This is a genomic window from Haloferula sargassicola, assembly GCF_040362925.1.
GTDB lineage: Bacteria > Verrucomicrobiota > Verrucomicrobiia > Verrucomicrobiales > Akkermansiaceae > Haloferula > Haloferula sargassicola.
This window is the reverse complement of record NZ_BAABRI010000031.1, coordinates 1-46024: the sequence shown is the minus strand read 5'-3', so window position 1 is coordinate 46024 and position 46024 is coordinate 1. Positions and strand designations below refer to the sequence as shown.

36 protein-coding genes and 1 pseudogene are annotated in these 46024 nt (G+C 65.6%); 19 read left to right on the top strand and 18 right to left on the bottom strand.

Annotated features, from left to right (window positions below; all coding sequences use genetic code 11):
• Positions 1-311 precede the first annotated feature (311 nt).
• The 9 genes and pseudogenes from ABXH26_RS19625 to ABXH26_RS19585 all read left to right on the top strand — a co-directional run bounded on the left by ABXH26_RS19625 (position 312) and on the right by ABXH26_RS19585 (position 11518).
• The gene (locus ABXH26_RS19625; protein ID WP_353568806.1) at positions 312-1058 is read left to right on the top strand and encodes a DUF6261 family protein; all 747 of its coding nucleotides are present in this window, start codon (positions 312-314) and stop codon (positions 1056-1058) included.
• A 548-nt stretch (positions 1059-1606) separates the two neighbouring features.
• Positions 1607-2038, top strand: coding sequence for a hypothetical protein (locus tag ABXH26_RS19620; protein WP_353568808.1), 432 nt, complete (start codon positions 1607-1609; stop codon positions 2036-2038).
• Positions 1974-2894, top strand: a complete 921-nt coding sequence (locus tag ABXH26_RS19615; RefSeq protein WP_353568805.1) for an AAA family ATPase — start codon at positions 1974-1976, stop codon at positions 2892-2894. The genes ABXH26_RS19620 and ABXH26_RS19615 overlap by 65 nt, the downstream gene beginning before the upstream one ends.
• 24 nt (positions 2895-2918) lie before the next feature.
• Positions 2919-5495, top strand: a complete 2577-nt coding sequence (locus ABXH26_RS19610; protein WP_353568804.1) for a S8 family peptidase — start codon at positions 2919-2921, stop codon at positions 5493-5495.
• Between the two features lie 69 nt (positions 5496-5564).
• Positions 5565-6251 (top strand): annotated as a pseudogene (locus ABXH26_RS19605) (DUF3387 domain-containing protein); the annotation flags it as partial.
• Between the two features lie 137 nt (positions 6252-6388).
• Positions 6389-7006: a putative periplasmic lipoprotein gene (locus tag ABXH26_RS19600; protein ID WP_353568803.1), complete on the top strand. Its 618-nt coding sequence runs from the start codon at positions 6389-6391 to the stop codon at positions 7004-7006.
• Positions 7007-7015: 9 nt separating this feature from the next.
• On the top strand, positions 7016-8203 hold the full coding sequence (locus ABXH26_RS19595; protein WP_353568802.1) for a cytochrome c biogenesis ResB family protein: 1188 nt from the start codon (positions 7016-7018) through the stop codon (positions 8201-8203).
• The gene (locus ABXH26_RS19590; RefSeq protein ID WP_353568801.1) at positions 8200-10227 is read left to right on the top strand and encodes a cytochrome c biogenesis protein; all 2028 of its coding nucleotides are present in this window, start codon (positions 8200-8202) and stop codon (positions 10225-10227) included. Before ABXH26_RS19595 ends, ABXH26_RS19590 begins: the two co-directional genes overlap by 4 nt.
• Positions 10228-10279: 52 nt before the next feature.
• Positions 10280-11518, top strand: a complete 1239-nt coding sequence (locus ABXH26_RS19585) for an MFS transporter (protein ID WP_353568800.1) — start codon at positions 10280-10282, stop codon at positions 11516-11518.
• Positions 11519-11528: 10 nt separating this feature from the next.
• On the opposite strand, the gene ABXH26_RS19580 is transcribed toward ABXH26_RS19585, so the two are convergent.
• Complete coding sequence (locus ABXH26_RS19580; protein WP_353568799.1) at positions 11529-12245, bottom strand: L,D-transpeptidase family protein; 717 nt, start codon at positions 12243-12245, stop codon at positions 11529-11531.
• 35 nt (positions 12246-12280) lie between these two features.
• Entirely contained in the window at positions 12281-13258 is a 978-nt protein-coding gene (locus ABXH26_RS19575) for an SAM-dependent methyltransferase (protein WP_353568798.1), read from the bottom strand.
• Between the two features lie 84 nt (positions 13259-13342).
• On the opposite strand from ABXH26_RS19575, the gene ABXH26_RS19570 reads away from it, so the two are divergent.
• Complete coding sequence (locus ABXH26_RS19570) at positions 13343-13855, top strand: hypothetical protein (RefSeq protein ID WP_353568797.1); 513 nt, start codon at positions 13343-13345, stop codon at positions 13853-13855.
• 2 nt (positions 13856-13857) lie between these two features.
• On the opposite strand, the gene ABXH26_RS19565 is transcribed toward ABXH26_RS19570, so the two are convergent.
• A complete protein-coding gene (locus tag ABXH26_RS19565; protein ID WP_353568796.1) occupies positions 13858-15018 on the bottom strand; it encodes a class I SAM-dependent rRNA methyltransferase in 1161 nt (386 codons plus the stop codon).
• A 113-nt stretch (positions 15019-15131) separates the two neighbouring features.
• Here ABXH26_RS19565 and ABXH26_RS19560 point away from each other — a divergent pair, with 113 nt between their 5' ends.
• On the top strand, positions 15132-16733 hold the full coding sequence (locus tag ABXH26_RS19560; protein WP_353568795.1) for an ankyrin repeat domain-containing protein: 1602 nt from the start codon (positions 15132-15134) through the stop codon (positions 16731-16733).
• A gap of 21 nt (positions 16734-16754) precedes the next feature.
• Entirely contained in the window at positions 16755-17210 is a 456-nt protein-coding gene (locus ABXH26_RS19555) for an acetolactate synthase (protein WP_353568794.1), read from the top strand.
• 9 nt (positions 17211-17219) lie between these two features.
• On the opposite strand, the gene ABXH26_RS19550 is transcribed toward ABXH26_RS19555, so the two are convergent.
• The 7 genes from ABXH26_RS19550 to ABXH26_RS19520 all read right to left on the bottom strand — a co-directional run bounded on the left by ABXH26_RS19550 (position 17220) and on the right by ABXH26_RS19520 (position 25173).
• Positions 17220-18731, bottom strand: coding sequence for a S1C family serine protease (locus tag ABXH26_RS19550; RefSeq protein ID WP_353568793.1), 1512 nt, complete (start codon positions 18729-18731; stop codon positions 17220-17222).
• The gene (locus ABXH26_RS19545) at positions 18728-20203 is read right to left on the bottom strand and encodes a S1C family serine protease (protein ID WP_353568792.1); all 1476 of its coding nucleotides are present in this window, start codon (positions 20201-20203) and stop codon (positions 18728-18730) included. Before ABXH26_RS19545 ends, ABXH26_RS19550 begins: the two co-directional genes overlap by 4 nt.
• 73 nt (positions 20204-20276) lie before the next feature.
• A complete protein-coding gene (locus ABXH26_RS19540; RefSeq protein WP_353568791.1) occupies positions 20277-21509 on the bottom strand; it encodes a hypothetical protein in 1233 nt (410 codons plus the stop codon).
• 77 nt (positions 21510-21586) lie between these two features.
• Positions 21587-22654: a hypothetical protein gene (locus tag ABXH26_RS19535; RefSeq protein ID WP_353568790.1), complete on the bottom strand. Its 1068-nt coding sequence runs from the start codon at positions 22652-22654 to the stop codon at positions 21587-21589.
• Positions 22655-22801: 147 nt separating this feature from the next.
• Positions 22802-23800: a DUF3500 domain-containing protein gene (locus ABXH26_RS19530; RefSeq protein ID WP_353568789.1), complete on the bottom strand. Its 999-nt coding sequence runs from the start codon at positions 23798-23800 to the stop codon at positions 22802-22804.
• Between the two features lie 150 nt (positions 23801-23950).
• The gene (locus ABXH26_RS19525; RefSeq protein WP_353568788.1) at positions 23951-24553 is read right to left on the bottom strand and encodes a CHRD domain-containing protein; all 603 of its coding nucleotides are present in this window, start codon (positions 24551-24553) and stop codon (positions 23951-23953) included.
• Positions 24554-24693: 140 nt separating this feature from the next.
• Positions 24694-25173 (bottom strand): rhodanese-like domain-containing protein, encoded by a 480-nt coding sequence (locus ABXH26_RS19520; RefSeq protein ID WP_353568787.1) that lies wholly within the window; start codon positions 25171-25173, stop codon positions 24694-24696.
• Between the two features lie 135 nt (positions 25174-25308).
• Between ABXH26_RS19520 and ABXH26_RS19515 the strand changes: the two genes are divergently transcribed.
• The 5 genes from ABXH26_RS19515 (at position 25309) to ABXH26_RS19495 (ending at position 33966) form a co-directional block, all read left to right on the top strand.
• Positions 25309-28341 carry a sensor histidine kinase gene (locus ABXH26_RS19515; protein WP_353568786.1) on the top strand — a complete coding sequence of 1011 codons (3033 nt, stop codon included), beginning with the start codon at positions 25309-25311 and terminating at the stop codon, positions 28339-28341.
• Positions 28338-28973 carry a response regulator gene (locus tag ABXH26_RS19510; RefSeq protein ID WP_353568785.1) on the top strand — a complete coding sequence of 212 codons (636 nt, stop codon included), beginning with the start codon at positions 28338-28340 and terminating at the stop codon, positions 28971-28973. Before ABXH26_RS19515 ends, ABXH26_RS19510 begins: the two co-directional genes overlap by 4 nt.
• Before the next feature lie 97 nt (positions 28974-29070).
• Complete coding sequence (locus ABXH26_RS19505) at positions 29071-30825, top strand: hypothetical protein (RefSeq protein ID WP_353568784.1); 1755 nt, start codon at positions 29071-29073, stop codon at positions 30823-30825.
• On the top strand, positions 30734-33232 hold the full coding sequence (locus ABXH26_RS19500; protein WP_353568783.1) for a LamG-like jellyroll fold domain-containing protein: 2499 nt from the start codon (positions 30734-30736) through the stop codon (positions 33230-33232). The genes ABXH26_RS19505 and ABXH26_RS19500 overlap by 92 nt, the downstream gene beginning before the upstream one ends.
• A 38-nt stretch (positions 33233-33270) precedes the next feature.
• Positions 33271-33966: a PEP-CTERM sorting domain-containing protein gene (locus ABXH26_RS19495; protein WP_353568782.1), complete on the top strand. Its 696-nt coding sequence runs from the start codon at positions 33271-33273 to the stop codon at positions 33964-33966.
• A gap of 65 nt (positions 33967-34031) precedes the next feature.
• Here ABXH26_RS19495 and hemW read toward each other — a convergent pair whose 3' ends face one another.
• Genes hemW through ABXH26_RS19470 form a run of 5 tightly spaced genes read right to left on the bottom strand, consistent with a single transcriptional unit; the run spans position 34032 to position 41779 of the window.
• Positions 34032-35114 carry a radical SAM family heme chaperone HemW gene (hemW, locus tag ABXH26_RS19490; protein ID WP_353568781.1) on the bottom strand — a complete coding sequence of 361 codons (1083 nt, stop codon included), beginning with the start codon at positions 35112-35114 and terminating at the stop codon, positions 34032-34034.
• 1 nt (position 35115) lies between these two features.
• Entirely contained in the window at positions 35116-35907 is a 792-nt protein-coding gene (locus ABXH26_RS19485; RefSeq protein ID WP_353568780.1) for a hypothetical protein, read from the bottom strand.
• Positions 35873-37459, bottom strand: coding sequence for a S8 family peptidase (locus tag ABXH26_RS19480; RefSeq protein WP_353568779.1), 1587 nt, complete (start codon positions 37457-37459; stop codon positions 35873-35875). Before ABXH26_RS19480 ends, ABXH26_RS19485 begins: the two co-directional genes overlap by 35 nt.
• Before the next feature lie 55 nt (positions 37460-37514).
• Complete coding sequence (locus ABXH26_RS19475) at positions 37515-38228, bottom strand: hypothetical protein (RefSeq protein ID WP_353568778.1); 714 nt, start codon at positions 38226-38228, stop codon at positions 37515-37517.
• A gap of 20 nt (positions 38229-38248) precedes the next feature.
• The gene (locus ABXH26_RS19470) at positions 38249-41779 is read right to left on the bottom strand and encodes a hypothetical protein (RefSeq protein WP_353568777.1); all 3531 of its coding nucleotides are present in this window, start codon (positions 41777-41779) and stop codon (positions 38249-38251) included.
• 313 nt (positions 41780-42092) lie between these two features.
• On the opposite strand from ABXH26_RS19470, the gene ABXH26_RS19465 reads away from it, so the two are divergent.
• Both ABXH26_RS19465 and ABXH26_RS19460 read left to right on the top strand, forming a co-directional pair.
• Positions 42093-43562, top strand: a complete 1470-nt coding sequence (locus tag ABXH26_RS19465; protein WP_353568776.1) for a PLP-dependent transferase — start codon at positions 42093-42095, stop codon at positions 43560-43562.
• A 170-nt stretch (positions 43563-43732) separates the two neighbouring features.
• Positions 43733-43957, top strand: coding sequence for a hypothetical protein (locus tag ABXH26_RS19460; RefSeq protein ID WP_353568775.1), 225 nt, complete (start codon positions 43733-43735; stop codon positions 43955-43957).
• A 170-nt stretch (positions 43958-44127) separates the two neighbouring features.
• On the opposite strand, the gene ABXH26_RS19455 is transcribed toward ABXH26_RS19460, so the two are convergent.
• The 3 genes from ABXH26_RS19455 to ABXH26_RS19445 form a co-directional block, all read right to left on the bottom strand.
• Complete coding sequence (locus ABXH26_RS19455) at positions 44128-44415, bottom strand: hypothetical protein (RefSeq protein WP_353568774.1); 288 nt, start codon at positions 44413-44415, stop codon at positions 44128-44130.
• A 100-nt stretch (positions 44416-44515) separates the two neighbouring features.
• Complete coding sequence (locus ABXH26_RS19450; protein ID WP_353568773.1) at positions 44516-45010, bottom strand: hypothetical protein; 495 nt, start codon at positions 45008-45010, stop codon at positions 44516-44518.
• A 258-nt stretch (positions 45011-45268) separates the two neighbouring features.
• Positions 45269-46024, bottom strand: a 756-nt coding sequence (locus ABXH26_RS19445; protein WP_353568772.1) for an integron integrase, incomplete at its 5' end; no start/stop codon positions are given.

The window sequence follows — 46024 nt, the reverse complement described above, 5'->3', positions numbered from 1 at the left end:
CCACGGACCACGGACCACGGACCACGGACCACGGACCACGGACCACGGACCACGGACCACGGACCACGGACCACGGACCACGGACCACGGACCACGGACCACGGACCACGGACCACGGACCACGGACTATAGGAAACCTTTCGAGTCCTATCTATCACATGTCTCGCGGAGGAAATGAGTGGATAGACGTGGCCTCTTCCCTCCGGCCTCGTTCCCTTGGCGATAACTGGGAAGATGAGCCACGAAACGCATGCCCTCATGCTCCCTTCAATCGGTGACTCATCTTCCCTTCCCAATCGCATCCAAACATCATGATACCCCTCCATACCACCTTGTTGACCACCGAGGAGCTCACCACCGCCGCCTTGCGTCTCGCCGCCATCTACGGTCCGCTTCTCAGCGGCCAGACCTTGCTGGAGAAGATCGGCGAGGCCATCGAACAGGATCGCGCCGCCATCGTACTCGCCGCGTCCCGCAAGTCGGGAAGCGATTTCACCGGCCTCCTCAAAGAGGGGGACACCTTGCGGGATGCCGCCTTTGTCGCCCTGCGCGACTTCGTCGGCTCCTGGGCCAAAAACCCCATCGCCACGGCCGAACAATCCGCCGCCGCCGCCCGGCTTCAGGAGATTTTCGACCACCACGGCAACACCCTCCATCGTCTCGGCTACAATCGCCAGAGCGGCAAAATGGAGGAACTCATCGAGGACCTTCAATCTTCGGTTTCCACGGCGGATCTCGTCACCTTGAGCCTGACCCCGCTGTTCGCCCAGATGGAGCAGGCCCAGACGGCTTTCGAAGGACTCAAAGCGGACAAGGCCGCCACCGAGGGCGGGCTGGAACTGCCCACCATCGCCGAGCATCGCCCGCGCCTGGAGCGGCACCTCAATCTCCTGCTCTCCAACCTCGCCACCTGGAACGACCTCGATCCGACCCCCGCGCTCACCCAGGCGATCGGGCCCATGGACGAAGTCATCACCCAACTGATGGCCCCGGCCCTGGCGCGCCGCACCAAGATCAAAAGCACCACCGAGGGCGAGAACCCGGCGCCGCAGGCATGAACGCCCGGGAGGCAGGCCTCTCCTGCCTGCCGCCCTTCCGCTTGAATCGTCAAACCCCGGGGGGTTAGGCAGCCTCATCCTCCGTCAGGCACTCAAACCCCGCGGGTTTTCGCTCCCGCAGAGTGTCAGGCCGCCGAACCCGCCGGTTTTGCCGTCCTCGCACTCCGTCAGGTGCTTAAACCCCGCGGGTTTTGGCTCCCGCAGAGTGTCAGGCAGCCGACTCCGCCGGTTTTGCCCTCCTGGCACTCCGTCAGGCGCGCAAACCCCGCGGTTTTTCGCTCCTGCAAAGTGTCAGACCGCCCAACCCGCTGGTTTTGCCCCCCTCGCACCCTGTCAGCCGGGTAGAGGTTCGCGGTCTCCCATGTCCCAAGCGATGTCGATCTGATCATCCCGAAACCGGGGTTCCTTCCTCAGAAAATGGATCACCTCAGGATCGCACGGTGAATGGATGTGCCGCGCGAAAAGGACTCGGATGTTTCAGAGCGGAAAGGCCACGCGAACACCCACGGACCTTGCCATCGGAGATGGCATTTCTCTAACCTCCACTCGTGCCAGCCCGCAAACGCGCCGCGAAATCCGCCAAGAAAAACTCCGCCCCCCACCTCGGCTTCGAGGCCAAGCTCTGGCTCACCGCCGACAAGCTCCGCAACAACATGAACGCGGCGGAACGGAGCGGAGCGACATGGACGACCATCGGGAGCCCGAAGGGTTGGCGCGGGGGCGCCAATCAATTCTACGCGCCCTCCTGCGTCGTTCGCCTGCTGGTGGAAATGCTCGCCAACTTTACCCCCCTGCGGCAAGGCTGCCCATTTGAGGTTCTCAAACGCTTAAATAATTTGTTCTCTCCTTCAGGCAATGAACTCCCAACTTCTCAAGCGTTTGTTCCGCGCAATCCAATCCGGTTCCGGGTCGGATATGGAGGTGCTGTGCCGCAAGGTGGTGGAAGAGGAAAAAAAGGCCGGCCACAACCGGGTGGCTGAGGAATTAGAGCGAATCCTGGGACGCCCGGCGGCTCACCCGACCGCTCCCCGGGAGCTTTCGGCGCTACCCACCAGCAAGAGGGATTCGGCTCCGCTCCTTCAGGAGGTGCCCCGCGATCAACTGCGGCACGCCATGGTGTTGCCGCCGTCCGTCGAGCACCGCCTCCACCGCATTGAGAAAGAGTTCGCCGCCCGGACTCGACTAGCTCTCCACGGCCTACAGCCTCGGCGCAGAGTCTTGCTTCACGGTCCTCCGGGATGTGGAAAGAGCCTTGCGGCGGAACGCCTTTCCTTCAACACCGGGTTGCCGCTTCTCAAGGTTCGCTTCGATACCCTTCTTTCTTCTTACTTCGGGGAGACCCATTCTAATCTCCGCAAGGTATTCGATGCAGCACAGGCCACGCCGTGCGCCCTTTTCCTCGACGAGTGTGACACCCTTGCGCGTTCGCGCACCGAGCGCAATGACGTAGGGGAAGCCACCCGCATCACCAATGCCCTGCTTGAGATGCTGGAGGATTACCATGGAGATGGACTCGTGATCGCAGCTACCAATCTGGACTCCGCTCTCGATCCGGCACTGATCCGCCGCTTTGACGAGGTTTTGAGGATACCACTGCCCTCCGCCTCGGAAATCGACGGAATTCTTCGCACGTCGCTCTCGGGCGTGACCACGGAGAAATCCATGCCGTGGAAGACCATCGCATTGGAAATGGACGGGATGTCGTGCTCGGAGGTCACCCAGATCGCCCGCAACGCCGCCAAACACGCGGTGCTCGAAGGGCGCAAAAAGGTCACGGAATCGGACATGCGCTTCGCCTTGGCCGAAATTCACGAACGTCATCATCAAGCTCCGTGATACATTCCATCGCCTCCTGCACCCATGCCCGAATCCATCGACTTTCCACATCTTCACTGGAGCTATGAGGGGCCATACGAGGCCTCCTTCAACGGTGGTCGCGGGCAGGATCAGGAGTCTGCCGCCGCGAAGGCTGACCGGCCGGGGCATGTGGGAAGATTGCGAGGGCAACTCTCCACACTGCGTACTGCGGCACGAGCGACCGATGAAGCGAGGAGAGCGGTCGGATTGCCTGAACTGAGGGGGAAGGGTTTCATCCTGCGGGTTCCCGAAGGCACCGATGTCGATGCGCTGGCTCACGCGCTCGGCATCGAATTGGTCGCCGAGACGGAAAGCGGACTGATGTTCGCCGCAAGCGATACGTTGGATTTGGATCGCTTCGAGGAGGTTTTGGCGAGATTCGCGATCGATGCCCGTGGCGGGGGCGGTGCTGCCAGTGTCCTGGAGGTTTTCGAAGATGGGGCCGACGACCGTAAACTCGCGGAATTGCTTGTCGGGTCTGTTCTTCAGGCCTGGCCCTTTGACGACGCGACAATCTACACCTTTGATGTCGGAGTCCAAACGTCAGCAAGCACGCGGGAGTGGGAATGGACCAGACGTCCTAGGCGACACAGGGATCAGAGTGTTGAGGAACATGCCCGCCAAGTAGCCGAAGTGAGGCTCGCTGATCACATCCGCGCCGAGGAGCAGTGGATGGAGGCGGCAGACGAGCGGTACCGGGAGTTGGAAGCGATTGTCCGCCACTACAACGGCGAGGTTATGGACGGAATGACGCATGCCGAGGCACGGGAGACACGACACGGCATCGTATTCCCGGACAGCATCGAGGTTCGGATCCGCATGTCTGGTTCCGGCTTCCGAGACCTCGTCGAAAACTCCCCTCATCTCTTCGAGGTGTCCTTGCCTCCCGACGTATCATTTCTACCGGGTTCTCCCGAGCTGGCGGCGGTGGATCTTGAGTTCGAACTCCTCGCTCCTTCCGAGACCGCGCCTAAGGTCTGCGTGATCGACAGTGGCATCGAAGAGGGACACAGATGGCTCGCCCCGGCAATCGATACCGCAACGAGCCGATGCTTCATCCCCGAGGATCAAGACGACGATGTGGCGGACTTTGTGAATCCTAGAGGGCATGGAACTCGTGTTGCCGGTGCAGTGCTGTATCCGCGGGAGATTCCAAAATCGGGAGCCTACCAACCTGTCGCATGGATCCAAAACGCTCGGGTTCTCGATTCTTCGTGCAAAATCCCGATTTCACTACCTCCTGAGAGCTACCTAACTCAGGTGGTGGCGCACTACCACAGCGGGGAGAAGCCGACCCGAATTTTCAATCATTCGATTGCGGCAGAGTCACCATGCGCTTCCAAGCGGATGTGCTCGTGGGCGGCAAAGATCGATGATCTTGCCCATCGCCACGACCTTCTGTTCGTGCAGGCGCCGGGCAATGTGGAGCCTCCGGCGATTTACGGCGTTTTGCACGCTGGAGGCGCGCACCCCGATCAACTTCTGGACGATTCGTCCAAAGTTGCTAGTCCCGGGCAAAGCCTGCATGCGCTCACGGTTGGGTCGGTGGCACACGCTGTATTTAATGATGGAACCCGCCAGTCGTTCGCGCAGCATGTCGGCCATCCATCGGCATTCTCCCGCGGCGGCCACTCTCCCCTGTGGAACGTGGTAAAACCTGAGGTGGTCGAGTTCGGGGGGGACCGGATTCACGAAATCCCGCTGACGCGGATCATGCCAACCCGAACGGAAACGTCACCTGAGCTTGTCGCCAGTACCATGCACGGCCAGCCAGCGATTTCCCTCGATGATGTGGGCACTTCCTTTTCGACTCCCAAGGTCGCCCATATTGCGGCACAGATTCAGGCTATCTTCCCCACGGCTTCATCCCAGCTTTATCGGGCACTCATCGTTCAGAGCGCCCGATGGCCAGAATGGGCCGAATTTGAGCCCGACCGTGACAAGGTTCTCCGGCTGATTGGATACGGGCTGCCTTCGATCGAGCGCGCGACAAGCAATACTCCCAACCGCGTGACCCTGATCACAGAGCAAGCGGAGGAGATTTGGAGCAAGCACTATCACCTCTATCGTATCCGCGTCCCCGAGAGCATTCGTGGTGCCGCATTGGAAGGGAGAATCCGGGTGGATGTGACCCTTGCATACACCGCCAGCCCACGGCGGACCCGGTCTCGCAGGACCGGCTACTTGGAAACGTGGTTGGATTGGCGGGCCAGCGGACGCGATGAGCCAGCCGATCGGTTTGCGGAACGGATGGAAGGGAAGAGGAAGAACGAGTTTCCGGGCTTCCCGTGGAAGATTCACCAAAACACCCAGCACGGAGAGGTCGAAACCAGCAGGGACAAGGGATCCGTTCAAAAGGATTGGATGGTGCTGCAGGCGAATGAACTGCCTGAGGCATTCTGTATCGCAGTCCGGGCGCATGTCGGGTGGAACCACAAAGAGGGTGGCGGATTGGCCCGGTATTGCCTCGTGGTGTCCTTCGAGTCGCTGGACATTGATTTGCCCGTTTATGCCGCCGTTCAGGCTGAGATTCGTGGGAGGATCGAAGCGGAGACCGCGACCGAGGTCGAAATTTTCTAGCCGTGTCGCAAGACCCTGCCGATCAAGCCTTCGTAATTCTCTCCTCGGTCAAAACTTGCAGGCAATGATTCCAGAGCCATCGAGTTCCGTGCCGCCAGCGACGAGGCGGTGGCGATCCGCGACGACGTTTCGTATTTCCAAGCACTCCAGGCGGCGCTGAACAAACAGAGCGGCACGAATCGCAAGAGCCCGGACCAGATCGACGCGGCGATCCGGCAACTGGTGAGCAAAGCGATCACCACCGAGGGCGAGGTGATCGACGTCTTCACTGCGGCGGGCCTCCAAAAGCCCGACATCAGCATCCTCAGTGACGGCTTTCTCGCCGAGGTCCGCGGGCTGAAGCACAAGAACGTGGCGGCGGAGTTGCTCCGGAAGCCGCTGAACGCCTACCACGACCGGGCGATCTCCACGCTGGAGGTGATCGAGGAGCTGATCAAGCTGACGAAGGAAATGGACGCCGCCACGAAACGCGGCGAGGACCTCGGCCTGACGGATGACGAGGTGGCCTTCTACGACGCCCTCGCCGCCAACGAGAGCGCGGTGCGGGCGATGGGCGACGACAAACTGAAGGTGATCGCCGCCGAGCTGATCACGATGGTGCGGAAGAGCGTGATGATCGACTGGACGCTGCGGGTCAGCGCGCGGGCGAGGATCAAGGTGATCGTGAAGTCGATTTTGAGGAAGTATGGGTATCCACCGGATCTTCAAGCCGACGCGGTGAAGACGGTGCTGGCGCAGGCGGAGCTGCTGGGTGCGGCGGGGGTGAGCGGGGAGCGGGGAGCGGAAGAGGAAGCGGGCCGCTTCCACCACGGCCTGCGGCGGGCCGCCGCAGCCACTTGGCGGGTGCCCGGTAGGACTTGCTTGAGGGGGAAAGCAGGGCTATCGGGCGGGGCATGAAGCGCTGGATGACGCTGCTGGCCGTTTCCGTGGTCCTCTCGGCCTGCGGGAAACGCGAGGAAGTGACGGTGGATGGAACCCGTCAGCAGACGATGCGTGACGAAAACCTGAAGCCGACCGCGGACGACGACGCGCGATTTGCCAACTCGATGCCGCAGATGCCCGGCAACATGATGGCCGGTGGCGCGCCGGCGGCCTCGCCCGTGGTGGCCGGCTCGGTGCCGGACGGCTGGAAAGAGGCGCCCGCGAGCATGTTCCGGCTGCTCAACTACACCTTCGGCGAGGCTGGCGAGGTGTATGTTTCCGCCAGCCGTGGCGGCGTGCTGGAGAATGTGAACCGCTGGCTCGGTCAGTTCGACAAGCCCGCGCTGACCAGCCTCGATGGCCTGGAAACCACCCAGTCCGCCGGCTACGAGGGGGTCTGGGTCGCCGCCGACGGTCGCTTCGGCGGCGCGATGGGGGCGGAGGCGAAGGACGATTGGTCGCTGCGAGGCGTGGTGCTGGAGAAAAACGGCGAGATCCTGACCGTAAAGATGATGGGTCCGGCCGCGGCGGTGGCGGCGGAGGAAACGAATCTCCGCCAGTTTCTCGCTGATCTGAAGCCGGCCTCCTGATTCCGCCCCATGAAGCGCACGTCTTTTCCCGTCTCTCTCTGGAAATTCCTCTCCGGCTACGGCCTGGCGACCACGCTGCTGGTCCTGCTGGGCGTGGAAACCTGGCTGGCCACGCTGGAAATGGTCGACGCCGGCCTGCTGGCCACCCTGCGGAAGTATTTCCACTGGTCCTCTTGGTACCTGATCCCGGAGATCCACGGGAAATCGCTGCTGGTGCCCTTGCCCGGCGGCTACTGGGTGTGCGCGCTGCTGCTGGTGAATATGATCTGCGGCGGCCTGATCCGCGCGCGCAAGGGATGGAAGACTGCCGGCGTGCTGCTGGCCCACTTTTCCATCGTCTTCATGGTCGCCGCCGGCGGGGTGGCCCAGCTTTTCGAAAAGCGCGGCGTGATGTTCCTGATCGAGGGCGAACAGGCCGACTACGCGGTCTCGCTGAACAAGCCGAGCGTCGAGGTGATCGAATTCGACGACGGCAAGCCCACCGGGGAGGTGGCGGTCGCGAACGAGCCCGACCTGCGCGGGCTGAAGCCGGATCACACGCGCGTGCTCGATTTTCAAACGCTGCCCTTCAATCTGGAAATCACCGGTTGGCAGGCCAACGGCGTGGTGCGGAAGGAAGGCGACCAATGGATGCTGCGCCCCATGCCGCTGGAGACCGAGGGTGAAATGAACGCTCCGGCCTGTGTCGCGCGGGTGGTCAACAAGGATGGCACCACGGGCGAGGCCTTCATTTTGGCCGTCCCGCCGGTCAGCACGGGCCAGGAGAGCTACCCGCCGCGCAAGGTCGAGGTGGACGGCCGGACCTTCGGCATCCGGCTGGTGAAGGAAACCATTCCGGTGCCCTACACGGTGAAGCTCGATGACGCGGTGGCGGAGTACTATCCGAACTCGATGCGGCCGAAGTCGTTCAGCAGCTCGATCGAGCGCATCGGCGACTCCACGGTGCCGGTGGAGATCTCGATGAACGAGCCGATGCGCTACGGCGGCTTCACCTTTTTCCAACGCACCATGAGCGGTGCCGCGCAGATGAACCAGGGGCCGGAATTCTCGGGCTTCGAGGTCGTCTCCAATCCCGCTGACAAATGGCCGGAGTATTCGCTCTATCTTGTGACCGCCGGCCTGCTCATCCACTTCATCACCAAGCTCGTCATCTTCATCGCCGGCGGAGCCGGCCGACGCCAACCCCAGGAAGCATGAACCGCCCCGCCCGCTGGATCCTTTTCATTCTCGGCATGCTCGCCTTCGTCGGCGTGCTGGTCACCGCCGCCCGCGATGCGCGGCCGCCGTCGTCGGAACGCGTGGTGAAGGGCTACACGCCGTGGCAGCAGGAGACCTTGGACCTGGCGGAGTCGATCCCGGTGCAGGACGGAGGCCGGGTCAAGCCGCTGGTGACCTACGCCGGCTTCACGATGCTGCGGATCCACGGTGCGCGCTCGATGAAGATCGTGGCGGAGGAAGGCGGCAAGGCGATCCGGATCAAGCCGCTCGCCTGGATGCTGGACATTTTTTTCCGCCCCCAGTTCGCGGTCGAGGAGCCGACCTTCCGGATCGATGACTCGGCCGTGCTCACCGCGATCGGGGTGGAGGCTCGGGAAAAGCGGGACCGTTACAGCTACGAGGAAATCCTGCCGGGCCGCGACCGGCTCTTCGAGCTGGCGCAGGGCTACAACCAGATTCCCAAGAAACAGCGCACGCCGCAGGAGCAGCAGCTCCTCGACCTGGGCGAGAATTTTCACAACTACGAGCAGTTGCTCGGGGTGTTCTCGATGGCCCGCACGGGCTTGCGGATGATGCCGATCGGCAGCGGTTCCGGAGACGAGGCCGGGGAGGAAAAATACACCGGGGTGGCCGAGGTGATGGCCACCGCTCCGGTGATCCGGCAGGTGCTTCAGGATGCGCAGACCCAGGGCCGCGAGATCCCGCCTCATGTCCGCAATCTGCTGCAGCAGGTGTTCGATGGCGCCAACGCTTCCAGTGCCGGGCTGTTCCTGTTTCCCCCGGCCAACGCGGAGGACGATAAATGGCTGAGCCCCGGCGAGCGGGTGATGAACGTGATGGAGATGAAGACGCGCGACGTCGAGGGCTCGATCGCCGACATCAAGCATATCGAAAAAGCGTCCCGTGCGATCTACGATTCCGAAGCCGACTTCCGGACCGAGCTGGGCGCGTTGAAGGACGACCTCGTTTCCCGCGCCGAGGCGCGGGGCGAATACGACAAGGTGCCGCTGGAAGCCGAATACTACCGACGCAACTGGCTGCTCCACGCGCTGGTGTACTTCCTCCTCGGCACGCTGCTGGCGATGGCGATGTGGATGACCCGGGGCCTGCCGAGCAAGGTGCTGTCCTGGACCGTGTGGGCCGCCACGGCCACCGGCTGGGTGATGGTGCTCATCCCGATCACCAAGCGCTGCCTGATCATGGGTCGGCCGCCGGTGGGCAACCTCTACGACACCATCATCTTCATCACCGCCGCGGTGGTGGCCTTCGGCTCGATCATCGAGGCCTTCACGCGCCGGCGCTTCGCGCTCGGCATGATGCCGATCGTGGGAGTGCTGTTGATCCTGCTGGCGCGCTTGTTCGAGGTCGGCGAGGCGCGCGACCACATGGACCCGCTGGTCGCCGTGCTGCGCTCGAACTACTGGCTGACCATCCACGTGATCACCATCGTGCTCGGCTATGCCAGCGGGCTGATCACCGCGGTGCTGGGCATCATCTACGTGCTGCTGCGCGGGCTCCGGCTCGATGGCGGCGACAAGTCGCTGCGGCGCTCGCTGACGCGGGCGGTTTACGGCATGGTCTGCGTCACGCTTTTCCTGTCGCTGGTCGGCACCGTGCTCGGCGGCATCTGGGCGAACGATTCGTGGGGCCGCTTCTGGGGCTGGGATCCGAAGGAAAACGGAGCGCTGATGATCGTGCTGGCGAACCTGGCCATCCTTCACGCGCGGCTGGGTGGCTACATCAAGGAATGGGGCATCCACCTGTCGGCGATCTTCATGGCGGCCGTGGTGACCTTTTCCTGGTGGAACGTGAACACGCTCAACACCGGCCTGCACAGCTATGGCTTCGCCGAGGGAGCCGGCTACATCAAGTTGCTCTACGCGACGGTCGGTGCCCTGATCGCCTTCGGACTGGTGGCGAAGGCGGTGGAGGCCACCCAGCGCCGCAGCGCGCGGAGCGAGTCCATGGAGCTTCCGCCGGCGCGGAAAACGGAGAGTCACTAGGTCCGGGAGGGGCCGGGCTTGCCGGGGGCCGGGGGGCCGATAGCTTCGCCGCGTGAGTTCCCGCGGAAAAGCTCCGTCCACCCCGCCGGCCGTGATCGGCCGGCTGTGGAGCGCGTTTTTCCTGATCGGGATGTCGCCGGGCTTTTACTACCCGGCGCTGACGAACATCCTCACGGCGCAGGGCCTCGACAGCAGCTTCGTGCAGTGGACCTGGCTTGCCGGGCCGCTGGCGGCGATGATTTCGCCGGTCTTCGTCGGCTCCTTGGCGGACAATCGTTTCGCCGGCCAGAAGGTGCTCGGCTGGCTCGGTATCCTCAGCGCGGTGCTGCTCGCGGCCTCGTTCCGGGTGCTGGAAACGGACTGGCCGAAGGAGTGGTTCATCGTCCTCGAGTACGCCAGCGCCATCGTCGGCGCGCCCTTGTGGAGCATGATGGCCAGCCTGTGCCTGGTCCACCTGCGGTCGGGCGAAAACGAGTTCCCGATCGTGCGCATGGGCGGCACCGCGGGCTGGATCGTGGCCGGGCTGCTGCTGAGCTTCGTGATCCGGGCGGACACCTCGCCGATGGCCGGCTACTTCGGCGCGCTGGCCCGTCTGGCCGGCGGACTGTTTTGCTTTTCCCTGCCGGCGACCCCACCGCTCGGGCGGTCGAGGTCGCTGCGGACCTTGTTCGGCATCGATGCCTTCCGGCTGCTGAAGGAGCGGGATCACGCCGTGTTTTTCGTGACCACGGCGCTGCTTTCGATGCCGCTGACGGCCTTCTACATGTGGACGCCGAAGCACCTCGCGGAAACCGGCGACGGCCACGTGGCGGCGACCATGGCGCTGGGGCAGATCAGCGAGGTGGTGGCGATGTTGGTGGTCGCCGTGCTGCTCCGGCGTTTCCGGGTGAAGACGCTGCTGGTGGTGTCGCTGGCGCTCACCGCCCTGCGTTACGGGCTGTTTGCCTGGAGCGGATGGAGCGGGGCGAAAACGGGCCTGATCGCCGGCGTCACGCTGCACGGGTTGTGCTACACGCTGTATTTCATCACCGCGCAGTTGTTCCTCGACCGGCGGGTGCCGGTGGAGGTCCGCAGCCAGGCGCAGGGGCTCATCGCGCTGTTTTCGAGCGGCATCGGCAGCCTCGCGGGCACCTTCGCAGTGCGGGCGTGGTACGACCACACGGTGACCGCCGGACACGGCGGCTGGGCGATGTTCTGGGCGGCGCTGGGCGGATTTCTGCTGCTGCTGACGATCGGCTTCTCCGTGGCCTACGTGGGCACCGGGCCCCGGAGCGGGAGGTCGTCTTGGTGAAGATCGATCGCTACGGCAGTTTCCACTCCGCCCGCAAGCGGGCGTATTCCGCCTTCGGCAGCAGGACGTAGAGCGGTTGCTGGTCGGGATCGATCCACGCGATCAGCTGGCGGAGTTTTTCCTCGGGCATGGTCGTGCAGCCGGCCGTGGGCTTCGATCCTCCGCCACGCCAGATGTGGAAGAAAATCGCGCTGCCGGCACCGGGGACGACCTGGGGCGGGGAGTTGTGGCCGATGAAGAGCTTGAGCGAGTGGGCGTGGTCGTTTTGCCGCATCTGCTGCTTCCTTTCCCACGCGGTGGCGGGTTCGTGATCGAGCACCACATGCCGGTTGTAGCTCGGCGATTTCGAATCCTCCACCCACAGGTCGCGCGAGGTGATCCGGCGGTAGAACAACTTGGGGTCCTTCTGAATGGTGGCATCGTAGCCCCATGCGCCGCCGATCCGGAACACGCCGGCCGGGGCGCGGCCATCGCCTTCGCGCTTGGTCCGCTGGCCCTCCGCGGGACTGATGCCGGCACCCCAGACGAGGCCGTTTTTTCCGAGACGACCCGGCCACGGACCCATGACCTTCTGCCACTGGCCGCCGCGCTTTTCGTAGGCGGTGAGGGTCACGTGGGAATCGTTCCAGCCATCGGCGATGCCTACCACGCACTGGCGCGAGGGAGCCGGCAGCTCGAAAGCGACGACGTGGCCGGCGAGGGCGAGGATGAGAAGAAGGATGCGCATGGAGGAGGATAGCGTGGATTCCGCGGATGCCGATTTCATAATCGGCACTCCATGTCGAGAACCAGGAATGCTCCGCCCGCACCATCGGGATCGGCGAGAAAACGATCCGCTCCCGAGTTGTCGGCATGGTCGGCGAGGAAGGCGGACTGAGATTTCAGCGAGACCCGTGCGGCCACCGGCGCCAGCCAGCGGGCGAGGTCGGTGAAATTCACGTCGGCCGTGAGATCCTGGTGCCCCGGGCGGGCCAGGGCCTCGGGGCCGGTGAGACATTGATGATGGAAGTAGGCCCGCAGGCTGCCGCCGGGTTGACGATGATAGAGGCCGTGGATTTCGTCGCCGTAATCGATGGTCAACATCCGCCCGGACTTCCAGCCGGCCAGGTTTTGCCGCAGCCAGTGGTGGAAGCTGTCGTGCACCTCGACCACGTGGCCCGGTGGCCAGTCGCGCTCGAAGATCGAGGAGGAGGGGAGGCTCGGACACGGCCGCCAGAGCGACGCGTCCGGCAGGACGAACTGCTCGGCCCAGCCTGTCGGTTCCCTGCGAAAACGACGGACGGGAAAGGCATCGACGAATTCGTTCGAGTAAACGCAGGCCCGGCCCCCGCAGGCGGCCAGGGCGGCCGTCAGGCTGTCGTGCCAGCTGGCCTTCGCGCCGAGCGTTTGCTGCTGGATCGCGCGCAGGGCGGGGGAGCGCTCGACGAGGTGAAGCCGCGGCCGGCGATGCCAGGGAAACGACTCCCGCACCTGGCGGGCGAGCGTGCCGTTGCCGGGTCCGAGCTCGATCAGGTCCCGGCAGCCGGTCGATTTCATCGCTCCTCGGGCCCACGCCGCCACCGCCTCGCCGAGCAGGCCACCGAGCGAGGCGCTGGTCGAGAAGTCGCCCCGGCGCCCGACCTCGCGAATACGGCGTCCATAGTAGCCGAGGGCCGGATCGTAAAGGGCGGCGGCCATGAACTCGTCGAAGCGCAGGGCTCCGCCATCCACGGGCCACGGAAAGGAAGAGAAATCCGGCATTTCTTGAAAATCGTTGAACGAGAGGTTCTTGACCCGACGCTAATGCTTCGACGAGTGTTGGCTAGGATGAGAATGGTTTGGGTCATGTTCGCCGGTGTTTTGTTGGCGGTGGCATGCGATCCCCCGGCGGAATCGCCGGAGGCGCCGACTCCTCCCGGCAAAAAGGACCCGGCCGCGGTCGAGGTGCTCAAGGAAGTGGGTCGCTCGCTCGACGAAATGGGTGAGCGGATCGCCAACACCGGCGAGACGGCCAAGAAGCCCGACAAGCCCGCCGAGGCCGGCAAGGACCCGGCCACCGGCGAGGCGGAGGCGGCCACCGAGCCGGGCACCGGTCCCGACAAGCCCGCGACTCCGGTGGCCATCCCCGTCGCGGAGCCCGCCGAGGGCAAGCCGGGCTACATCGTCAGTCCGTTCTCGGGAAAGCTCGTCGATGTCCGTGGCATCGCGGCCGGCACCCTGGTGCAGGACCCGGATTTCCCGGCCGAGGAAAAGAAGTACTTCCGCGTGCCGGAGGGCGCGGACGAAGTGGCCGAAGATCCCTCCACGCCCGCCGTGGAAGAAGGCGCGGAGAGCGCCGGCGTGCGGCCGCGGGCGTGAAGTCAGATGCTCGGAATGACCTCCACGGTGAAGCCCTTGAGGTAACTCGTTTCCGGCAGCGCCGGCAGCACCGGATGGTCCGCCCGCTGGTGGTGCTCGGAAAGCAGGCGCAGCGATTTTTTGGCATCCACGGAGGCGGCCACGAGGTTGTCGAGAAAGGCCTCCCGGCTGGCGTGGTGCGAGCAGCAGTAGGTGGACAGCAGGCCGCCCTTTTCCAGCAGCTTCAGCGAGCGCAGGTGGATCTCCTTGTAGCCGCGCATGGCGTCGTGGAGCGATTTCTTGTTCCGGGTGAAGCTCGGCGGATCGAGGATGATCAGGTCGTACTCGGCCTGCGCGTGTTTCAGGAAATCGAAGACGTTGTGCTCGATGACCTCGATCTCCAGTCCGTTGCGCGCGGCATTCCGGCGGGTCGCCTCACAGGCCGGGGCGGAGATGTCCACCGCGGTCACCTTGGCCGCGCCGGCCCGGGCGCAGGCGAGGGCGAAGCCGCCCTGGTTGGTGAAGCAGTCGAGCACCCGCAGACCCTTGGCCATGGCGGCGACCTCGGCGTGCGCGCCGAGCTGGTCGAGGTAGAGGCCGGTCTTCTGGCCATCGAGCAAATCCACCTCGAACACGACCTCGTTGGCGGTGACCTCGAAGCTGCCCGGGGTTTCCCCATGAAGCATGCGAATTTCAGGCTCAATGCCCTCGGCCTTCAAAACCGGCGAATCATTGCGAAGCAGGATCGATGCAGGCGACAGCAGGTCGATCAGCACCCCGGCGATGAGCTCCAGCCGCTGGTGCATGCCGAGCGTCAGCGCCTGCACCACGAGGTGTTCGCCGTAGCGATCGACGATCAGGCCCGGCAGGCCATCGGACTCGCTCCACACCAGACGGCACAGCGTTTCATCCAGGGCCATCCGGCGCCGGTAGTCCACGGCGCGCCCGATGCGGCGGCGGAAAAAATCGGCATCGAGATCCTGGCGGCGGCGCGAGAAGCGGCGGGCGACGATCAGCGAGGCGGGGTTGTAGATCGCGGACCCGAGCGGGCGATCGCGGAAATCCTTGAGGGTGATCACCTCACCGGGCTGGGGATCGCCGAAGGTTTTTCTGATTTCGCCGGCGTAGACCCATTCATGGCCGTGAAACAGGCGGGCGCGGGGAGCAATGACAAGACCGGACATGGGCGGGAAAGAAATGGCATCGGCGGAACCGTGGCAAGCGGCGAGTCATGGAGATGACGGCCTCGTCAACGATGAGGATTGAATATTTAACTTGGCCGTAGTATCTGGCACGCATGAAGCCGACCCCGTTCCTGATCGCATCGTTGCCCGTGGCGGCGGCGCTCGCTTTTTCCGGATGCAAAAAGGAGCCCGGTGCGGGCGAGCGGGAGCAGGTTCACGAAGCGGGCTACGAGATGTCGCGCGAGGCCCTGTTTCGCGCCGCGGAAAGCGACGACATCCGGGCGATGAAGACGATGGTCTCCGGCGGCTTGTCGGTGTTTGAAGAGGACTCCATCGGGCGCACCGCCCTCCATGCCGCGGCCGGTGCCGGGGCGATCAAGGCGGTGGACTACCTGCTGGATGAAGGCATCAAGGTCGATGCCCGCGACGGGCAGGAGCGCACGCCGCTGATGGAGGCGACCATCCGCTCCACGCCGGAAATGGTGCGCTATCTCCTGATGCAGGGAGCGGACCCGCAGGCCAAGGATGCGGAGCAATACAAGCCCCTCATGCTGGCCGTCCGCGAGAACCGGCCGGAGCTGGTCGCCGTGCTGGCGCCTTACGTTCGCGAGGATCTCGATGACGCCTTGCTGGCGGCCTCGATCCTCGGCCAGGCGGAGGTGATCGACGAACTGACGAACTACGGAGCCAGCGTTTACTGCCGCCTCGATGACGGGCGCACTCCGCTGATGCTGGCGGCCCAGCGGGGGCAGACGGAGGCGGTGGAAATGCTGCTCTCCATCGGCGCCAACCGGCTGACCATGGACCAGGACGGCAAAACCGCCGCCGAGCTGGCCCGCGAGGCAGGCTTTGAAGAAGTGGCGATGCGGCTCGATGGCGCGCCGGAGGCGGGCGACTTCGAGCTGGCCGATACCGCCGAGCTTTCCGCCGAATTGATGGCGGTGGTCGATCCCGGACCGCCCGCCGACGGGAGCGCAGCACGTGTTTCCTCGGACCACGAGGTCGCGGCATCCGGGGGTGGGGCTGAAATGGCGAGCAACGACGATGGGGATGCCGACCCCCAGGCGGCCGACGAGCCGGTCTCCGGCGGTACCGAGACCCGCGAGCTGGAAGGAGCGGTGGTCGGCCGGTCCGCCACGGGGGCGGGAGGCCCTCAAACCGAAACGGAAACTTCGACCGGCGGCGGCACGGCCTTTTCCTCCGCCGCCCGGCAGAGCCCGTCCGCGAGCGGCGAAAAGCCCGCCGGCCCGGTGGTCATGCGCTCGTACCGCCAGCGCGAGCTGCCCTTGCGGGTCGAGTCGGTGCAGGACGAGGTGGCGACCATCCAGGTCGTGGGCGGCCAGCGGCACGAAATGACCGTAGGCGAAACCATTCCGGGAACGAAGCTGAAGGTGGTGAAGATCGAACGCCGCATGCAAAGCGGCAAGGAACACGGCGGCGAGCCGACCGAGGTGTCCGTGGTCGAGGTCGAGGACGGCGATGGCGGACTCCGGCGCGACCTGATCGTCGGGCTGCCGGCGCTGTCGCACGAGCCGGTGGCGCTGGTCGAGGACGCGGCGAGCGGCCGCTACTACGTCGCCCGTCGAGGCCAGCGTTTCAGCACGGAGGATGGCGACGAGTACCTCGTCGATGACGTGCGGCCGAGCCAGTTGGTGCTGGAGGATCTGGACTCCGGTGAAATGACGACCGTGCGGCTGGTCGGACCCAAGGGTTGAGCCTTATCTTTCCAAGCTGACATGGATGCCGACACGCTCGAACCGGACGAATTGGTGACCCAGTTCTCGGTCATGCTTCACAACCGCGCCGGCGCCTTGGCCGCGCTGGTCAAGCTCCTGAGGAACAATGCCATCGAGGTGGTCGGCATCAGCGTCCAGGACTCGCGCGATGCCACGATCGCCCGGCTGGTGGTGACCGACCCGGACACCACCACCCAGATCTTCATCGAAAAGGGCATTCCTTTCACCACCTCGCCGCTGGTGGTGGTGTCGCTGAAGGAATGCGGACCCGGCCTGCTGCAGGTGCTGGATACCATGATGGTCGGCGAGACCAACATCGACTTCGCCTATGCGCTGATGCCCTCGGAAAAGGGCAACACGCTGCTGGCGATGCACGTCGAGGACCCGGACTTCGCCATGCAGCTCCTGAATCGCGCGGGCTTCAAGCTGCTGCGCCAGGGCGACTTGAGTCGCTGAGGCATCGCCTCACTCCAGCCGCGAAAGGCGGGAAATGCCGCGCTGCAGCAGCTGGCCGTCGACCAGGGTTGCGACGTTCTCGTCGAGCTCGATCGGGAAGTCCTCCTCCTCGAAGCGGATGCTGTGCAGGCCGTCGGCGGGGACCTGGTCGAAGGCGGCGGAGAGCGTCTTGATGTCGCGCACCGGCTGGCCGTTCACCTCGTGGACGATCAGGTTGCGCAGGCTTTCGTAACCGATCGTGGCCGGCGTGGGGATCACCCCGGCGAGAAACACCACGCGATCCATCCGCTCTTCGAACTCCTCCGGGCTCTCCAAGGGGGCCAGCAGGTTGAGCGGCGCGGTTTCCATCCAGTCCTTGCCGAAGGATTTCAGCAGCGGTCGGGTGAGTTCCTGAAATACCAGCCCGCCCTTGATCAGGAACTTGGGATCCTGGCCGAAGGTCTCGGTGGGGACCAGCGGCTCGCCGCGCAGGGTGAGGGTGGCGTTCACCTCCATCGGCTCACCATCGCGGACAAGCTTGAGCGGGACGGTGCTGCCCAGGGCCTTGGCCCCGCGCACGAGGTGGGACCAGAAGAGCCGGCCGTAGACCGGATGCAGGAAATAGCCGGTCTGATCGACCTCGTGGCCGTCGATCGAGGTGATCACGTCGCCCTTTTGGATGCCGGCCTCCTCCGCAGCGCCGCCTTTCAGCACGCTGGAGACGTAGATGCCGCCATCCTTGGGCTCGAGGCCCAGCCAGCCACGGAATTTCGGGTCATCGAGCGGCGCGGTGGCGATGCCCAGCGACGGGAAGCCGTCGTAGTGGCCGTCGGCGGCGTCGTGGAGGAAATTGCGGACGATTTCCGTGGCGGTGATGTCGCTGAGCTGGTCGGACGAGCTGTAGCTGGTGAGCAGGCCCGCGAGTTTCCCCTCGTGCAGCGCCGGCAGGGTGAAACTGCTGGCCGCCGTCTGCATGGAGGCCTTCAGCTCGTAGGTCAGGAAATACTGGCCCGGCAGGAAGTCGGAGGTGACGTCCACGCTCTGGATCAGGCCGTGGGTGAGCAGCGGGATGCCGCTGTCCTCGATCTGGATGATGTCCAGCGCGTCGCCGGGCTTGGTGATGTCGGCCAGCTCCAGGGGCTCAAGGTCCTCGGTGAATTCCTCATCGTCGGTGGTCAGCAGCGCCAGGTTCGCCTCGTAATCGACGGCCTCGACCGTGGCCGGCGTGAGCTTGCGGCCGTCGGTGCTCTCCAGCTCGATGAAGGTCGAGTCGGCGACCATCTCGGCAGTGGTCAGCACCTTGTTGCCGGTGATCACGGCGCCCAGCGAGCGGCGTTGGCGGGGATCGAGCTTTTCCCACGGCTGGCCGGGATTCCAGCGCTGGTAGGTGGTGTTGACGCGGACCACGGAGTGGGTGAGATCGGGCGCCGGAATGTCCGCGACCGGGGCCGGCGGGGCTTTCGGGGTGGCGGTCGTTTCCCGCTGCTCGCAGGAGGCGAGGGCGAGAGTACCGAGGAGGAGGGTCAGGAGTCGTGAGTTCATTCCTGGAGATTGACGAGTTGGTCGATTTCGTAGGTCCGCTGGATGCGCTCGTTGGCGGCGGCGACCTCGGCGGCGGGGATCACCAGCGGCCGCTTGCCGCCGAGGAATTCGATCACGTGGAAACCGTCCTCCGGCTCCCCGTTGAGCAACTCGTTGGCCTGGTCGAGCGAGGTGACGGGGGTGCCGTTGATCTTGTCGACGGCCATGCCCTGGAACTCGTCGAGGCGGCTGTTGATGGTGTCGTTGAGCAGCTGGGTCATCACCACGATGTCCTGGCGCTCGAGGAAGATGCCTTCGGAAAGGTAGTCCTGATAGAGCCGGCGGACCTGGTAGTTGTCGAATTTCTCAGTGGCGAAAAGGTTGGTATCCAGCGGCTGGAAGACCAGCCCGGCGAAGACGAGGTAGCGCGGCTGCTTTTCATACTGAATGGCATACATCTGGTTCTGCGTCAGCGGCTTGAGCGTCACGTCCTGGTCGTGCCAGGCACCGTCGGAGCGGAACCGGAGCTGCACCTTGTTGCCGGCGAACTTGCGCTCGACGATTTCGGAGAACTCGACCTTGGCGCCATCGATCAGGATCTGGCCGGCGCTGTCGATCGGGTGGCCATCGATTTCCACCAGCAGGTCGCCGGCCTTGAGGATGCCATCACAGGTGCCCTCGGGAATCACGTTGCGGACCAGCACGCCGTTGCCGTCGGCCGGCAGCTGGAGCGCCTTGCGCATCGCCGGGTTGTAGAGCGGGAAGGTGGAAACGGCGAGGTCCACGTAGTGGTCGTAGCGGCCGTCGGCGATGTCGGTGAGGAAGCGGTTGATGACCGGGGTGGGGATGATGTAGCCGGTGTTGTCGGCATCGCGCCGGCCCTGGAAGGCCACGCCGATGACCTTGCCGTCCTGCAGCACCGGACCGCCGGAGTTGCCGGGGTTGATGGCGGCATCGATCTGGATCACCAAATGCTGGTCGGCGCGCGAGTGGGAGTAGGAGGAGTAGTCCACGCGGGAGACCACGCCACGGGTGACGGACAGACGCTCGCCGCCGATCGGGTAGCCGATCACGCGGACCTGGCTTTCCAGCTCCGGCACGCCGCCGATTTTGAAAACCGGGAACTCCTCGAAATCCGAGAAGTCTTCCACCGAGAGCAGCGCAAGGTCGCAATCGTGGGCGATGAAATCCACTTTGGCCGGGTATTTCTCCGGACTGCCGTGGACGGTGATCAGCAGCCGGCGGGTATTCGAAACGACGTGCGCGTTGGTGAGGATCTTGTTTTTCCCGATGATGAAGCCGGTGCCGATGCCGCCGCCGAAGCGCCCGCTGTTCCAAGGCGCGGAGTAGTCGGGCACCTGCATGGCGGACTCGATCCGCACCACGGAGCGGTAGATTTCCGAAGGCGCGCCCGCGGGTTTGTCGGGGATCTTCGTTTGGCCGTAGGCCGGGAGAAACAGCAGGGTGAGGAGCGCGAGAAACCGCCGGGGCATGCGCGAAAACTAGGTGGAGCCCGCCCGGAGGCAAGGGGGAAGGAGCGCCAGCGCGAAATCGCCCGCGGCGCGATCAGAAGAACATCCGCATGCTCATCCAGTAGGTCAGGCCGTCGTAGACCTCGGTCGAATCGGAGCTCACGTGGTCCCACTCCGCGCCGGTGAGCAGCTTCAGGTTGTGGCCGCAGAGCAGCCAGTTGAGGCCGAGGTAAAGCCCGTGCTGCTCGTCACCGCGGACCGACGGGGCGGGCGGTGCGTTTTCCTGCGCCACCGCCCAGCCGATGTAGCGGGCGTAGGGTGCGATCCCCTGCGGCGAGCGCGAGCCTTGGTAGTGGTAACGGCCGACCAGCTCCAGCCGGTCCTGGATGAGCCAGCGCTCGAGGGTGCCCACGACTCCCCATACGCGACCGTCGCGCAGCGGATTTGACGAGTCGGCTTCGCCGAAAAGGAGGTTGCCGCGCAGGGTCCACGGGCCCTCGGTCACGATCGCCCACGCCGAGGCCAGCCAGTTCAGGTCGCCGCTGAGGCGCTCGTCGCGGCCTTCGGTATCGGTGTGGTAAAACGCCAGCGCGGCCACGGCGGCGTCGGTGCCCGTCAGGTCGGAGATGTCGCGCTGGGTCTCGACCACGACCGCGGTGCCGTCGTCCCAATTCCCCCAATACGCGGCGGAGTCCGTCGTGTAGAGCCCGGCGAAGGTTTCCCAGGGCCCGGCCTGGTGGCGGATCCAGGCACCGAGCGGCGCGGAGCCGCCGGTGGTGGTGATCAGGGCGCGGTTGCTGATCGCGGTGCGCTCGACCACGGGCAGGAACTTCGAGGAATCGAGCACCTCCTCGGCCAGTGGCAGGCAGCGTTTTCCATAGCCCAGCCACCAGTTTCCGCCGGCCAGGGAGAAGGTCTTGGTGAGGTCCCACTCGAGATAGAGCGCCCAATTGGCCAGGTAGCTGAGGTCGCGGTCGCCGTGGCTGGGGTGGCGGTCGTCCTCCAGCATCGCCTCGTAATGGGCGGCCAGCACCCCGTTGGCCAGCGAGGCATGGAGGCCGGGCCACACGCGACGGATCTCGCCGTGATTGGAATACCAGAAATCGTGGCCGCCACTCTCGCCATCGATCCACGCGTACTGGTAGTGGACGCGGGCGAAGACGCTCAGCTTCTGGATGAAGGGGTTGTCCGGGTTGTCGTAAAGCGTGCCCGGCGGCAGCCAGGGGCAGGCCGAGGTTTCCGCCGGTGCGGCGCATTCCCGTGCGAAGCTGCACGCCATCGAGCTCCCGAGCCATCCGGCGAGCAGGCAGGCCGTACGTCGTTTCATGTCGGCCGCGCCATATGCCGGATCGGCGGAATCCCGCCACGGTCGAGCAATCCACGCCGACAAGATCCGGCGATTTGCTAGGCGGCTTGCTCCACGCCCTGGAGGGTCTCCGCTTGCCCACCGCCGGGCAGGCACCCGGCGGTGAGGTCGAGGAGGTGGAACCGCGGGGCCTTGCGCCGCCGCGCGACCCGGCGCAGGAACCGCGGCGCTTCGTCGGTGAGGCGGAAGCAGAAGCGCCGCGGCAGGGTGGTGTAGACCGATCTCGGGGCACCATCCGCGCCCCAGCCCTTGTATCGGGCACCGCTCTCCGGCGTGTGGTAAAACACCCGCCGCAGGCCGAGCTCGCGGACGATCAGATCGAGCGCGGCGCTGAGCATCGCCTCGTCCCATACGGCCCGCGCGAGCCGCAAGCGGTGGTGCCAATACTCCCGCAGGCCGGCGAGCTCGCGACCTTGGGCATCGCCCAGCCGATGGCGGGCACCGAACTGTTCGAGGTTGTGCAATTCACGCTGAACGATCCGTAGGCGGTCGTTCTGGATCTCCTCGATCAGGGCCTCGCCACTGGCCCAGTCGAGGTCGATCCGCGCCCACGCCAGAGTGCGGTGGCGGCCCTCGTTCACCGGATGCCAGTGGTAGGTAAACGGATCGTTTTCCGGCGAGGCGTAGCCGTGGCGTTCCAGCCAACGGGCATCGGCGGTGTTGAGGTTGAGCTGGAGCACGAGGTTCCAGCACTGCCGGCCGCCGCGGCTGGTCTGCGCCCAGCCGTCGAAGGCGTCGATCGTGAGCCGGAAGGCCTCGGTTTCCTCCGGCCACAGCAGGTCGAGATCGGTCGCGGTGAGCACGGGTTTTCCCAGCGATCCAAGCCAGTGCCGGACGCGCGGTTTGTCGAGCAGTGCTGCAAAGCACGAGCGTTTCAGGTCGGCGACCGCCATCGGTTGCCGCAGGGTCAAGCGGAGGAGCTGGATGGCATACCAGTCCTTGCCGTAGTGGAAGAGCGTGCGGCCAGCGGGGAGGCAGGCGCGCAGCTCTTCGAGTTCTTCGTAGAGCATCTTCGTCTCGGGCGCGCCGGTGCCGGGTGGGCACGAGGGCGCGACTTGGCCAAGTTTTCCATTCGGGGCCGCCCTCAAGGGGGCGGCGGGGTCCATCAACAAGCAGGCGAGCGGGTTCCGATCAGGAATCCGCGGGCCTTGCTGGGGATGGGTGGAATGGATGAAGACGCATCGAAATAAGGTCGGCGTTGGGCAGAGCTTGTCTTCTAACAGGACGTTCGAGTCAAGCCTGGCACCGTCGGTTCAGTGGTCGTGGTCGTGATAGTGCTCACGCAGCAGGTCGCGGCCGAAGTCGTGCTCGAAGTCGCGCCATACCGTGTGGATGTGGTTGGCATCGTTCTGGGTGTTGGCGGCTTCCATCACGAAGGTCGGACCCTGAATGCGATAGTAATACGCTTGCCCGCGCTCGAGCGAGCCGGCCCAGCCGAAGTGGATCTTTTCGATGCCCGCTTTTTCGATCCGCTCCATGTCGGCCCGGGCGAGGTCTTCCCGATAGCGGCCGGTGTATTCGCGGATCAGCTCGAGCAGGGCGTCGCGCTGGCTGGCGGACATTTCCGCGGCCGCCACGCCGACCTCCTTCAGCGGCTTGGCCACGCGCTCCTCACCGGTGAGGATTTCGGCGGGGGCTCGCTGGTCGAAGATCACCGGCAGGTTTTTTTCGCGGAGCGAAACGGCGAGCGCCCGGGCGAGATCCTCCTCGGCCGCGAGGACCCGCAGGCCCTCGTGCGCACCGCGGGGGACTTCGGCGGGGTTGGCGCCGAAAAAGGAGGGCGTCACGGAGAAGCCGTCGCCGGCGAAGGTGAGGTTGAGCGACAGGTGGTGGCCTTCGAAACGAAAGCCCCAATCCTGGTCAGCGGCCGGATTGCCGAAAAGGGTAAGGGTGTATTTGCCGGGATCCCGATAGCCGGGGTTGTTCTCCAGCTCGGCGAGCACGCTCTCGAGCGTGAGGATCTGGGTCGCCTTGAGGGCACCCTTTTCCGAGAGCAGCTGGCGGACGAGCGCCAGGGTGGCCGCCTTCTGCGACTCGGTCATCGACTTGAGCGGCACACCGCGCCGCTCCCGCGGCGTGTAGTGCCAGTTCTCCCGCTCGGCGTCGGCGAAGGGGACGAAGGCCTGCGCCCGGCCCGAGCCGTCAAGCTCGGTCAGGACCTTTCGTGCGGCCGTTTCGAGCGCGGTCCGGTCCGGCGGCGCGGCCGGGAGAATGACGGTGAGGGCGAGGAAGGTAAGCAGGGATCGGAGCATGGCGGTGGCGACGGTTTCCAGCTACGGCGGATGCCGTAAATCGCCTCCCGCCCGGCGGGGCGAAGGCAGGGGAGGGGAACGCGGGCCGCCGTCTGAATGTTTCACTCCCCCGCGGCTCCCCGCGTTCCCCAAAGCTCCCGATGGGCCGGATCAACGCCGCCGGCGGCGCAGGAATCCGAGACCAGCCAAGGCTCCGAGCAGAATGGTGGACGGCTCCGGGACGGGCACCAGGTTCGCCCGCAACTCGCCGCCACCGAACGAAGCGGAGTGGATGTTCAGGTAGAAGCGGCTGTCGAGCAGGGCGGCCTCCTGGGCCTCGCTGAGGCTGATGGTGCCGGAAACGGTGCCCGAGGTGGCGCCGTTGGCGATCAGGGGTGTGGTCAGGGCGACGTTGGTGTCGATGCCCGAGTTGAGGTTGAACACGATGCCGCCGTTCTGGGTGAAAGGACTGCCGGCGCCGGCGTCGTGAAGGTGCATGCCGGAAGCGATGCTGGTATCGATGCCTCCGGTCAGGCTCTCGAAGGTGTAGTTCAGGGTCAGGGTGTTGGAGGTGTCGTCGTAGAAGAGACCGGCTCCGATTTCCGAACCGAAGGCGGGCGAAACCGCGGCCGGGTTTTCATTTCCGGGCAGCAGCCCGGTGCCGGCGGTGCCCATGAAATCGAGCTGGATGACGGCGGCTCCGGCGGTGGAGCCGGCACCGAGCAGGCCGGCGAAAGCGAGAACTCGGAGCGATTGGGATGGCAGATGTTTCATAAGTCGGTGTTGGTTGGATGCGACCCTTCGCCGTCCCCCCGATGGGACGAAAAAAGGCGCGCATCACGGAAAACAACGCCGCTCCCCGGAGGTCGGATGCCTGCGCAGGGGAAAAAACCGCATTTTTCCGGTGGGCCGGCTCAATCGCCGAGGCCGGAGGCCTTCCAGTCGGCGTATCCGCCTTCGAGGATGGAAACATCGTGCCCGAGCGCGGCCACGCGGCTGGCCACGGCCCGGGCGTCCGGGCAGTCGGCATCGGTGCAGTAGAACACCACGCGTTTGCCGGCCTTTTCCGCGGCGCGGATCTCGGCGCGATGCGTGGCGAGCGCGGCGTCATAGTGACCCTTCGGCCACGAAATCGCTCCGGGGATGGTGCCGAAGGCCTGCACGAAGCCGGGGCGCACATCGTAAACAAGCAGCGAGCCAGTCTGTTGGAGTTCGAAGAAGCTGGAGAGATCGATGACGCTCAGCCGGCCGGCGCGCGGGGCCGGATGGGAGACTTTTCGCGTGTCGCGGCTGGGGTAGGGGATGGGTGTCGTTTTCGGCACCGGCGGAGGAGGGGGAAGACATCCTGCCAGCAGCAACGTGCAGGCGGCGGCGATCGGGCCGGACTTGTTCATGGCGGAAGCTTGGACCCGCGCGCGGGTGGTGTCGAGGGGGAGCGTGGTCGCCGCTACCCGGTTGGGTAGAACCGCGCCGGCGGCGACAGAACTTGCTGGCCGCGCGGGCCTTGATCCGGGACGCTGGACCATCCCTTGCGATCAAGAATTTCCGAAACCCTGCGCCGCCTGATCTGCGGGTGGATCCTCCCGATGGCCCTGGCGGCCGGGCCGGCATGGAGTTTGCCGGTCATGCTGGGCCCGTTCCAGCGCCAGTTGAAGGCCAGCCGGACCGAGCCGGTGAATGTGACCCTGCGCGGAATGGTCCGCGATCTCGATCGCGAAGCGGGCCTGCTGGCCCTCGAGGACGAATCGTCGGTAGCGATCCTCGGGCTGAACCTGCCGGACGATGCCTGGGACGGGCTGGCACCCGGCGAGGGCGTCGAGCTCGATTTCCACCTGTGCTCCTTTTCGCTGCGGGGCGGCGTGATCGAGTGCGGCATGGGGCCTGTGGTTGAACTCGATGGCCGGCATCCGCCGATGACGGCGGCGGGCAGCGTGTTCCTCGGGCGCGGCCCTCAGCCGCTGAGGGTCGAGTGGTTCAACGGTCAGGCGACGTCCGCCTTGGAGTTCGAAATCCGCGCGCCCGGAGGGCACTGGGTGAAGCCGTCGATTCCGGATCTGCGCTGCGAACTCCATGAGGTGCCCGACATCATCTCGGTCACGGAAATCCCGCGCCGCGGCGGCGTGGCGGTGGAGGGATTGGAAACGATCGATGCCACCCCGGCCGCCGGCCGTGACCAGGTGGCGCTGCGTTTCACCGGGGAGCTTCCGGTCGGGAATCCGGGAGTCTATCAGGTGCGGCTGCGCTGCGACGACGGGGCGCAGGTCCTGCTCGGCCGCCAGCTTGCGGGGTGGAGAAAGATCGCCCCGCCTGCCGTCGAGGCGGGCGGGAAAAGGAAGGCCTCCACCTGGGAAACCCGCCGCGGCACGGTGACCTTCGCCGCCTGGGATGGCCCGGGTCTGCGGCTGGAGCTGATGGTGGACTCGACGCGGGAGGAGGCCCGGGTGCTCGATGCGGCAGGCCTGGAGCCGGAGGACCTGGTCGGTGCCCGGCTGCGGGTGAGCGGTGCGACCTACCCCGGCGGGATCTGCCTGCTCAGCGGGTCGACCCTTTCCGCCGAAGGCTCGGCGAAGCCATCCGGAGGTCCGCTGACCCGCGCCTTCGAGGTGCGCGAGCTGCAGCCGGAGCAGGCGGATCGATCGCATCCGGTCCGGCTGGAAGGCGTGGTGACCATGGCGAACAGTCGGTCGCTGGTGCTGCAGGATGAAAGCGGCGGGATCTTCGTCCTCGCTGGCGGCGATGGCAACCTGAGCCCGACTCCGGTGCCGGGCGAGCGCTGGCGGATCGAGGGAGCCACCTCGCGCGGCGACTTTTCGCCGATCGTCATTTCGGAAAACGAGACCCTGCTGGGGTTCGGCGCGCTGCCCGAGCCGCGTCGACCGACCTGGGAGGAGATCCTGAATGGCACGCTGGACGCGGAGCAGGTGGAGATCGAGGGCGTGATCCTCCATGCCACCGATGAAGGCGTGGACCTGCTGACTTACGAGGGCGTGGTGACGATCCGGGCGGCCCACCTTTATCCGCTGGCGGAGGGGCTGCGGGACGAGAAAGGGCGGCGGTCGCTGATCGGGGCACGGATCCGGATGCGCGGGGTGTTCGGGCCGTTCTGGGATACCCTGACCGACCGGCTCCATCCGGGCGTGTGTTTTCTCGGAAACGCCACGATGTCGGTGGTGGAAGCCGCGCCGGAGAGCATCGCGGCCATCCCGCGGATCAAAATCCCGGACTTGTGGCAGTTCACCACCAAGTCCACCGCGCTGAAGCGGGTCCGCCTGCGGGGCCGCCTGATGGCCCGGCGCGGGAGCGCGATGTTGGTTTCGGATGGCGAGCATGTGCTGCGCGCCGACAGCCCCGAAGCTTCTGCCGCCGGGCTGGGCGACTTGGTGGAGGTGGTGGGTTTTCCCCGCTTGAGCCCGGTTTCGCCGCTGCTGGTGCAGGCCGTGGTGCGCGTGCAGGCAGCCGGCGCCCTGCCGCCGCCCCGCGAGGTGGCGGCGTCCGCGCTGCGGGACGAGGCCCTGGATGGAAAGATGATCGCGGTGGAGGCGAAGGTGGTCAGCGATACCCTCCAGCAGCGCGAGCGCCGCCTGGAGTTGGAGGCCGGCGGGCTGCGCTTCATGGCCGCCGGTCCGGCATCGGTCCCGGGCACCGGTCCCTTGCCCCGCGACTCCCGCGTGCGGGTGGCGGGCGTGTATTTCGGAGGCCTCGGGGTGGGTCCGGACGACAACGCCGGCTTCGAGCTGCGGCTGGCCGACGCCGGCGGTATCGAGGTGCTGGCGCGGCCGCCGTGGTGGAACTCGCGGCGGCTGGCAATTCTCGCCGGCGCGTTGCTGGCTGGCCTGGGCCTGGTGGCCGCCTGGGCGATGGTGCTGCACCGGCTGGTCGCCCGCCGGACGGCCGAGCTGGCGGTGGAGATCCACGAACGCGAGCAGCTGGAATCCCAGCGCAAGCTGGAGGAAGAACGGGCCCGCGTGGCGCGCGATCTCCACGACGAACTCGGCGCCGGGCTGACCGAGATCGGCATGCTCGGCGCGCTGCTCGGCCGTTCCGAGGTGCCGGAGGAAAACAAGGACGGCTACCTCGGGACCTTGCGTCAGCTGGCGAAGGACTTGGTTTCCGGCCTGGATGAGATCGTGTGGGCGATCAATCCGAGCTACGACACCGTGGACGACGCCGCCAGCTACCTGTGGCTCCAGGCGCAGCGGATGCTCGCGCCGGCGGGGATCGAGTGCCGCCTGCACCAGGGCGGCGAGGTGCGCGGCGGCCAGCTCGGCTCGCGCCGACGGCATGCGTTGCTGCTGGCCTTCAAGGAAGCGCTCAACAACGTCGTGCGCCACTCGCAGGCGACGGCGATCGAGGTCAGCATTGAAATCGAGGGCGACTTCGTGGTGGTCTCGATCTCGGACAACGGGACGGGCTTTGATTTCCCCGCTGGGGACTCCCCGGAGCATCACGGCCTGGCCGGCATGCGCGACCGGATGCGCGCCCTCGGCGGCGACTGCCGGATCCGCTCGGTCATGGCGGAGGGCACCACGGTGAGATTTGAAATCCCGCTGAAATCGAGATGAAGACAACGATCCGAGTAGCGGTGGTGGAGGACAGCCGGACGACGCGCGAAGCGTTGGCGGCGATCATCGACCTGGAGCCGGACCTCGAATGCGTGGCTGCCTGCGGGTCGGGCGAGGAGGCGCTGAAATACCTGCCCAAGCTGAAGCCGGAAGTGGTGCTGATGGACATCCAGCTGCCGGGTGTTTCCGGCATCGATTGCGTGGTGCAGCTCAAGCAGCAGCTGCCCGAGGTGCTGATCATCATGGTCACGGTCTATGAAGACCCCATCCGCATCTTCAGCGCCCTGCGGGCGGGGGCCAGCGGGTATTTGTTGAAACGATCGGAACCGGAGGAAGTCGTCTCCGCCATCCGCGATGTCCACCAGGGCCGGGGCGCGATGAGCGGCGAGGTGGCGCTGAAGGTGATCCACTATTTCAGCGAGCAGAAGGAGCAGAGCGAGGAGCTCGAAACGCTGACCCGGAGGGAAACGGAGGTGCTGGAGCTGGTGGCCTTCGGGCTGAGCAACAAGGAGGCGGCGGCACGGCTGAACGTCTCCGTGGAAGCGGTCCGCTGGCATCTCAAGAAGATCTACTCGAAGCTCCACGTGCGTTCGCGGACCGAGGCGGCGATCAAGTTCCGCAACCGGGGATAGGCCGGTCTTTCTACCCCTACAGGTAGTGGGACGCGCGTGACGGCGCGTGCAGGGTCGATGGTGTCGCGGCGACCCATGATGCCGCGGAACCCGTATCATGAGACTTTTTTTCCGGAAACCCGCATCCTGGTCCGCGAAGCTGCTGTTATCTCTCGCCTTGGTGACGTCCCTGACCGGTGGCGTCGCGGCAAAGGGCGACCGGGACGTCGTCAACCTCATCAATTTCATCCGCGGGGTGGAACCGCGGTCCGCGATCGATCTGCTGGAGCCGGTCCGCGAGCAGCTCGCGCTGGCGAAGAAGCACGACCTGCCGACAACCTGGCTCATCCAGTACGACGCGTTGATCAAGCCGGAGTTCACCGACCTGCTGAAGCGCGAGATGGGGCCCGAGGACGAGATCGGCGCGTGGCTGGAGGTCGTCCAGCCGCAGGCCGAGGCGGCGGGCATCCCGTGGCGCGGACGGTATCCATGGGACTGGCACGTGAACGTCGGCTTCACCCAGGGTTACGAGGTCGCGGAGCGGAAAAAGCTGATGGATGTCTACATGGCGAAGTTCGCCGAGGTCTTCGGCAGGACCCCCAAGTCCGTGGGCTGTTGGGTGATCGATGCACCCACTTTGAACTATCTTCACGACCGTTATGGCATCGAGGCGGCCTGCAACTGCAAGGATCAGAGCGGCACCGACGGTTACACGCTGTGGGGCGGCTACTGGAACCAGGCCTACTATCCCAGCCGCCTCAACGCCTACATGCCGGCGCAGGGTGCGGAAAGGCAGCTCGATGTGCCGGTGTTCCGGATGCTCGGCAGCGATCCGGTGCACCAATACGATCAGGGCATCGGCTCGAGCTGGCAGGGAGTGGTGACCCTGGAGCCGATCTATCGCCCTGGCGGCGGCGATCCGGGATGGGTGGACTGGTTTTTCGACACCAACTTCGATCAGCCGAGCCTCGGCTTCTCCTACATGCAGGCAGGCCAGGAGAACTCCTTCGGCTGGCCCGCGATGTCGGAAGGATTGATCGATCAATATGCCAAGCTCGCCAAGCGCCGCAACCGGGGCGACATCGTGGTGGAAACCCTGGGCGAGTCGGCCCGCTGGTTCCGCAGGACCTATCCGCGCACCCCGGCGACCTCGGTGGTCGCGCTCGAAGACTCCACCGGAGCGCCGAAGCGCAGCATCTGGTATGAGAGCCGTTGCTATCGAGTGAACTTCTACTGGGACAAAGACCGTTGGAAAATCCGCGACCTGCATCTTTTCAACGAGGACTATCCCGAGAGATATCTCGATGCCCGCGCGGAAGACATCGTGGCCCACTATGACACGTTGCCATTGCTCGATGGCTTCCACTGGAGCGTGCCGGACGACCTGGCCTCCTTTTCCGCCGTGGCGGAGGGCGAGCCGGTGCGCACCAAGGGCGTGCCGAAGGTGACCGGCGAGGGTGCCGACACGCTGCAGATCGAGTGCGGTCTGAAGGGCGGTGGCAAGCTGGTGATTCTATGCGAGCCCGAGAGCCTGCGGATCGATTTGAAGGGCCTCGGTGCTCCCGACCGCTGGGCCATGGAGCTGGCCTGGTCGGCGGAGAAGCAGGTCCCCGTCTCGGAGGTCTCGCCGCACGCCATCGGCTACCGCCACCAGGGCTTCACCTACCAGCTCCGCTGTGGCGAAAGCGCCGTGTCGCGTGTGGGCGACCAGCCCCGGATCAAGGTCGCCGACCACCGGGGAACCATCCGTTTCGATTTCCGTCCCCAACCCCGAAAACCCGATGAAAACACCAGGAATCTCCCTACTTCTCGCGCTGGCGGCGATGACGCCGGCGCTTCACGGCTCCCTGCTGGTGCAGGAGCTGTTCGATGACATCTCCGCCGGAGACGCCAGTCTCGACGGCGCCGGCGACACCACCAGCAGTGTCGGGCTGACCGACACGTGGGCGGTGAACCAGAACACCGGCATCTTCACCGCCAACAACTTCAACGTGGTCGGCGCGACCCTGCCCGGTCTGCCACCGGATGACGGCCTGCCAGGCGGTGTCTGGAACAACACCAACTCCTGGGATACCAACATCTATGCCACCCGGCCGCTGGCGACCCCGATCGATTTCGGAGCCGACCAGGTGATCTATTTCAGCGTCCGTCTGAACAATCCGGGCGATACCGCCATGGGCATCGGCCTCGCGACGGGCGGCGGACCGGCGGACGAATTCGTCGGCGCCGGCTTCAGTTGGAACAATGCCTCGATGGTCGGCCTCTCCGATCTCGGCGCGGGGAATTCGGCCTACATCGCCCACGGCACTCTGGACGGTTCGACCGAGAGCGGCGTCTACGGCATCCGTGCCCTGGAGGGAAAAAACACCGTCAACGGCTACGGCCTGCTGGTCGGGCGGATCACGTCCCATGCCAGCGGCGAGGACCTGATCGAGATCAAGCGTTTCGCCGAAAACTCCGTCATCCCCGGCGACCTCGCGGCCGTGACCTGGAGCGCGAGCTACGCCGTCGATACCTCCATGGTCGCCACCCGGCTCCTGATGTGGATGAACGGCCAGGGTTCGGGTGAGCTGGATGCCATCCGCTTCGGCGAAACGTGGACGGACGTCACGGGCGTCGAACCCGCCGGGCCGGAGCAGCCGTCATTGACCGGATCGACCCTGGTCTCGGCCACCGGGACCACGGCCGAGGCCAGCGTGAGCCTGATCACCAGCCCGGCCGAGGTAACGCTCTACTGGGACATCGTCGATCAGGGCGAGGGGGCTTGGGCCAACGCGAACGCCCTCGGCGCGCAGCCGGTCGGGACGGTGACCGGCTCGATGACCGGGCTCATGCCGGACACGGTCTATTTCTACCGCTTCCACGCGGTGAACCCGGCGCCCGAGCCCGACCTGGAGGCTTGGAGCGAGCCCGCGCAGTCCTTTGCCTCCGCGCTGACAGGCCTGGCGGTGGATGACCTCATCGTCTCCCCCTACTCGCCGTATGAGGTGGACCTGATCTGGACGGACATCTTTGAAACCGAGACCGGCTTCACCATCCAGCGCTCGCCGGCCGGCGCGGGCACCTGGACCACCGTGGGCACCGCGCCCTCCGAAAGTTCGTTCTTCACCGACAAGCTCAGCGGGCTGACGCCGGACACCTCCTATGATTACCGTATTTTCGCCAGCAACGCGGCGGGCGACTCGGATTTCTCCAACGTGGCCAGCGGCACCACGCCCTCGGCCGAGTCGCTGGAAACGCAGTTGCTCATCCATTTCGACGGCACCCTTTCCGGCACGGAATACACGCTGGGACCGGACGAGATCGACCTCAGCGGCACCTTCCAGGCAAGCGGCGCGCCGGTGGTCGACGGTGGCGTGGCGGTGATCAATGCCGGCAACGAGAACGGCTCCGACGGCTTCGACATCGACGGCAGCTTCTTCGGCGACCTGACCACGCAGAACTGGGTGGTCGAGGCCTTGCTGACCTATCAATCCACCGGCACCGGCTATGCGCCGGTGGTGCTGGACGTGCAGGGCGATTGCAACCTGCGGCTGCGCACCGACGACAACGACGACGTGCTGCAGATGTTCTACTGGGATGGTAGTAGCGGCCACCAGCAGCTCACCGCGCTGCCGCCGAGCGGGGTGAAGGTCCACCTGGCCTACGCCTGGGATGCCAGCAGCTCGACTCTCACCGGATACATCAACGGCGTGCCCTTCGGCTCGCTGGCCGGCGGGCACTTCACCACGCCGGACCCCACCACGATCAGCTTCGGCTACTTCGGCCGCGCCGGCTACGAGGGGCGGGGCGTCGATGGCACGCTGGACGAGATCGCTTTCCAGACCGGCAGCGCGGCCTTCGATCCGGCCTCGGATTTCCTGCTGCCGGTTCCGGAAAGCGAGGACTTCGCCACATGGATCGGAGGCTTCGAGGTCGGGGGCATGACCGGATTCGATGACGACCCGGATGGCGACGGCCTGTCCAACGGGCTGGAGGGCTTTTTCGGCACGGATCCCGGCTCGCGGAATTCCGGTGCGGTCCGTCAAGTCGCCACCGACGGGACGATCACGACCTTCGTCCATCCGCTGGCGAATCCCCCCCTGAGCGACGTGGCCGGCGGCTACGAGTGGTCGATGGATCTCGAAAACTGGTACGCCGGCGATGGGGTGGACGGCCCCCCGGACGGTCCGACAGTCAGCATCCCGAATGTCGGCGGCGGCCCCGGCGAGGTCGGAGTCACCGCCACTTCCAGCGAGCCGGTCGACCACCTTTTTCTCCGCGTTTCGGTGTCCCAATGACCGGTCGCGAAACTCCCCCCCCTAACCTAAAAAAACACATGAAGACCACGAACGTGCTGAGTGCCTTGTTGGCGATGGTGTTGGCTGCTCCCGGAGCCACCATTATCGGCGTCAACTTCAACAACAACGACTCCGCCGGTGCACAGGCGGGAGGTGATTCCTTCGGAGCGATCTGGACGGACGTCAATGCCGACAACGTGACCGGATTGGCCTTGAACGGCACGCCGGGTGCGACCCTCGACCTCGCCGCCAACGGCTGGTGGCAGGCCGGATCCTGGACCGGAACCGACGGCATGAATTCCGAGATCAGCCTGTTCCGGATTTACCTCAATGACAACGGCATCTCCCTGACGGTCCACGGGCTTCAATCGTGGATGACGTCTGAGTCAGCGGCCGGCTACCAAGTCACGATCTACTCCAGCACGGACAATGGAACGTCGTTCAAGGATGTGAACGTGGCAGGCACGATGGTCCCGATCCTGGCCGGTGGCAACGGGACTTGGAACGGTGCATTCGAGGACGTCGGTGGCAACGATTCGGGCGGCCTGCGCGGCAGTGGCACCAGCGGACTGCTGACCGATGATGAGCTGACGATCACGCTCGATTCGCACAGCTTTCCGGTACGCTCGACCCTGGCCGGCTTCACCATCACGGCGGTGCCGGAACCGGGCGTCGCGATGCTTGGCATGCTGGGGCTCGGTGCTCTGGTGGCCGGGGGTCGTCGCCGAGCGTGAAATCGGCGCTTTTTTCTTGGGTTGAAAGAGCCGCTTCCGGGGTAACTCCCGGGGGCGGCTTTAACTCAGGCAAGCTGCGCGGCGATGGGATCGACCAAAGCCGCGCCGGCAGTGGTCAGGATGAGGCGCTGGTTCTCCAAGCGGGCGAAACCGTGCTCGACCAAGTCCGCCGGATCGGCGGGGCGGACGATTTCCAGCGGCACGCCCTCGGCGGTGCGCAGCAGCAGGGCGAGGCGCTCGAGGCGCAGCTGTTCGGGGGTGAGTGCCTCGCTTTCGATCACCGCGGTACCGACGGACTCGACCATCCGCAGGTAGCGGTCGGTATCGCTGACGTTGTTGTGCCGGATCCCGCCCAGGGTCGACACGGATGAGGGGCCGAGGCCGAGGTAGTCCTCGCCGTTCCAGTAGCCGTGATTGTGGGTGGAACGATGGCCCGGCCGGGCATAGTTGCTCGTTTCGTAGTGTTCGAAGCCGGCGGCGGTCAGGAGTGCGTGGGCCAGGTGGAACTGCTCGGCATCGCGGTCCTCGTCGGCATCCAACTCGCCGCGCTGGAGGCTCTGGAAAAACGCGGTGTCCTCCTCGTAGGTCAGGTTGTAGGCGGAAACGTGGTCGGGGTTCAGGTCGATCGCCGTCTCCAGCGTGTGGCGCCAGCCATCGAGGGAAAGTCCGGGCACGGAGAACATGAGGTCGATGTTGACCGAGGGCATGCCGGCCTCGCGCAGGAGGCGGACGGAGGCGGCGGCCTGCTCCGGATCGTGCTCGCGGCCGAGGGTGCGGAGGACTTCGGGCTCGAAGGACTGGATGCCCAGCGAAACACGGCGCACGCCGAGTTCGCGGAAGAGGCCGGCCTTGGACAGGTCGAAGGTCGCGGGGTTGGCCTCCATGGTGACTTCGTCCAAGGCGGGAAAGTCGAGGATTTCCCGCAACCCGCCGAACAACTGCCGCAGGTGCGAGGGGGAAAGCATCGAGGGCGTGCCGCCGCCGAGGTAGAGCGTGCGGACCGCCGCGGGATCGGCGATGCGCCCGCGGGCTTCGGCCAGCACGGCCTCGATGAAGCGCGGAATCGGGGTCGAGCCGGGGGTGTGCTTGTGGAACGAGCAGTAGGGGCAGACCCGGTGGCAGAAGGGGATGTGGAGATAGAGCAGCATGTCACCAGCGGCCGATGGCGATGGCGGGCACGAGCAGCGTGCGCTCGCCGGAGCGGGCTTTGTCGCGGCCGACATCGGCGTCCGGCGCGAAGAACTCGAGCGCTCCGGAGCGTTGCCCATCCGGGCTGAGCACCGGCACCACCGGCTCGCGCAAGGTGGCGGTGCGCTTTTTCCCGCCCCAGGGATCGAAGTAGGTCAGGGTGAACTGCTTTTCGCCGCCGGCGAGCTTTTCGGGAACCTGGACCAGGGTGACGAAGTGGGAGTCGAGCGTGACCCAGGCACCGTGGCGGAGCACGTAGCGGCGGAGGCTGATGACGGGCGGCAGGCCGTTGATCAGCGATTGGCGGAAACGGCGGTGCAGCCGTTTCAGGGTGTTGGGCACGGACTCGCGGCGGCCGGGCAGCAGGTTCTCGATGCGGGGTGCGGGCAGGCCGCCGATGCCGGCCAGCTCGCCGGCGACGTCGGCGAGGTCCTCGGCATTGATGCCGTGCCGGCTCCAGCGGTTGCGACCGCGCAGCGAGGCGGACGGGCGCACGCCGTGGGCCTTGATGATGTAGAGGAGCTTGGAACGGTCGGAGCGGCCGGGAATTTTCTCGGCCACGGCTCGCCATTTCCCGTCCCCGCAGCGGATCGCGGCGAGCAGGGCGGCGGGACCGCAGGCGTTGCCGGAAACATCGAGCTGGTCGACCGGACCGGCGACGGCGTTCGGCGCCCAGCGATCGTCGGCGCGGGCGATCGCCGCGAGCAGCAGCAGGGCGCTAAGGAGAAGGGGAAGAGGCGAACGAATCGACACGCTGGTTGTCTTGCGGATTGCTGTCGACGATGCCAACCGAAACCGCAATCGAGGACTGGATCGCATAGTTGCCATCATTCGCGCCGACCGGAAAAGTGAAGGTCTTGATGTCACCGGGGCCGAGGTAGGAAGCGCTGGCCTGCGAGGTGCCGGCGGGCGTGGTGACGCTGACCGGGGCGTTGGTGACGGGGGTGGTGCCGCGGTTTTCCACGGTGACTTGGACCACCGGGTTGCCCTGCGAGTCGGTGGTGACGTAGTTCGAGGCCACGGCGAGGTCGGTGATGCCGGAGGTCTTCGAGTCGAGCGTGCGGCCGACGTTGAGGATGCCCTCGCCGTTGTCGGCATCGTAGCCGGGAGCGCCGGTCTCGTTGGCGTTGGCCGAGATCAGCTGCCAGGCTTCCGCGGCGTTGACGTTGAAGGTCGTCATCACCAGCGCGATGGCGGCGGAGACGGTCGGCGCGGCGGCCGAGGTGCCGGAGAAATACACCGGATCTCCATTCTGGTCGTAGGACTGGAGGGCGAGTCCGGGAGCCACGATCGAGACCGCGCCGCTGTTCGAGAAATCGAGGTGATCGCCGCGGGCTTCGACCGCGCCGACGGCCACCGTGTAGTCCGAGGAGGCCGGGTAGGAAACCGAGTCGAGACCTTCGTTTCCGGTGGAAACGACGACCACCACGCCGGACTCGTAGGCCACCTGGAGGGCGTTCTCGAGCACCAGGCTGAAGCCCCGTGAGCCGAGCGACATGTTGATGATGTTGGCGCCGTTGTTGACGGCATCGAGGACGGCCTTGGCAAGGGTGAAGGTGTTGGAGACGCCGTTGTCGTTGGCCACGCGGTAGTCGAGCAGCTGGGCATCGGGCGCGAGGCCGAGCTGGCTGGCGATGATCGAGGCCACCGAGGTGCCGTGGCTGTTCATCAGCGAGAGGTCGGAGGGCAGTTCGACGTAGTTGGTGGCCCGCACCCCGCCGGCGAACAGGTCGAGGAGGGCGATGCCGGTATCGAGCACGGCGACCTTCACGTGCGAGCCGTACTTGGAGCGGTCGCCATCGACGCCGAGCCAGTCGAGAAATTGGTCGCCGAAGCCGACCGCGCCGTCCTGCACGGTGCCCTGGCCGGGAATATAGGCGGGAAAAATCATGCCGAGCTGCTCGCTTCCGTCGAGCAGGGCCTTGAGATCATCGAGGCTGAGAAAGCCGACCCGCAGGGTGTTGAGCGCGTCGATCCGGTCGAGCACCGCGAAACCCTTGCCCTCGATCTTTTTCAGGAAATCCGCCATGGCCTCGGCGGAGGCGAAGGTGAGTGAGCGCTGGTTGGCGATGGCACCGGAATCGATCGCCTCCTTGTCCTCGGTGAAGCGGGCACCGGGGCCGCGCTCCGTTTTCGGCTCCCGCACCGGGCTATCGGGTCGCGGGCGGGGCGGCACCGGTGGCAGCGGGTCCGTGGACGCGGCCTCCACCGCGGGCCGCGCGGCGCTGTGGGCCACCCAGTAGCCCGCCAATCCTCCGATCAGGACGACGGCGACGATCAGGATGGCGAGGCGCGGGCGGTTCATACGGGACGTGAAACCTCTCGCCGCGCCGAGGGTCGCGGGCAACCCCGAACTTTCCTCACTCCTCGGGCGGAGCCTCGAGCCACGGCGGGATGTCCTGGTAGTTGTAGATCTTGGGCCGCTTGGTGGCGGGATCGATGGTCGGGATCACGAGGTCCCGCTTGCGCACGGAGGATTTCCATGACGGGCTGGAAATGGTCGCCCAGGAGCCGTCCGGCTTTTTGAACTCGATGCGGGCCTGATACATCTTCCACTCGTCGATGGCGGTGACGCGCGGGTAGGTCTTCGAGCCGCCGGGCTTCACCTCGGGCATCTTGGCACCGGCCAGCTCGAGGCGGGCCTCGTAGGGAGCGAGGTTGAGGAAGCGCACGGTGCCCATCGGGAAGCTCGCCGTGTCGTCATCCATGCAGTAGATCCGGTAGGGCAGCTTTTTCTGCGGGTCGGGCAGGATCAGGAAAAGCTGGCGGTCGCTGCTGCCGAGCTTGCCCTGGGCGATCGGCCGCTTGCCCTCCTTGGCCGAGGGGTCATCGACGAACAAGGCCGCGGTGCCGCCCTGGAATTGGCCGGTATAGACCGGGCTGAAGCCGCCGGTGAAAAGCCGCACTTCGGCCGCGTCGGCCTTTTTCACGGGCGCGAGCGCGCTCTTGAGGTCATCGACGTATTGGAGACACAGGGTGCGGAAGGCGACTTGGCGGGTCGATTGGGCGGACAGGGACGACAGGGTGGCCAGGAGGAAGGCGGCGGTGAGACCGGGAAGGGCGGGTTTTTTCATGAAATCGGGATGATGGCCTGTCAGATCTCGCCGGGGGCGAGCCAGCGGAAGGAGCGCATTTCAAAACGCCGGCCAAAGGTTTCGTTGACCTCGGAGAGCTCGTCGAAACGGGTTTCGGGGGTGTCGGACGGATCGACGAAGTCGGGCATCCGCTGCACGACGGCCTCGCACCAGGCGCGGGCGCGGGGCTGGCCCGTCTTCGCATCGGACTCCCCGTAAGCGCGCACGACGAAGGTATCGCCGCGGACGGTGAGCTGCGAGCCGAGGGCCGTAAGGACGTCGCCCTGGGTCAGGGAACACGGAGCCCCGACGGTGTTGGAGCCGAGGACGGCACCCGGGCTCGCCCAGTCGTGCTCGCCGAGGTTGCCCTGGGCGAGCTCGATGCCTTCGCCCTCCGCGATGTGGTTGATGTCGGTTTTTTCGATGGCCGAGGCGATGGCTCCCCGCAGCGAGGCTTCATCCCCGGAGGGCCCGAGGCGACGGTTCACAAATTCCGAAAGCGAGAGGAAGGGGCCGCGCTCGCGGACCTGATCGACGAGGTTCTCGGCGAGTTCGCGGAGATGGTCGTGATCGATCTGGCGGAAGCCCTGCCACAGCGGTTCGTGGGCGGAGCCGAAGGTGGGGTCGCTGCCCTGGCCGTCGACGGCGGTTCCAGCAGGGTAGCGCACGCGCGGGAAGGGGGTGAGCGCGCCGGTGTCCACCAGCGGCTTTTCCTGGCAGGCGATCTGGGTTTCCCGCAGCGAGGAAAGCAGCGCCATCCAGGCGTCGACCGAGGTGGAGTTGACGTTGAAGCCGCCCGCGAGGCCGAGGTATCGGCCGGCCGTCCGCGGGCCGTCCCTGCCTTCGAGGCTCTTCGCCGCCTTGCCCGCTTCCTCCTTGGACACCAGCGAGACGAACCGCGGGTTGAGGAGCTCGCCTTTGCCCTCGAAGAATTCCTGGCGCACGGTCTCCGCATCACGCGATTCCGAGCTGAAGGCATCGCCATCGTAGTCGCACATCGTGGAAAGGAAGAAATGGTCCCACAGCGCGGTGTTGCACAAGTAGGTGTGATCGAGCGCGCCAACGCCGGAGGAGGTCTGGTTCGAGCGGAGTTGGTCGGTCGGAATCTCCGGATGGGCCCATGACTCGCCCACCGTGTAGGTCATGAAGGGGTGGACGCCGGAGTTCGCCAGGTTGGCGTGGCGGAACTGCGCCAGCGACTGCAGCGGAGCCCGCGGGACCTCGTAAAAGGTGGCGCGCGGCGACCCGTAAAGGCTGCCGTTTCCGCCGAAAAAGTAGCCCTCCTCCTCGGCGCGGTTTTCCTCGATGACCGAGGTGCCGGCCTGGATCGGCATCATCACCAGCTCGTAGGGCTGGTCGCCGGGTGCCTCCTTGCCGCGGGAAAGGTCGATGTCGGCGAAAAAGTTCCCGGTCGAAGAGTCGGCGTAGGGTCGGGCGGGGACGAAGGACTCGACGGTGGTCTTGCCGGAAAAGCTGAACAGGGCGAACGGCCGCGCCCGCACGTAGTCGGCCATCGTTTCACCACTGCGCTCATAGATATCACGGGCGATCAACGGCGGGTCGTTGTCGGGATCCGGATACATCGCCGGGAACGAGCGTTCGTCGGGATAGCGGACCGAAGTGCCTTCCTCGACGATTTCCTTCAGCCGCGCCTCGTTGCCGTACTGGAGCCGGAAAATGCCGGCCGGCCGGTTGTTGAGCGTCATCTGGACCGAAAATTCGTTGTCCGGTTGCGACACGGGACCCCACTCGACGCTGATGCGGTCACTCACCTTCAGCCCGATGGTGCCATCCACGGTGCTGTTGGCGGCCGCGGCGGTCTTGCTGCGGCCGGCCAGCCAATCGACATCGAAACCCGCGCCGGATGTGGTCGATTGCGTGATGAGTCGCGGCAGGATGTCGAAGTCGACGGTTTTGTCGTTCCTCCAATCGAACAAGGCCGCTCCATCTTTGCCCGATCCCGCGGATTCGTCATTCCAGGTCCAGTCGGGTGAAACCCCCGGCGTGCCGAAAAGCCGCGTCTGCCCGGGCTCGAGCCGGATCGGCTGGGTGCGACCGCTGAGGTCGGACTTGAAGTCCATGCCGAAAGTCTTGGTGCTGTTGGAGTTGGCGAAATCGATGTAAAGGTTGTTGAGCGGAAGCAGCTCGTTCGTCATCGCGCGATTGTTGATGTAAAACTTGAAGCCGATCGGCACGTCCTTGAAAGAGATGTTCATCGAATCGAACACCAGCGGGATGTCATAGGGGTTGTGGATGGTCACCACCGGCAGATACAGCAGGTGCAGCATGTACTGCCGCCCGGCGGCCCGATGGTCCGTGGCCCATCTGCCATGGGGATCGCGGGCGACGAGGGAGAAGATCATGTCCACCCGCACGATGCTGGGCATCAGCACCTGTCCATCCGGAGCGGCCGCCGCGCCCATCCGCAGCCGGCTGCCGGCCACGGTGTAGGGCCGGTGGCTGCGGGGCAGGGTGGCTCCCATCTCCCCGCTCGCCACGCGCCGGGCGTAGGTGGTGGATTCGCCGACGTGCTGATAGAGATTGTGATACTCCGCCAGCGTGCGCATCCGGGGATCGGCCACGTTGCTGGGGAGTCCGGCCTGGTCATAGAGCGTGCCCATTTCCGCCACCACATCCTCGCCCTCCGAGGCCAGCGTGCTGAAGTCCTGCTTGAAGCCGCCGTCCACGGGGTCGGTCATCAGGGAAACCGACCACGGGGTGAGATCCGGGCGGTAGGAGCGAAGTTGCTCGATCTGGGTGCCCATCACCGCGGTGTCGAAGCTGGCCAGGCGGTTGGCCAGTTGGTCGTCCGGCCGGAGTTCGGAAAGGTAGTCCAAGGCGAACACCCCGAGCCGGCTCGGCGCGGCGGCGCGGCTGACCTTGCGGGCAAGCGAAGTGCCTTGGGTCAACTCGTCCTGGTCCTCGAGATCGAAGCGGGCCTTCACGCTTTCATCGACCGTCATCCAAGCCAGCCTTCCGCGCGTCGTGCCGGAGGAAACGCCGATCGGATAGGCGCGGAGTTGCTGGCGCCGGAGTTCCGCTTCACGGCCCGGAATCTCGCCGAGGGCATTCTCGCCCAGCAGGGTGACCGCGTTTTCATCCTCCTCGGGCGGGATCGGCGGCCGCGAGGAAGAGGGGGCTGCGCTGGAATCCACGTAGGCCCCGGAAGTCAGCCACGCCTTGAAGCGGGATTCCTTGTCGTCGGGGGCCTCGACCAGGTCGCCCCGCTCCCAGGCATCCCACACGCCGGTGACGCCCAGCGGAAAATACTCGCTGGTCAGAGGGGCGGGCGCGGTGATGCGGTCGTCGCGACCGGCTTCCTTCTGGAGCTGGCCGATCGCGAGGGCCAGGGCCATCCGGGCATTGGTCCGCGCCTCCTGCATGGCATCACCCGAAGACGAACCGCGCAGCGAGATCGAGGAAAGCGTCAGCAGCCCCACGGCGAGCAGGCTCAGCAGCACCATCAGGCTGATCGTGATGATTAAAGCGAAGCCACGCGCCTGCCGGGCGAGGCAACGAAATCCGTGGAATGGGTTGGGTTTGAATTTCATGGGTCATCGGGTGCTGCCGCCGGAGTCGCAGCTGGAATCACCGGGCAGACTACAGGCGCCCGGGGGGTTTTAGTGAATACTAGGTCATTACCAAATATGGGTTAGCCGCCTGATTTTGTAACCTCCCCATAGCGGGAGGTTTTCGGTGGCCATGTCGGAGAAAAGGCTCCGAGGAGGCGATTCCCGGCGCAGAAGCTCTCGACCGCGGCGAAGGGCCACCTCCGGAGGGGAAATCCGGTTGAAGATATGCGGACTCCCCACGTCCCAATTACCGCTTGCCCGCGACGCGGTTGGGCCCCAAGCATCGGCGGTCATGCGTGACTTTCAAAAAGATCCGGCGTGGACGGAGGCGGACCTCGGCCTGCCGTTGCCGGATTCCGTGCATGCATGCTCGGTGGCCTTGCCGACCTGGCCCTCGGTGGTCGGGTATGAGGAAAAACGGGACAAGGTGATGCGACGGCTGCGGGCCGGATATCCGCGCTTCGTCCGCAATCCCCTGGTCTCACGCCTGACTGCCGAAGCTGCCCAGGCGATCGGTGAATCCGGCGGGTCGGTGTTTCTTTTCCCGACCCGCGTCGCCGCCCAGCGGGCCCAGCGCTGGATCGAGCGACAGGCCGGTGCCGCGGTGCGCTCGGTGGGCTACGAGCCGTTCCACGCCGTGGTGGTGCCGGAGGCTGCCATTCAAGCTGCCAACGATTACCAGCGCTTCACCGGCGAGCTGGTCAGTAGCCGGGCTGCCGAGGATTTCCTGAACGGCGGCATCAAGAGCGGCAACAAGGGCTATCTGGTCCGCCGCCGGCTGGCCACGCTCTACGGCTGCCAGCCCGAGCAGGTGTCCGTCTTCGCGTCGGGCATGTCCGCGGTGATGGCGGCCATGCGGACGCTGCCGGGGGCGGCCGATGGCAGAAAGACGCTGCAGTTGGAGTTTCCCTACGTGGATTCGCTCAAGGTGCAGGAGCTGTTCGGCTCCGGCGTGGTGTTTCTCCAGCAGACGGAGGGGGAGTCCTTCGATGAGGCGCTGCGACGGATCCGCAAGGGCGAGTTCGCCGGGGTTTTCACCGAGGTGCCCAGCAATCCGCTTCTTCGCTGTCCCAATCTGCCGGCGGTGGCCGAGGCCTGTCGCGAGGGCGGCACCCCGCTCATCATCGACGACTCGGCCGTCGGCCCCCACAACGTGAAGGTGCTTCCCTGGGCGGACGTGGTGACCGCCAGCCTGACCAAGTGGATCTCGGGAGCCGGGGACGTGATGGCCGGAGCGACGATTGTTCGCGAGGATTCTCCCTTCGCCAGCGACTTCCAGGAAGCGCTGGCACGCGAGGCTGCGGAGGGCGCGCCGCTCTATGTGGGCGACCTCCAGGTGCTGCTGGCCAACATGAAAGGCTACAAGGCGCGGATGGAGCGGCCCAACGAGTCCGCCCTGCGCCTGGTCGAGTTGCTGGCCGACCACCCGGCGGTGGAAACCGTGTGGCATCCCAGCATCACCACCCGCGAGCGTTACCAGGCGGTGATGCAACCGGACGGCGGCTTCGGTGGCCTGTTTTCCTTCAAGCTCAAGCTGCCGAAAAAAACGGCCAGGTTTTTCAACTCCCTGGCCGTGTCCAAGGGCCCGAGCTTCGGCACTCCGTTCACCCTGGTTTCCCCGTATGTGATGCTGGCCCATTACCACGAGCGCGACTGGGCCGAGGGCTGTGGGGTCCCCGAGACGCTGATCCGTGTCTCCTGCGGTCAGGAGGATCCGGAGACCCTCGCGCAGGCCTTCACGACGGCCCTGGAGGCGATCTAACCGGCCTGCCGGAGGTCGTGCGTTGGATTGGTCAATGCGTGCGCATTCGAAGGGGGCTTTTTCCTTGTTTGGGATGGAGGGATCGAATCCACTTCAAAAGTCGGCGCGCCGTCCGGTGCTTGAAATCGAGGTTCGCTGCCCAAGCCCATCATCTTTGTCGAAAAGACCTCATGAAACGCAAAGCGAAGCTCGCCCTCCGAGTGAATCATGACAACCCCAACCACCACCTTTGGAACAATCGCGGTGTCTGGTGGTGCCACCTCACGGTTCACAAGCCCGATGCCACTGCCGAGCGCCTGCGTTTTTCCCTGAAGACCCGCGACGTGGACCAAGCCCGCGAGCGCCGCGACCGGATCTTCCGCCAGATTGCCGAGCATTACGAGATCGCCGCCTGAGCCGGCTGCCGGCTTGGCTCGCAACCGATCGAAAGGCGAACCCTCGGATGCCCATGCCCTTCGGGGCCCGCTCTTTTGGGGGCGGCCGATGACAGCCCAAGGCCGGCGGGACGGCATGCGGAGGGAGCGATCGGGCCTGGGCGGGAGCCGTCCTGTTTCCCGGTCCCACTTCACGAAAAGAAGTCCTCGCCATCCGGCGTTTCGCCTCCCAGGGCGCCCGAGCCGGAGGGCTCACCTCGATCCAGATTCAGATCGTCATTCAAAGTGAAGAGCACGCCCCAGAGCACGAAGTAGGGCGTCTCGTCATGACCGACATAGCGGATCAGGTCGATTTCATCCCGCGTGAGCGAAACCCGCCCCCCAGGACCGCTCGACTCCGCGTCGGACCCAGCTGTTAGGAAAAGCTCGATAGTATCCGGAGTTCGTTCGAGCCACGCCCAGCTGGACCGGTCATCCATGAGGATCTTGGCCCGGTGATACCTTCCGGGGGTCAACGTCGATTCAATGTCGGGGGGGAGTTCCATTCGCCCCGTTACTAGGAATCTCTTCGGCGGACCGTCATCCTAACAATTTCCCTTTATCGCGATCCTTGCTTGAACGCCGGCTCAACGGTGGGAGGAAGGCGCCCCCGGCTGCCACGGAGGAATGCCCGAGGACTGCCGGTTCGGCCGCTACCTCGATGGCGGCGGGCAGGAGAAACTTGCGGCGAGTCTCCAAAGTCGGGGAGTCCCCTCCCGATTCGGTGAGCTGGAGGGTCAATAAAAACAAGCTGACCTCGCCCAAGGCATTCCCCCTCACGTCCGAAGCGTCTCCTCTCGCGCCGTTGGCGTCTCTTTTCCCAGCGAGGGCGTCTCTTTTCCCAGCGAGGGCGTCTCTTTTCCCGGCGAGGGCGTCTCTTTTCCCGGCGAGGGCGTCCCTTTTCCCGGCGAGGGCGTCCCTTTTCTCGGCGAGGGTGTCCCTTTTCCCGGCGAGGGCGTCTCTTTTCTCGTCCGGAGCGTCCCATTCTTCGCTGAAATCACTCTCCTTCAATCGAGTCGTTGCCTCCGGCAGCATGGGGGACGCTCGTGCGCTCGTGAACCCGCTGCCAAGCTTTCGAGCGCTGCATCGGGTCGAAAGCCATCGAACGCCGTGTCGAAGCGCTCGGGAGTCGTGTCGGAGCGCTCGGGAGTCGTGTCGGAGCCCGTCGGGAGCCGGACAGAGCCGGAAGGGGCCACGGAAGGAGTGGAGTTCGGAACCGATGTCGCCTGCGGCTTCGACCGACCACGAATGGCCGCACCGCCGTACAGCCTGTTGAGGCTGCCGATGCTTACCTTACAAATCGTCCAAGGGGCTGGCCGCCCTTCCCTCCATCGCATGGACCACGTGAGTGTAGATCTCCGTCGTCTTCACGCTGGAGTGTCCGAGCGCCTCCTGGATCGCCCGCAGGTTCGTGCCCTTCTGGAGCAAATGGGTGGCAAAACTGTGCCTCAGCGTGTGGGCCGAGACCTTTTTGGCGATTCCCGCCCTTTTGACGGCCTTCGACAGCCATTGGCTCACCGCTCCTTCCAGCAGATGGTGCCGCTTCAGATCCCCATCGCGGGGGTCCTCCGCCCGCTGGGCCGTCGGAAACACCCAGTACCATTCCCAGCTGCGCGAAAGTTTTCCTCCGTAGCGGCGGTCCAGCGACTCATCCACGTGGACCCGGGACCCGCCGGACGACCGGTCCTCCTCATACATCAGTCGCGCCCTCGCCACCTGACGCCGGAGGCCGTCCGCCAGCCTCTTCGGCATCGCGATGCACCGGTCCTTCTTGCCCTTCGCCTGCCTCACCCACACCAGCCCGTTGCCGAAATCGACGTCCTTCACCCGCAACCTCAAACCTTCCGAAACCCTCAGGCCGCAGCCATAGAGGAGCCCCACCAGGCATCTCGGCGTCCCTTCAGGCACTACCGCCAACAGATGCCTGACTTCCTCCCGGTCCAACACCACCGGCAGACGGTGGGGTCGCCGCGCTCTCACCGCCTCGACCCCCTCGAAAGGCTGCTTCAGCACCTCCCGGAACAGGAACACCAGCGCATTGAGCGCTTG

Excerpts from the sequence above, each read along its gene's own strand:
- ABXH26_RS19625 (WP_353568806.1), top strand. The coding sequence starts at position 312 with ATGATACCCCTCCATACCACCTTGTTGACCACCGAGGAGCTCACCACC.
- ABXH26_RS19615 (WP_353568805.1), top strand. The coding sequence starts at position 1,974 with ATGGAGGTGCTGTGCCGCAAGGTGGTGGAAGAGGAAAAAAAGGCCGGC.
- ABXH26_RS19610 (WP_353568804.1), top strand. The coding sequence starts at position 2,919 with ATGCCCGAATCCATCGACTTTCCACATCTTCACTGGAGCTATGAGGGG.
- ABXH26_RS19600 (WP_353568803.1), top strand. The coding sequence starts at position 6,389 with ATGAAGCGCTGGATGACGCTGCTGGCCGTTTCCGTGGTCCTCTCGGCC.
- ABXH26_RS19595 (WP_353568802.1), top strand. The coding sequence starts at position 7,016 with ATGAAGCGCACGTCTTTTCCCGTCTCTCTCTGGAAATTCCTCTCCGGC.
- ABXH26_RS19590 (WP_353568801.1), top strand. The coding sequence starts at position 8,200 with ATGAACCGCCCCGCCCGCTGGATCCTTTTCATTCTCGGCATGCTCGCC.
- ABXH26_RS19580 (WP_353568799.1), bottom strand. The coding sequence starts at position 12,245 with ATGCGCATCCTTCTTCTCATCCTCGCCCTCGCCGGCCACGTCGTCGCT.
- ABXH26_RS19575 (WP_353568798.1), bottom strand. The coding sequence starts at position 13,258 with ATGCCGGATTTCTCTTCCTTTCCGTGGCCCGTGGATGGCGGAGCCCTG.
- ABXH26_RS19570 (WP_353568797.1), top strand. The coding sequence starts at position 13,343 with ATGTTCGCCGGTGTTTTGTTGGCGGTGGCATGCGATCCCCCGGCGGAA.
- ABXH26_RS19565 (WP_353568796.1), bottom strand. The coding sequence starts at position 15,018 with ATGTCCGGTCTTGTCATTGCTCCCCGCGCCCGCCTGTTTCACGGCCAT.
- ABXH26_RS19560 (WP_353568795.1), top strand. The coding sequence starts at position 15,132 with ATGAAGCCGACCCCGTTCCTGATCGCATCGTTGCCCGTGGCGGCGGCG.
- ABXH26_RS19555 (WP_353568794.1), top strand. The coding sequence starts at position 16,755 with ATGGATGCCGACACGCTCGAACCGGACGAATTGGTGACCCAGTTCTCG.
- ABXH26_RS19550 (WP_353568793.1), bottom strand. The coding sequence starts at position 18,731 with ATGAACTCACGACTCCTGACCCTCCTCCTCGGTACTCTCGCCCTCGCC.
- ABXH26_RS19545 (WP_353568792.1), bottom strand. The coding sequence starts at position 20,203 with ATGCCCCGGCGGTTTCTCGCGCTCCTCACCCTGCTGTTTCTCCCGGCC.
- ABXH26_RS19540 (WP_353568791.1), bottom strand. The coding sequence starts at position 21,509 with ATGAAACGACGTACGGCCTGCCTGCTCGCCGGATGGCTCGGGAGCTCG.
- ABXH26_RS19535 (WP_353568790.1), bottom strand. The coding sequence starts at position 22,654 with ATGGACCCCGCCGCCCCCTTGAGGGCGGCCCCGAATGGAAAACTTGGC.
- ABXH26_RS19530 (WP_353568789.1), bottom strand. The coding sequence starts at position 23,800 with ATGCTCCGATCCCTGCTTACCTTCCTCGCCCTCACCGTCATTCTCCCG.
- ABXH26_RS19525 (WP_353568788.1), bottom strand. The coding sequence starts at position 24,553 with ATGAAACATCTGCCATCCCAATCGCTCCGAGTTCTCGCTTTCGCCGGC.
- ABXH26_RS19520 (WP_353568787.1), bottom strand. The coding sequence starts at position 25,173 with ATGAACAAGTCCGGCCCGATCGCCGCCGCCTGCACGTTGCTGCTGGCA.
- ABXH26_RS19510 (WP_353568785.1), top strand. The coding sequence starts at position 28,338 with ATGAAGACAACGATCCGAGTAGCGGTGGTGGAGGACAGCCGGACGACG.
- ABXH26_RS19505 (WP_353568784.1), top strand. The coding sequence starts at position 29,071 with ATGAGACTTTTTTTCCGGAAACCCGCATCCTGGTCCGCGAAGCTGCTG.
- ABXH26_RS19500 (WP_353568783.1), top strand. The coding sequence starts at position 30,734 with ATGAAAACACCAGGAATCTCCCTACTTCTCGCGCTGGCGGCGATGACG.
- ABXH26_RS19495 (WP_353568782.1), top strand. The coding sequence starts at position 33,271 with ATGAAGACCACGAACGTGCTGAGTGCCTTGTTGGCGATGGTGTTGGCT.
- hemW (WP_353568781.1), bottom strand. The coding sequence starts at position 35,114 with ATGCTGCTCTATCTCCACATCCCCTTCTGCCACCGGGTCTGCCCCTAC.
- ABXH26_RS19480 (WP_353568779.1), bottom strand. The coding sequence starts at position 37,459 with ATGAACCGCCCGCGCCTCGCCATCCTGATCGTCGCCGTCGTCCTGATC.
- ABXH26_RS19475 (WP_353568778.1), bottom strand. The coding sequence starts at position 38,228 with ATGAAAAAACCCGCCCTTCCCGGTCTCACCGCCGCCTTCCTCCTGGCC.
- ABXH26_RS19470 (WP_353568777.1), bottom strand. The coding sequence starts at position 41,779 with ATGAAATTCAAACCCAACCCATTCCACGGATTTCGTTGCCTCGCCCGG.
- ABXH26_RS19465 (WP_353568776.1), top strand. The coding sequence starts at position 42,093 with ATGCGTGACTTTCAAAAAGATCCGGCGTGGACGGAGGCGGACCTCGGC.
- ABXH26_RS19460 (WP_353568775.1), top strand. The coding sequence starts at position 43,733 with ATGAAACGCAAAGCGAAGCTCGCCCTCCGAGTGAATCATGACAACCCC.
- ABXH26_RS19455 (WP_353568774.1), bottom strand. The coding sequence starts at position 44,415 with ATGGATGACCGGTCCAGCTGGGCGTGGCTCGAACGAACTCCGGATACT.
- ABXH26_RS19450 (WP_353568773.1), bottom strand. The coding sequence starts at position 45,010 with ATGCTGCCGGAGGCAACGACTCGATTGAAGGAGAGTGATTTCAGCGAA.